Genomic DNA, 57424 nt, shown 5'->3' with positions numbered 1-57424 from the left:
CGACGGTCACGTCGACGAAATGGATGGCGCCGACCAGCCGGACCCGCAAACGCTCGATGTCGACCACGCCCGCCACGGAACGGATCGCAGCGCTGGCCTTCTCTGCGGCGCCTTCGGGGGCGCGGTCGAGCAGTGTTTCTACGGTGGAGCGCGCAAGCCGAAATCCGAGGACGGAGATCATCACGGCCACCGCGATGGCAGCCGCTGCATCACCCCACCAGAAGCCGAGCCCGGCCAAGACAAGTCCGATGATGACGGCCACGGAGCCGAGCACATCGGAGGCGAAGTGCAGGGCATCGGCGGCCAGCGCCTGGCTGTGGGTCTCGTGCGCGGCACGGTGCAGCGCGCGCGCGCGCCAGAAGTTCACGGCGATGTCGATCAGGAGCACCAGGAACGGAGCCGCCGAGATCGCCGGCGCAGGAGCGGCCTCGCGGAGCCGGCCGTAGGATTCGACCAGCACGCCGCCAGCCAGGACATAGAGCAGGGCGATGACGCCGAGCGCCGACAGGCTCTCCAGCTTGCCATGCCCGTAATGGTGCTCGTCATCGGCCGGACGGTCGGAGACGCGGACCACCATCCAGGTGATCACGGTGGCGACGACGTCGACGGCGCTGTGCAGCGCCTCCGAGACCAGCGCGAGACTGCCGATGATGATGCCAACGGCGAATTTGGCCGCGGCCATGCTGGCGCTCGCGGCAATCGAGATCGCCGCGACGCGGGTCTTGCCGTGGGGAGGGTGGACAAGGCTGTCGGTCATGGGCGCGGATTTAGCAGCCCGCTCCCGGCCGTGAAAGCCGGGATCGCGCGGGAAGCGCTCTATTCACCGCGCAATCCGATTTTACTGCGTCTAAAAGTCAAGAGCACGTCGTCAGAGCGTCACGACGATCTTGCCGAGATGCTTGTTGGCCTCCATGTGCGCGAACGCCGCGCCGATATCGTCGAAGCTGAAGATGCGATCGATCGGCAGCTGCAGCGTCCGCGATTCGACCGCGCCCCAGATATCCGTCCTGACCGCGGCGAAGATCTCGCGGATCTCCTCGATCGAGCGGGTGCGGAAGGTGACGCCGATATAGTTGATGCGGCGTGCCGCATGCAGGTCGAAGTTGAAGTCGGCGTGGGTGCCGCCGAGGCGGCCGACATTGATGATGCGGCCCTTGACCTTGGTGGCTGCGAGATTCTGGTTGGCGACCTTGCCGGAGATCTGGTCGACGATCAGGTCGACGCCCGCACCGCCGGTCGCCTTCAGCACCTCATCGACCCAGCCGGGGTCGCTGGAATCGATCGCAAGATCGGCGCCGAATTCCTTCAGCCGGCCGCGGCGCGCAGGATCGGTCGAGGAGCCGATCACGAATGCTGCGCCCTTGAGCTTGGCGATCTGCATCGCCATGAGGCCGACGCCGGAGCTTGCGCCCTGGATCAACACGCTCTGACCCGGCTGCAGCGCGCCGTTGGTGATGACGGCGTTGTGCATGGTGGTGAGTGCGATCGGCAAGCTGGCGGCTTCGTCGAAATTCATGTTCGACGGCGCGAGGAACAGCCGGCCGTGATCGGCCAGCGTGTATTCGGCGAAGGCGGCCGTGCCGGATCCCATCACCTTGTCGCCGACTTTGACGCCCTTGGCTTCAGGACCGAGTTCGGCAACTTCGCCGGCCCATTCCATGCCGAGCACGGTGCCGCGGCCACCGGCCGATCCGTGAGCATGACCCTTGGTCATGCCGAGATCGGCGCGATTGAGGCCGCAGGCACGCACACGGATCAGCACCTGCGTGCCTTGCGGCGTGGGCTTCGAAACGTCGGTAAGGGCGGCGCCGTCGGCACCGTAGACATAGGCCTTCATCGAGACTGTCCCTGTCAGGCGAGAGGAGCAGGGACATTACTCGGTCGGTCGATGATGTGCATCGGCCAACACTGCATCCCGGCTGCACCGTTCGTTGATCGATGCAGCCCGCGTGAAAGCCTCAGCGTCGGCTCACGCAGCCACTGCCGCGGCGTCGTCGAACACCGCCGAGACATCGCGCATGCTGATGACGCCGGCGAGGGCGAAATCATCGATGACCGGCAGGTGGCGGATATGATGCACGTTCATCAGGTGGCGGACGTGCTCGAGCGTATCGGTGGTGCTGCACGAGATCAGCCGCTGCACCGAGATCAACTGCGACACCTTCATGTTGACGCCGGCGGCGCCATGTTGGGCAACGGCCCGGACCACGTCGCGCTCGGTGAACATGCCGACCGCCGTATTGCCCTCGGTGCGCACCACGTCCTTGACCACCAGCGCGCTGATGTTGCTGGCGCGCATCAACTGCGCCGCCACACCCACGGTTTCGTTCATACGCACAGTGACCACACGCGCTGTCTTGTTGCGCAGGATGTCTCCGACGTTCACGGCAGCCTCCCTCGTTTGTTGTGCCCGAAAGTCTGGTATACAAAATGCCAATTGTCAACGCCGATGGCTCCTCCTGCGTGTCACGGGATATGATTTAACCGACAGTGATACTTACGTATTTGAGGAGCTTGCTGCGGTCGAACCGTGGTTGCGGGCAGGAGCAGTCACCGACGGTAAATGATCTGGCATGCCAAGAAACAGCAAAACAAACGAAAAAAAGAGAGGCGCCGCTGGAGGCGCCTCTCTTCACGGTTGATGGTTGTCGTTCTCTCCGAAAGCCGGCGACGCGGTCACGTCATTCGGCTGCAACCTGGCTGACGGAGTTCTTGTTCTCGGAGACGCTCATCGATTGCCGGACCGGCCGCACCACGAACAACGCCAAGCCCACCACGATGAAGTTCATGACCGCGGCCACGAGAAACACCGCGTGCCAATTGCCGGAGTAGGTCTTGAGAACGTTGGCGAGCGGGACGCCAAAGGCGGACAGTCCCTTCGCGGTGTAGAGCAGGCTGGTGTTGGTCGTGGCGTATTTCGGCCCGAACATGTCGGTGCAGGTCGACGGGAACAGGCTGAAAATCTCGCCCCAGGTGAAGAAGATCAGGGCGGCGCAGATGACGAAGGTCCAGGGCGTGGTGCCGGCAGTGCCGAGCAGCCAATAGGCGAGACCGCCGGCCGTGAATGCGATCGCCATCGTATATTCGCGGCCGATCTGGTCCGACACCCATCCGAAGAACGGACGTGCGCCGCCATTGGCTAAATTATCGATGATGCCCGCTACGGTCAGCGTGGTCGCGCCGAACAGGAGGACCGTCTGGCCAACGCCGTAATCCTTGGCGATCAGCGCGATCTGGGCCGCTACCATCAACCCGCTCGCCGAGACGAGTACGAACATGACGTACAGGACCCAGAAGAGCGGAGATACAAGCATCTGGCCTGGCGTGCTGTTGGTCTTGGACTGCAGCACCTTCACGGCGCTCGCCGCCGGGGCTTCGCCGGGCAGCGGAGAGCGCAACAGCCAGGCCACCAGGAAGATGATGCCGCCCTGACCCAGCGCAAACCAGAAGAAGGTGTCGGCATAGCCGACGGATGCAATCATCATCTGGATCGGGATGACCGTCACCGCCGCGCCCGCACCGAATCCGGCTGCGGTACAGCCTACGGCGAGCCCCCGCCGATCAGGAAACCATTTGACGGCGTTGCCGACACAGGTCGCATAGATGCCGCCGGCTCCGACACCGGAGACGACGGCGCCGAGATAGAGCATCTCGAGCGAGTTGGCCCAGGCGTTGATGAGCCAGCCGAGCGCAACGAAAATACCACCCGCGGCGACCATCAGTTTGGGACCGCGTTGCGGGCCGAGCGAGTCGACGATCCATCCTTCGATCGGCGTAAGCCAAGTTTCCAGCGCGACGAAGATGCTGAAGGCGATCTGGATGCTTCCGACGTCCCAGGAATGGGCTTTCGCCATCGGGCTGACGAAGTAGGTCCATCCGTATTGAAGATTGGCGATCATGGCCATGCAGACAACGCCAATGACGAGCTGCATCCATCGGAAAGCGTTGGATGACCCTTGAGTGGGTCCAGTGGCGGCGCTGATGGTCATTCCATTTCCTCCCGCACGCGCTGTCTGATCGCGACTTGGTGTCGCGAGATTGTGGTTTATTGTCGCAAGCGTCGAAGTAGCTTGGTATATATTATTCCAGGATGCAAGCGCGTTTTCTGTGCGGGTGGGCTTTGGTTGCGGCGCGTCATCCGGCTCGCGTCGTAGATGTCGAAAAGCACGCGATCGGCCGTGCCCGCTTTCAATCTCCACGAGTCAAAAGAAAACGCCCGGCCTTGCGGCCGGGCGCTCCAGAAAAGGTCGTGAAAAGTCTTAGACGTTGGCCTTTGCGATCACATTTCTCCGCCACGGCTTGAGCACCGCGATGGCCAATAGCGACGCCAGGATATTGGCGCCGGCCGCCATCAGGAACACCCCGTCCCAATTTCCCGCCGATTGCTGCACATAGTTTGCGATCGGCACCAGGAGCGCCGCGGTTCCTTTTGCGGTGTAGAGCAGGCCCGCATTGGTGGTCGCGAATTTCGAGCCGAACGTGTCGGTGCAGGTCGAGGGGAAAAGCGAGTAGATCTCACCCCAGGCAAAGAACACGAAGCCCGAGAGGATGACGAACCAGACCGGATTCTGGCCGAACATGTACAGCGCCCAAATCCCGATCCCCTCCATGCCGAAAGCGATGAACATGGTGTTCTCACGCCCGATCTTGTCGGAGACCCAGCCGAAGAAAGGCCGCGTCAGGCCGTTCAGGACCCGATCGATGGTTGCGGCGAAAGTCACCGCCGTCAGTGTCATGCCGGCGAGCGTGACGGGGACGCTATCGATCTTCCAGTCGACTCCGATCGGTTTCAGATTGGCGGTCACCATCAATCCCCCGGCGCCGACAATGACGAACATGAAATACATCAACCAGAAGATCGGGTGACGGATCACTTCCGGCGGCGTGTAGTTCCGTCGTGTCTGCACCAGGTTGCCGGTCTGAACTACGGCTGGGACTTGTCCGGACTTCGGTGCGAGCAGCAGGAAGGCGAGGAGGACGATGATGATTCCTTGTCCGAGCCCGAAGTAAAGGAATGTGCTTTGGAAGCCGGAATCCCGAATCATGGCCTGGATCGGCGCAACGGTGAGCGCAGAGCCGGCGCCGAAGCCGGCTGCCGTGATGCCGGCAGCCAGACCCCGCTTGTCGGGAAACCATTTCAGGGCGTTGCCGACGCAGGTGCCGTAGACGCCGCCGGCGCCGATGCCCGCGACGATCATGCCGAGATAGTAGCCATTGAGCGTCGTCGCATGCGCATTGATCGTCCAGCCGATCGCGCAGAGGATTCCGCCGACGAGGACCACGATGCGCGGACCGTATTTGTCGACGAACCAGCCCTCGACCGGCACCAGCCATGTCTCGAACAGCACGAACAGCGTGAATGCCCACTGGATCGATGCGCGATCCCAACCAAATTTTTTCTGAATGTCAGGGACGAAGAATGTCCAGCCATATTGGTAGTTGGCGATCATCACCATTGCGGCGACGCCGATCGCCAATTGTGTCCAGCGATAGGTATCGCTGACCCGTCCGGCCGCAGGGGCCCTCGCTTGAACCACGTCTGTCATATCGCCTCCCGATTCGCGCCTTCTGATTGTATGGGCACGCTGCGGAGAGCATCTTTGTATTCACAATGCCAAGGTTCAAGCGGCAGACGACTGCCGCGCGAAAATGCCGCAGATCAGTTCGAGCATGATCTAACGGGCGTGGCGCGGTGTCCCAAGCGCATCGTGCCTTCGAGAGGCAATGCGCAACGGGATTGATCACGGTGGAAAAAGAATCGCGGTGGAAAAAGAAATGGCCCCGGAAGCCGGGGCCGTTCTTGGGGCGCAGAACTTCGCGCCGTGCCGGATCGCCTAGAGGATCTTACAGACCGACCCGCGGCACGTCACCGTTGCGGATCTGAATCTCGGCGAAGGTCATCAACCAGCGGTCGATCGCGGCCAGGAGACGGCCGAACACGGATACGGGCTGGACGAAGGGAAGGGCAGCAGTCTTGGCCATGGCTCTCTCTCATCAACGTGGTCACTTTCTGAGAGCAATTTACGTATACCAGATACCAGAGACAATTGGTTTTATTGCATAGCGGTATGAACTCTGTGCAGTGCAACAATATACCGCGATTTGGATTTTCAATCGATTCTGGAACTTTTAATGCAAATAAGCCGCCCAACAGGGCGGCTTATGGCAATTACGGTGCTGGTCAGTGGTAATTCGGGAGGGGGCTTGGTCGCCGCTTACTCCGCGGCTTCCTTGCGCGGGGGAGCCAGCGCGCCGGAATCGTGGATTTCGGCGACCTGGTGATCCCCGAAGCCGAGCACCTCGCGCAGGATCTCGTCGGTGTGCTCGCCGAGCAACGGCGACCGCTTCACATCCGCCGGGCTGTCTGACAGCTTGATCGGGTTGCCGACCGACAGGTACTTGCCGCGGGTCGGGTGATCCACCTCGACCAGGGTGCCGGTCTTGCGCAGCGACTCGTCCTCAGCGATCTCCTTCATCGACAGGATCGGGCCGCAGGGGATGTCGAACTCGTTGAGGATCTCCATGGCCTCGAACTTGGTCTTGGTCATGGTCCACTGCTCGATGCGGCCGAAGATCTCGTTCAGGCGCGGCAGGCGGGCTGCCGGCTTGGCGTAGTTCGGATCGGTCTTCCAGGTCGGCTCGCCGATCACGTCGCAGATCTTCTCCCAGACCGGAGCCTGGGTGATGAAATAGATGTAGGCGTTCGGATCGGTCTCCCAGCCCTTGCACTTGAGAATGCGGCCGGGCTGGCCGCCACCGGAATCATTACCGGCGCGCGGCACGGCATCGCCGAACGGAACGCCCTCGCCGAACTGGCTGTATTCCTTCAACGGGCCATGGGCGAGGCGTTGCTGATCGCGCAGCTTGACGCGGCAGAGGTTGAGCACGCCGTCCTGCATTGCCGCCGTCACGCGCTGGCCGCGGCCGGAGTGGGTGCGCTGATACAGCGCGGTGACGATGCCGAGCGCCAGGTGCAATCCGGTGCCGGAATCGCCGATCTGGGCGCCGGTCACCAGCGGCAGGCCGTCGCGGAAGCCGGTGGTCGAAGCGGCGCCGCCGGTGCACTGCGCGACGTTCTCATAGACCTTGCAGTCTTCGTACGGGCCGGGGCCGAAGCCCTTGATCGAGGCGACGATCATTTTCGGATTGATGCTCTGGATCTTCTCCCAGGGGAAGCCCATGCGATCGAGTACGCCGGGGCCGAAATTCTCGACCAGCACGTCGCACTTCTTGATCAGCTCGGTCAGCACCTCCTTGCCCTTCGGGTTCTTGGTGTCGAGCGTGATCGAGCGCTTGTTGTGGTTGAGCATGGTGAAATACAGGCTGTCCACGTTCGGGATGTCCTGCAATTGCCCGCGGGTGATGTCGCCCACGCCGGGGCGCTCAACCTTGATCACGTCGGCGCCGAACCAGGCCAGCAACTGCGTGCAGGTCGGTCCGGACTGGACGTGGGTGAAATCGAGAATGCGAACGCCCTCGAGCGCCTTGGTCATGTGTTTCTCTCCGTAACTGAATGGTCATCCCGCGCGAGCGGGCGTTGATGGCCGGCGGGTCGCCTTACTTCTTCTTGAGCACGCTCTGCGGATTGAGGTTGCCGATGCGGCCGCTCTCGGAGCCAGCCGCCGGATCGATCACAGCGTTGATCAAGGTCGGCTTGCCCGAATCCATCGCCGCGTTGACGGCGCGCTTCAATTCGTCCGGGCTGGTCGCGTTGACGCCGACACCGCCGAAGGCCTCCATCATCTTGTCGTAGCGGGCGCCCTTGACGAACACGGTGGTGGCGGGGTCGCTGCCGCCCGCATTGACGTCGGTGCCGCGATAGATGCCGTCATTGTTGAAGATCACGACGCAGACCGGCAGGTTGTAGCGGCAGATGGTCTCGACCTCCATGCCGCTGAAGCCGAAGGCGCTGTCGCCCTCGATGGCCAGCACCGGCTTGCCGGTTTCGACGGCCGCGGCGATCGCCGTGCCCATGCCGATGCCCATCACGCCCCAGGTGCCGACGTCGAGGCGCTTGCGCGGCTGGTACATGTCGATCACACCGCGGGCGAGGTCGAGCGTGTTGGCGCCTTCGTTGACCAGGATCGCATCGGGGCGTTCCTTGATGATGGTGCGGAGCACGCCGAGCGCGCCGTGATAGTCCATCGGCGAGTTGTTGTTCATCAGGCGCGGCGCCATCTTGGCGACGTTGTCCTCGCGCTTCTTCTGCACCGATGAGGTCCACTCGACCGGGGGAGCCGGCCAGTTGCTGCCCATCGCTTCGGTGAATGCTGATACGACCGAGCCGATGTCGCCGACCACGGGGGCCGCGATCTCGACGTTGGAGTCCATCTCCTTCGGCTCGATGTCGACCTGGATGAACTTCTTCGGCGCATCGCCCCAGCTCTTGCCCTTGCCATGCGACAGCAGCCAGTTGAGCCGGGCGCCGATCAGCATGACGACATCCGAGTCCTTCAGCACGGTCGAACGTGCCGCGCCCGCGCATTGCGGATGCAGGTCGGGCAGCAGGCCCTTGGCCATGCTCATCGGCAGGAACGGCACGCCGCTCTTTTCGACGAAATTCTTGATCGCCTCGTCGGCCTGCGCATAGGCCGCGCCCTTGCCGAGGATGATCAGCGGGCGCTTTGCATTCTTCAACAAGTCGAGCGCGCGCTTGACGGCGGATGGGGCAGGGAGCTGGGCCGGTGCGGGATCGATCACCTTGACCAGCGATGCGGCGCCGGCCTGTGCGTTCATGACCTGGCCGAACAGCTTGGCGGGCAGATCGAGGTAGACGCCGCCGGGACGGCCGGAGACAGCGGCACGGATCGCGCGCGCGAGGCCGATGCCGATGTCCTGGGCGTGCAGCACGCGGAACGCGGCCTTGCAGAGCGGCTTGGCGATCGCGAGCTGATCCATCTCCTCATAGTCGCCCTGCTGCAGGTCGACGATCTCGCGCTCGGAGGAGCCCGAGATCAGGATCATCGGGAAGCAGTTCGTCGTGGCGTGCGCCAGCGCGGTCAGGCCGTTCAGGAAGCCGGGCGCCGAGACGGTCAGGCAGATGCCCGGCTTCTTGGTGAGGAAGCCGGCGATCGCCGCGGCATAGCCGGCATTCTGCTCATGACGGAACGAGAGCACGCGGATGCCTTCTGCCTGCATCATGCGGCCGAGATCGGTGATCGGAATGCCCGGTACGTTGTAGACCGTCTCGATCCCGTTCAGCTTCATGGCGTCGATGACGAGGTGGAAACCGTCGGTGAGGTCTTCTTGGGTGTCCGGTGCCTCGGCCTTGATCGCGGTCTGCGCCATGCGCTTCATCTCCCTGGTACTATCGAAGGCGCCTCGCGCGTCTTCTTTGTTGAACGTCAGCTGAACAATTCCTGGCCGTGCGTCTCGACATAGGTCGCAAGGCCAAGCGTGTGGTCGCGGGCGCGCTTCTCGGCGAGCTCGGTGTTGCGCTCTTCCAGCGCTTCGATGATCGAAAGATGCTCGGGCAGCGACGCCGCGATGCGGTCGACGCGCCCGATCGTGAGTTGCCGATAGCCGCGCACGTGGAGCAGAATGTCGTTGGTCATGTCGACCAGAACCGGCGACTCCGACAGCGAGATCAGCGCCTGATGGAAGGCGATGTTGGCCTTGGAGTATTCCTCGATATGATCCTGCGGCAGGCGGTCCGGACCGAAATCCTTGAAGAAGTCGCGCAGCGCCGAGATGTCCTTCTTGCGCGCGGTGGTGGTGATCAGGCGCGCGGCCATGCTCTCCAGCGCGGCCCAGGCGCGGATCATGTCGACGATCTCGCTCTTGGTCCGCCTGACCACGATGATGCCGCGGCGCGGCACGGTCTTCACGAAACCGTCCTGCTCCAGCATCGCGATCGCTTCGCGGATCGGCGTGCGGCTGACGCCGAGGCGCTCGGACAAAGCGCGCTCGTCGAGCATCACCGGTTCCGGGCTCGCGTAGATGTCCATCTTGAGGATGGCTTCCTTCAAGGCCTCATAGGCCTTGTTCTTGAAGCTCGTCTCCGGGGCGATGCGAGCGATCGCGATGTCAGCCTCGGCCATCGGCGGCAATGCCTTAGTTGGTTTCTGCGTCGACAAGACCAATCTCCTCTCCAGCGGGAGACGTCTTCATACAGCAATTTACTGTCAAGTTTTTTGGCATGCCAGATGCCAGACTGTCAAGCTGAGTGATTTTTCAGCGTTTCCACATCTTCGCTGCGCTTGACAAACTTTGTGTCTGGCATACCAAATGCCATAAACACGTGCCCCCAAGGGAGGAAGCCCCATGTCTGACGCCGCGATACCCAACGCCAAGGCCACCATCCGCGAGGTTCTCGATCGGGTGAAGGCCGACAAGCGCACCAGCCTGACCGCGCCGGAAGGCAAATTGGTGTGCGATGCCTACGGCATCCCGGTGCCGAAGGAAGGCGTTGCAAAATCGGCCGCCGAGGCGGCCAAGATGGCGTCTGACATGGGCTTTCCGGTGGTGATGAAGATCGTCTCCCCCGACATCCTGCACAAGACCGAAGCGGGCGGTGTGATCGTCGGGGTCAAGACCGCCGACGATGCCCAGAAGGCCTATGAGACCATTCTCGGCAACGCCAAGAAGTACAAGGCCGACGCCAAGATCGAAGGCATCCAGGTGCAGCAGATGCTGACCGGCGGCACCGAGGTGATCGTCGGCTCGATCACCGATGGCTCCTTCGGCAAGCTGGTCGCCTTCGGCCTCGGCGGCGTGCTGGTCGAAGTCCTGAAGGACGTGACCTTCCGCCTGGCGCCCGCGACCAAGGACGATGCCCTGTCGATGCTCGACGGCATCCAGGCCCATGAAATGCTCAAGGGCGTGCGCGGCGGCGAGGCCGTCAGCCGCGAGGCGCTCGCCGACGTCATCGTCAAGGTCTCGCAGCTCGTCAGTGATTTCCCTGAGATCGTCGAGCTCGACCTCAACCCGGTCTTCGCCACCAAGAACGGCGCGATCGCGGCCGACGTCCGCATCGTCGTCGATTTCGACTACAAGCCGCGTCCGGCGCCGCGCTCGAACGAGGAAATCGTCACCGCGATGAACCGGATCATGAAGCCCTCCGCGGTCGCCGTGATCGGCGCCTCCGCCGAGGACGGCAAGATCGGCAATTCGGTGATGAAGAACCTGATCAATGGCGGCTACAAGGGCGCGATCTATCCGATCCACCCCAAGGCCTCCGAGATCCTCGGCTACAAGGCCTATAAGAGCGTCAAGGACGTCCCCGGCGTGATCGACACCGCGGTGTTCGCGATCCCTGCGAAGTTCGTAGCGGCGGCGCTGACCGAATGCGGCGAGAAGCAGATCCCCGGCGCGGTGCTGATCCCGTCGGGCTTTGCGGAGGCCGGCGCGCCCGAGCTGCAGGCCGAGATCGTCGAGGTCGGCAAGAAGTACAATATCCGCCTGATGGGGCCGAACATCTACGGCTTCTACTACACGCCTGCCAATCTCTGCGCCACCTTCTGCACCGCCTATGACGTCAAGGGCCATGCAGCGCTGTCGTCGCAGTCGGGCGGCATCGGCATGGCCATCATCGGCTTCTCGCGCTCGGCCAAGATGGGCGTCTCCGCGATCGTCGGCCTCGGCAACAAGTCCGATATCGACGAGGACGATCTGCTCGCCTTCTTCGAGCAGGACCCGAACACCAACCTGATCGCCCAGCATTGCGAGGACCTGAAGGACGGCCGCGCCTTTGCCGAAGCCGCCAAGCGCGTCTCCAAGAAGAAGCCGGTCGTCGTGCTCAAGGCCGGCCGCACCTCGGCCGGCGCCAAGGCCGCCTCGTCGCACACCGGCGCGCTTGCCGGCAACGACAAGATCTACGAGGACGTGCTCAAGCAGTCCGGCGTGATTCGGGCGCGCAGCCTGCGTCAGCTGCTCGAATTCGCCCGCGGCGTGCCGGTGCTGCCGACGCCGAAGGGCGAGAACGTCGTCATCATCACCGGTGCCGGCGGCTCCGGCGTGCTGCTGTCCGACGCCGTCGTCGACAACGGCATGTCGCTGATGGCGATGCCTGCTGATCTCGATGCGGCGTTCCGCAAGTTCATCCCGCCGTTCGGCGCGGCCGGCAACCCGGTCGACATCACCGGCGGCGAGCCGCCGATCACCTACGTCAACACGGTCAAGCTCGGCCTGTCGGATGACCGCATCCACGCGCTGATCCTCGGCTACTGGCACACGATCGTGACCCCGCCGATGGTGTTCGCCCGCAACATGGTCGAGGTGAAGAAGGAGATGGAGGCCAAGGGCTTCGTCAAGCCGATCGTGGCTTCGCTCGCCGGCGACGTCGAGGTCGAGGAGGCCGCCGAATATCTCTACCAGAACGGCATCCCCGCCTACGCCTATTCGACCGAGCTGCCGGTCGAGGTGCTGGGCGCCAAGTATAAATGGGCGCGCGGGGCAGGGCTGCTCTGAGCTCGCTCTAAGCTAACGACGGCCAACGACGCCGCTCCGGGACGACCGGGGCGGCAGTCGTAGCGATGTATTTAGGATGCTCTGTCATGCCCGGGTTTGACCCGGCCATCCACTCTTGTCCTCCTCACACCCGTCGGGATGACGGTGGGCCAGAGCCTTACCCTTCATCCAAACCACTGATCGCGAAGCGCGATCTCTCCTACGGGCTTTCCGGTCGCTGCTATCGATGCTTGAAGCACGCTTTGCGCATTGTAGACTAGTGCGAGCGGGAAGTGCTGTGCTGTCGTGCAGATCTGTATTGCTAGTTCTTCTGGTATTCTAAATTCAGAACTCACAGCTCGATGGAGCGTTATCGGATCGATGTCCAGCATATAGCCCCTCCTTATCATGTCTACGGCATCACTCCATTGGAGGATGCCCGCACAGGCAAGGCGTACCGCTGAATCGCATGCCATCTCTAGAATTTTGCGGTCGTCGCCAGAATAGCGGATAAATTTTGAACAAATAAATTGGTCTCGATCAACTGGCGAAAGACGTAGGGCGAGAGCCAGAAATAGCCGGTCCGATTGAACCTCTCTAAGCGCTAATCCGGATGCATCAGATCTGCCCCAAATCGAAACAGTGCGTTTAATGCGATCCACCAGTCGGTGCCATGCTCTCCGTTCAAGCGCGTCGACAAGAGGCCCGACGCAGTCTTTTATCAAGAGTATTGTTCGCGGCGTGGCCCAACATAGCAGTGTTGTTAAAGCGACCAGATGTTCAGAGCCTCTATTTAGATTTGACAGCCACCATTGATAGGCTCCTGACTTTAGGCGTGCATATCGTAGCGTTTCGCAAAGTGGGATAGATTTGTCGTCGAAGCCAGCTCCAAATGCACCTCGCTCTTCTTTTGCGCTGATGCCCGCGGAGATCAAGGCAATATCCAACAGTGCTGGCGTTCTGCCCCACTCTCTCGCGCCTGCTTCGACGATTTCAGACCACGGTCTCAAACTGTTCATCCAATCCTTGCAAGGAAGTTCGATTGCCTCGTAAAAAGTACGGAGAAACCGTTTACTTGCGTCGTTGTCTAGAAAGGGAGCGGTCGGTATGTCGCTCGGGTAATTTTCGAAGGTCTCGATATGACGTCTACTGCTAATCAGAGAGCGATAAGAGCTGCCCCTAATGAAGTCGCTGGGGTCACGTTCGAACAAGATTGTGTAAGTTGAAGGGTCCAGCGCGATTCGGAATGCTGATAAAAAAGTGATGGCTGAGCCAGTGCCGCGAAGCGAAGCTAGGCCATGTCCAGCTAGGATTTGACGGGAAGCTACCTCAAACATCTTTATATCAGATTCAATTATATCGCTTCTGTTTGCAAATTGCAGACTGAAAACCAATTCTTTTGGAAACTCTTCGAAAAGGTCGCGAGCGTCTACGAACGATATGTTGTGGAAAGCGCCAACGAATCGTCCGAGGGTAAACCAGCTGGCTTCCTTTCCGGGTTGCCTTAAGGATTTCCAGAACTCTATCGCGACTTCTTGCGATAAGCTCTCGCGCGCCGATGTAGCTAATGCGACGCAGACGTCTGAGGAGATCCCGGAGTAGAACCAGTCGCTTATCGCTTCGAGTATGTCGTTGCGACCGCAGCGCTCGGGAGGAATAAGAGAAGAGGTGGCTCTGTCTCGGATAGCGTTCGCTAGGATGATCTTGAAGCCCGGGTGCTTGGATAGGTGCGCGAGAAGCCGCTTAATCACATGCGGTTGCTGGGTAAATACCCAATCACCAAGTAGCATTAGTATCAGCAGGCGGGGATAGGCTATCTCTTTAAATCCATCTAGTTCTGAAAGTTGAATTAGTCCGTCTGCTAAAGACGACAATTCTCCGCGACTGTAGCAGCCGCAGTAGAATCGAGTGACGTTAAGCCAATAAAAGTTGCGCGCTAGAGCATCGAATCGTTCTGGTTTTGTGCCGGATTTTTCTTGTCCTGGTGGTGAGTACGGAGCGGTTTCATACAGATGTCTCGCGGCAAAATATTCCCGTAGTGGCTGAACCTCGAACTCAAAGGTGCCCTGAACGCGGGACACAAGGGCAACAACTCTCTCGGTCATTCCTGTGAATAGATCGTCGACCAGATTTGTTTGATGTCCCTCTCTGGCGAGGTAATCCCGAAGAAGTGCTCTCAATCTCTCGTCGGCTATGCTTCCAGCTCCACGTTTGTCTTCGGCATCGATCTGGATCATCCACGCCAGATATCGATGGAGCTCTATTAGTAGGTCCCTGTGCTCGCGAACAATTGGGCTCTTTTCGGCTTCTCGGCTAAAGAATAGGTCAATGTAGCTGTCGTATAGGGCTGTGCGCTTGTCTGGTAACGAAAGGCCCTTGGTCTGGATAAGGCTAAGCAAGATTGCGAGTTGCATTGGATTCCGAGCCAGGTCTCTCATGTGTGGCTGGTCCAATTTCTCCTTCAGCACCTCTTTGAATTTTTCCTTATCAGCCGATGGGAGCGATCTTGCACTCATCCATTTAGCGGCATAACTATTTATCTGCTGAAATGACATGGAAAGTAATGTCATATGGAGCCACTCGCGATCGGAAAAGCCTGGAGATTTCGCAAACGCTGCTGGTCTACTCGTAACTACAATCAGCAACGATTTGCTCGCCGCCTCTAATCGACCTGCGGCCTTCGAAATCTCTTTGACGGCCTGCATTCGAGTGGCGATGTCGGCGACCTCGTCGAAGCCATCCAGAACAATCAGGAGATGACTGTCTCGCGCTAGTGACGCCAGGTCGGAAACTGAAAAGGCGTGCCCGCCAGAGGTGTGGCCAATTTGGAAAGCTAGAAAGCTTTCCAACGATATAGGCATTTCGGTGGGGCGAACTGAAGAGAGGTCCGAGGAAAACGGGTTCCGCCCAGATATCCAACTCGCATAGTCCCGCAGGTCCACTCTTAAAGGTATGCGTAACGTACCGCTAAAGTAATCAGGTTGGATTTTTGATCGATCAAGTGCTCGGTCAAGCAGTCGAACTCGATGTACTTGACAGATGTATTGGGTAATCGTTGATTTGCCTTGCCCAGGCGCGCCTTCGAGAACTATCCGCTGCGTTGTGTCGCCATCTAGGAGAAATTTAGCAGCGCGAGGCGCGCTCTCGCGAAAATGCTCGGTTTCGTAATAGGGATGTAGTCCGGCGACCCGGTGACTCTCGTCAGAGGTGCTGATCGGGGCTAGATTCGTGTCGACAAAGAGATCAAACAAATTGTTGTACAGGTCGACCTGTTTGAACTTTACTTCCCGATCCTCTCGGTATTGCTCGGTTATATATGCTTTAATCGCACTATCTCTGCGCCTTCCCTCTTCTCCCATCGGTCCTGTGATAAGGGATTGGAGAAGATCAGTGCCGCGAATAATTTCTGGATAGCTCCATTTGATGTCGGACTTGGAATCGATGCGCCTGTCGAGATCGTCTCTCCACCAGCAGAGCGCCGGAACTTCGATTGAAGTCGACAGAGTCCTCTGCATGCGATCAATTGAGCCGGCGTCGAGGTGCGCTGTGCCCCTTACGTTGGTAAGGAGATAGTAGGCCTTAAGCCCGCGTGAGAGTAAGCCTCTGATCTTGGGAAGTTCGTTTTCCAATATATCATCCAGAAACTGATTAGCGGCTCGATCGGAGTCTCTGGAAAACTTGACCTGAAAAGCGATGAACTCTGCCCGTTTCCCCGGGATATGGGTTGTCCACGCTATGCTATCTCTTCCGCCGTCAGGTTGAGCCACCGGAAAGCACTGTGTGTCAGGAAACTCGGACGAAATAATAGATTGGCAGAGCTTTTGGAACTTTTCCGGCGATAGCTGTTCGTATAGGTATGTCATCGACTCCTCCCCCCGCCGAAGAGGATCGCAACACAAGACGTAAAATGCAACGCCTACGTGAAAGTGCTTGTGTGAATCAAGCGGGAAGGGAAGCCGTTATGTTATTGTCTTGGATGCCGGCGGGCTGCGGTCTCATCCGCGCGCAGGTCAGTCGTCGAAGCCGACGAACACCGCCGCTTCCTCGACCGATTTTCGTTCTGACACCACCGCGTTGGCCGGGAAATCGTGATCCGGCCAGCCGAGCGCGATGCTCTTCATGATGACCTGATCGTCGGCGATCCCGGCGTGCTCGCGGACCACGGGCGATTGCATGATGCCCTGGCTGTTGATCACGGCGCCGAGCCCGCGCGACCAGGCGGCATTGACCAGGGCGGTGGTCACGGCACCGCAATCGAACGGCGTATCGTCGCTGCCGTCAAGCGCGCGGTCATAGGTCACGATGATGCAGACCGGCGCGTCGAACTGGCGAAAGCCGCGCAGCACCCAGTCCTGGCGCTTGTCCTTGTCGTCGCGCGCGATCCCCATGGCGGAGAACAATTGCTTGGCCACCTGCACCTGCCGCTCGCGGTGTTGGCCCGCGAACGGCTCGCCGATACGGAATTCGCGTGATTGCGGGATGCCGGCCAGCATCCGCTCGGTGTTGCCGGCGCGGATCCGATCGAGCGGTTCGCCGGTGATGACGTAGAAATTCCAGGGCTGGCTGTTCATCGAGGACGGCGCGCGCATCGCCAAGGCGATGATCTCCTCGAGCAGCTCCTTCGGGACCGGATCGGGCTTGTAGCCGCGGATGCTGCGCCGGCCGAGGATGACGTCATCGAACTTCATGTGTCTTGATATCCGGGATGAGAGCTGAATCTGCTGAGGTCTACGAGGTTTTCTGGCTTTCGTGCAAGATTGATCGCGCTTCGCTGATCCGCCCCACGCGCTGCTTGAATCCCTGCGCTTCCTCGAGATGTAAGCCCGAAAGAAGAGATTTGAACGCTCGCGGCTTGATCTGGCTCAATTAATGGTTGCTGAATATTGTTCAGGTTGTAGTTCCGTTCGACTGCACGGGCTCGCCAGGCCACTTCTCCGAAATGTGCCTTACACGATGATTCTCCCACGGTAAGGATAGGCCGATGTTCTACATGGTAACCGCAGAAGGAATCTCCGGTGACGAGCGCTCGCGAGAGCGCTTTCTCGTCGATGCGACCAATGACAACAAGGCGCGCGACAAAGCCAGTGCCGATTCCAAGGGGCTGGGCGCACTGTCCATCGTCGTGGACCTTCAGATGGGGCCGTCCTGCACCACCTCGAACGCATTAGCCGGCCTGGCCAACTTTGCCCACAGCGACGGGAGGATCGGCGAGCCGACGAGGTCCAGCGACTTTCATTCGGCCGTGAGAGCGCTATGTCTTGTGAGCTTGGCGACGATCGGATGTTTAGCGCTTGCGCCCGTACAGGCGCAGCGGGCCGGCGGCGCCTCTGATGATGTCCAGAAAGGCCATTACTTGGCAGTCCTCATGTGCTCGAACTGCCATGTTGTCAGCTCTGCCCAAGCCATCGAACCGACCTTGCAGCCGCCTGCGCCACCGTTCGAATCGATTGCCCGACGCAGCAGCACCAGCTCTGAGACGCTGGGAGCGTTTCTGAGCACAACGCACCGCAATATCGGCAACTCCACCGGTATGCCGAATCCCGACCTTCGCGACTTTCAAATGAGGCAAGTGGGAGCTTATGTTTTGAGCTTGCGCACGTCCTCCGACGCTGCTCCCATGAGCCGGAAGCCGCCAGCAACCCGGCCGGAATTGTGCCGCGATGAAATCGCACGCGTGGAGTTGCTGATGAGCAAAGCCCGCGCGAGCGGTCAGGCGTTAGTGAGCGCCCCCGAATCGTCCGCTGCACGGCTTCATCGACAGCCTACGCTCAAATCTGTCGAGCAGGCGACGAGTGAAGCCAAGCAAAACGTCGAAACGGCTGTCGCATTCGCTCGCGAATTGGAAGCTGAAGGTCTGTATGCCGAATGCACCGCGATGCTCCAGAAAATTCAGCCGCCGTCTGGTTCACCGAACTGATTGGTATATTCATGTATCTCCACCGGATTACGGTGACAGTGCACTTAAGTGCGGCACACAACCAAGACCCAAAGCGGAAGTCTGCTTACGGGATGGTTGAAGTCGCCTTAGGCGCCTCCAGCTCGACTGCCTTCGCTATCAGCTCGGTCAGCGTCCAATTGCGAGTGAGCCAAATTGTCAACGCCGCACCGGACAAATGCCACATCCGTATTTTCTGATCTCTCAAATGGTTCAAATTGTAGGATCGGGCGATAATCCATGCGAGCCGAACACTGGGTGACGGGCGTGCTCCTTGAAGCACATACATGTAGAGCGAAAGTACATCGATATGAACGGGTTGAGCTATCTTTAGCTTTTTAAACAGGAGATCCGACTGTTCACTAGTCGCGGTATGGGCAGCTGCGGTGGGGCGACCGTCGATTTGTCGAAGTCCATACCAGTAAAGCAGCCATGGACCCGCTGCGGCAGCACACAGCGCGGTCACCGTCAGCGCGACGATAATGAAGCCTAGCCTTCGCAACATTGAGGATGACCAAGGTCAAATTCTCGTAAGACCATTAAATGGCGTATGAAAGACCGCAAATGAAGGCAACTATTAGCCCCAATGGGACGTCGGTGCAGCGACTCAGGAGATCGAGCTCTCGCGAAACTCAGCGTGGCCCAAACGCGCAGTCGGAGTGTCCTAATTCGCAAAAAAAACACGTTGTGCACCAGACAAAACGAGCCAAGTGCAAACAGCCAGCATTGGGAGGTTGAGAGCGACCATCAGCCAAAATGTTATTGGACTATCCTCACACCGGATCACTTCGCCACCCCGGATCCTTATCTCCATCTTACGAAGAGCTTCGAATAACTGCCAGCCGAGTGCCGCGAGTCCAACCATCCCGAATATCATAAAAGGCCAAGGCAACTTACGATCTCCTAAAAGGCCGCTTTAGAAGGCGGGCTCATATCACGTCAAGTCCGCGATGTCGCCTCTTGTGAAAGATGACGGTGACGGTGCACTTAAGTGTGACACGATGCGGTCAGCATCTATCCTGCAACGCGGATTATTGAGTGCACCGTCACCGTAACAGCTGAGTTCTTCCGAGTGTGAGCGAAAGCCGACCTTCCTACTTGGCGGTATCGACGTTAACAACTCGAACTCCTACAGCCGCCCGAACTCGGCCAGGGTTCGGATGACCAATGGCATGAACTCATCGCCGTCGCCGTGGCCCGCGTCCTCAAGAATATGCAGCCTGCTGGTCGTCCATCGTTTGTGAAGCTGCCAGGCCGTGGACAACGGTCCGCTGACGTCGAAACGTCCGTGGATCAGAGCGCCGGGAATGCCGTTCAATCTCGACGCGTCGCGGATCAATTGATCCTCCTCAAGAAATGCGGCGTGGCGCCAATAGTGAGTGACGAGCCGGGCAAATCGTAGCCGAAACTTCGTGTCATCAAATCGGGGATTTGGCTGATGTCCCGGTGTAAGCGAGACGTGCGCATCCTCCCATTCGCACCATGCTTGCGCCGCTCTATCGCGAACGGTCTCATCAGCATCGGCAAGCATGATCGCGTAAGCATCGACGAGCGGGATGCTGCGCAGTTGCTGCGGGACAGTCTCGGAAAAGCGTTCCCATTCCCTTGGAAAGATGCGCCCGACATCCTCAGTGATCCACTGCACCTCTGCGCGCGACGTTGTGGTCACGAATCCGAGCACCATCGCTTTCACTCTACGCGGATGGGCGTGTGCGTAGGCAAGGCCAAGCGTGGTTCCCCACGACAGGCCCAGGATGATCCAGCTTTCGATACCAAGCAGATCGCGCAGCCTCTCGATATCATCGATAAGATGGAGGGTGGTGTTGCTCGCCAGGTTCGAATTCAATTCACTTGCGAGTGGAAGGCTGCGGCCAGAGCCACGCTGATCGAACAGCACAGCCCTATAGACGTTCGGATCGAAAAATCTTCTCTGACCAATAGAGCAGCCCGTCCCTGGACCGCCATGCAGGAAAAGCGCGGGCTTGCCCGTGGGATTGCCGCAACATTCCCAGTAGATCAGGTGGCCATCCCCCACATCCAGCAATCCGTTCTCGTATGGCTCGATAGGCTGGAATTGAGCCACCGCTTTCTCCTGAATTGCGCCAAATGGGCTTTGGGAGCTTTCCATATCCTACGGAATTACGTCAGGCAAAGTCAGCTATTGGTTCCAATTCGGACCCGCCGGTCTGTGCCGGCGATGTCCGCTCACAGCGATCAACCGGACGTTGGCAGTCGGAGCGTCGAAGGGCCGTAATGGGCCTAGTACCTCGACACAGAGGTTTTGACTCTTTGTTTTTTCGCTGCTCCAGCGAGGACTTTGGGATAGGCGCGGCCTAATTTGGCGCGCGCCTGCTCGGTCGTGAACATCCATTTGATCCGGGCGCGTTCGGCGTTTCGACGTTTCTCCCATGCAGCCGTCTCTTCGACGAGGTGGGCGTAACTGTCGATGCGCCGGTCGAGACATTGCCGGACGAGGACGCCGATCTCGATCTCGACCATGTTGAGCCAGCTGGCATGCTTTGGGGTGTGATGGAACTCCAGGCGGCGCAGCAGCCGACGCGCCTGGGATTACGGCCTGGGATTACGGTGACAGTGCACTTAAGTGCGACGGGATGCGGCCAGCATCTATCCCGCAACGCGAATTATTGAGTGCACTGTCACCGTAACCGTAAGGTCAAGTGGAAGTTGTCGGTCGGCGGGCTGAAGGCCCGCTAGGGGCCCACAAGCCGAACTAAATGCCGTTGGGAGGCCATTCAGGTCAGCTTGGGGGTCTTAGCCTCGAAGTGGCGCTACTTGTTCGCCATAGCGCTACTATGCTGCTGCCAGCTGAGCGTTCCGACCGGATGACGCCCGACAGCCTGCGATCCTGCGCTACGATCAATCGTGGAGCCGGACGCCGTTTGGTTGGAGGCCGTCATCGACGTCCGACGGAACGCGTTGCGGAGGCGACTGCTATTGACCCAAGGGTTCCAGGAGGGTCTGCAGAAGTTCGTCGAGGCGCTCCATCGTCGAAGCCAAGCCATCCTTCAGACCCATGTCGATGGCCTTCTGCAGGTCTTCGGGTGAGGCGTACACAACTTTCGTTGTGACGAGCGTACGGTCGGATGCATCGTCAAAAGTAACCTCCCAACTCGATCTCGGCATCTCAGGGCTTACGATCCCGGCTTCGTCGCAAAAGCCGTCCCGAGCAGTGTAACGGTCGATCGGCTCAATCTTCAGGTAATCCAGACGATTCCAGTAGTGCTGTCCATCCGGAGTGATCATCGCATAATGCCAGTAGCCACCCTCGCGGAAATCCATATGCTTGGTTTTGGTCGTCAGCGGCTTCGGCGCGAACCACTGATCAAGCAGTTCGCTTTTGGTATGGCAGTCCCAGACGAGCTGACGCTTCGCGGCAAACTCCCTTGATATGGTAAGCGTGTGCTTCTCCTTGTCGGCGAGGAAATCGAACCGTAGGTCAGCCTTCATTTTCTACTCCATTCAACTTTGCTAGTAGCCCATCAAGATTGCTGTAGCGGCTTCCCCAGAGCGCGTGTTGCTTACCGAACCATCGCTCGGCGGCGATCAAGCGGTCTCGATTAAGCAAGCAGGTCCGGACTCGACCCGTTTTCTTCGAAACGATCAGGCGTGACCGCTCGAGCACGCCGATGTGCTTCATGAACGACGGCAGAGCCATATCGAACGGCTGCGCCAACTCGCTGATCGTTGCCGAGCCACGTCCGAGCCGCTGGATTACGGCCCTGCGGGTCGGGTCGGCCAAAGCATGAAAGACGGAATCCAGTGCGGCATTTTGGTGAGCCATACGGCTAACTATACTGGTGACGATCACTTAGATCAATGGCTAAGTTTTGTGCGCCGGCGATTGGATCCCATGAGCGCACGCCCTCAGCGCAGACCCGAGGGTCCGAGATCGGCCAAATCCGATCTCGGTGGGACGCGGCTTCTGAAGTTCAAATCGACCGAGCGCGCGGCCTGACCTGTGTCATGGCGACGCCGGAGAGCGCGAGCAGCCCACCGACGATCAGCCTGGCGCTGATGCGGTCGCCGAGGAACAACACGCTCGACATCAGGGCGAACACCGGAAGCAGCAGGCCAAAAGGGGCGACGCGGCTCATGGAGCAGCGGGCGATCAGCCAGAACCAGAGGCCGAACCCAACGATGCCTCCGACGAAGATCGTGTAGGCGAGTGCCAGCCAGCCCCATTCATCTGCCGTGACGAGGCTCGCCGCTTGTCCATATTCAAGCAGCAGCGACATCAACATGACCTGCGGCACCGTGAGCAGCGACGACCACCCCATCAACATCAGGGGATCAAAGGGGCCGTAGCGTTTGGTCAGGATGTTGGACACCGCGAATGCGAAGGCCGCCCCGACCACAAGCAGCAGCGGCAGCACGTTTGCCGACCGGCCAGGCTCGGCTGCCAGCACGACCACGCCGACGAATGCAAGCACCACTCCGGCTGATGTGGCGAGAGACGGCCGCTCCGCGAGCAGCGGCCAGGCCAGCAGGACGGTGAAGGGCGTGGCGAGTTGATAGGCGACGGCGGACATGCTGCCGGAGCCGAGCCCAAGGCCAACATAGAACAGCCCGAAATTCAGTCCGCCCAGGAACAGCGAAATCGCTGCGATCGGGCCGGCCTGCCGGCGCGTTGGCCGTTTGACGAACGGAATGAGCAGCAGAGCGATCGCCAGGAAGCGCAGGGCGAGGAAGAACAGCGGCGGAAACTCCGCAACGCCCACCTTGATGGCCACGAACTGATAACCCCAGAGCAGGGGAACGGTGACTGCGCAGACGATCTGGATGGCAGACACGGCACCGTTCCTTTCAAGACCAATCGGTCTAAATATCGGCGCGCCAAAGGCGAACGCGCCTTGGTCTTTATCTGATGAAGCGGTCGAGAAGAGCGTCCGCGGTGGTTTTGGATGTGGCCCGTGCCGGCGCCGTTTTGCCGACCACGCGCAGCCCCTCAACGAAACAGACGAGAATCCGGGCGGCACTCGAAGGCTCGACACCTTCGGCCAGCTTGCCCGCCGTCTTCGCACGGGACAATGCAGCCGCCACCCTGGCCTCCATGGCTTTGAAAAAGCTCGCGATGCGACGGTTCACTTCAGCATCCTGGCCGGCCAATTCCATGGCTGTAGCCACCAGCAGGCATCCGCGCTGGCCATTGGCACCGCTGGCGCGGTCGACATAGCCGGCCAGGAAGGTCCGCAGGCCGTCGACCGGATCGTGGCGGGAGTCGAACTCGGCATCCATCCGCGTCAAGGCATCGGCGATGTAGCGATCAAGCGCCCGCAGGAACAGCGAGTGCTTGTCGCCGAATGCGGCGTAAAGGCTGCCGCGCGAGAGCCTGGTTGCATGAAGCAGGTCCGGGAGCGCGGTGGCGTGATAGCCCTGCGACCAGAACACACCCATCGCGCGTTCGACCGCAGCATTCACGTCGAAACTTCGGGGGCGGCCACGGGACAATTGCACTCGGATGTGGCGGCTCATCGTCAATATATGGACCGATCGGTCTTAAATTGCAAGTGATCGCAAGTCGCAGGTGATCGCTGTTGCTGCACGTCCAAGCCTGCACGAGTTCTCGCTGCCTGCCGGGCAAATCACCATGCGGCTTTGTGCGATTTTGCTCCACGGCATCGCCATTCGGAGGGTGAAAACCGCCTGCGTGGAAAAATTCATTTCAGAAGCGAATTCAGCAGGAAGCGCCGTGCAGGGCAGGCCATGACGAATATTTCTCTTTCGTTTTTACCGAAATCGTGGATCATGGGCGCATCCCGCCTCGAGGAGAGGGGCGTTGCGCGCGATCGTCACGACACGTGAGGCGGGGATGCGGTGGCCGTGACCGCCTTGGCAAGCGTGCTTCGTCACGCCGACGAGCAGGGCGGATGCGGACGTGAAATCGTGTGGTCCTGACCTCCCGGTGCTGAGGTCGTGCTGACGCGAAAGCGTCATGCGCAGCGGGGGCAATCAAGCCGGTCCCCGGGGAGATCACGTATAAGCGTTAAGACCATCGCGCGGGGAATGCCGGGATGTCTCGGCTGAACCTGTGGTACCTGCCGCCTGCATTCTTTCTGCAGGCGGGCCATGGGTGCGGCCAGCGCCCGGCATTCCCCGCGCCCTCTCGATTCTCGAAGGGCAGGTCGATCGCAACACTCGGGCGTGATCCGCCGCGAGAATGCAGACGTGCATCTGGCATTTGAGCGCGCTGTTTGAAACGTGGATAGGAAAGAGTCCGACGACTTTACCCGTCGTCATTCCGGGGCACGCGAAGCGTGAACCGGGAATCCATACTCTCGGCAGATGCTGTGGGAGCAAGGTCGGGCGGAGAATGTGCCTCGCATCACGCCCTGTGATTATGGATTCCGGGCTCGCGCCTTGCAGGCGCGCCCCGGAATGACGTCGCGGAGAGAGTTCGCCTCATCGCCTCGAGGGCGCGGCGCGGCCGACAGCAAGCACGAGCTCGAACGGAGGATTCGTTCCCTCGCCTGGCAAACTTTAGGTCGCATGGAACCCGGAACCGCGGGCGATCCCCCGTTGTTGAACGGCATCTTCAATCACACTGGAGGAGAATGATGAGGACCCGTTTTGCTGTTTCACTGATTGCGGCTTCGCTGCTGGCTTCGGGCGCGGCGTTCGCGCAGTCGACCACCGTGGAAGGCGCGCATAATGGTGCGGAGGCCGGCGGCGCGGTGGCAGGTCCGCTCGGTGCAGTGGTCGGCGGCACCGTTGGGGCGGCGGTGGGCGCCGGCCTCGAAATCCCGAATGCCGTCATCCACTCGATCGACGAGGAGCGTGCGCCATCCGTGGTCGTGCACGAGCGCGTCGTGGTCGGCGAGCCGCTGCCCGACACGGTCGTGCTGCGTCCGGTGCCGCGCTACACCGAGTATCGCTATGCCGTCGTCAACGATCGTCGCGTGATCGTCGATCCGCGCACCCGCCGCGTCATCAAGATCATCGACTGATCTGACGCCGAATGATCCGGCAAGGGCCTCGCCGCATCCGTGCGGCGGGGTTTTTGTCTGCTAAGCGGCTTGCCTTCGCACTCGCTGAGTGCACCAGTCGAGCATGGCCGCGAGCAGAAATCCCGCACAGGCCGCGAGGGCGTCGACGACGAAATCCTCGAGCCGGGCATGCCGCCCTGGCGCCCACAATTGCGCGACTTCAAGCGCCCCGATCAAGACCACGGCAAGTCCCGTGGCCAGCATACGACGACCGCGATAGGCGAGGCCGAAGGCAAGCCCGACAAGGATGAAAGCCAGCGCATGCTCGCCGTCCTGGCCCAGATTGGAATGCGGCCGGACGCGCGCCGGACCGAGGGTTGCGAATGTGACGGCGGCGGCGAGCAGCCAGGCGGCGAAGCGGGTGATGAAGGTCATCCCTCCGAATAGCACAAGCCGGGCTACTGATTGGGCTCACACCCCCTTGAGCCCTCCGTGTCGTTAATGGGTTCGCTGCCGCTTCAGAGCATCACGACCCGGCTCGGCAGGACCAGGCGATGAGAAGAATTTGATCGTCGGCGGCCGCGATGCAGTAATGAACGTTCTGCCGCTCCTGCGGTCGGCGATGTAACTTTTGCTATTTTTCTCAAGCCATCGACAGCTCTCTGAGACGAGGCCATTTTTCCTTTTGCGCCAAGGATTTGCTGAGGGTTTGCGAGCGAGGTGCTCGCGCCGCGCGAGGGACGTTCGATGCGTCGATTCAATTCAATGTTGTGGGCATCAGGAAAGCGCGTTCGGCGTGTGGTGGCGCAGTTCGTGGCCATCGCGGCGGCCAGCCTTCCGGCGGCCGGCGCCTGAGCGTCCGGCTTCCGCTGCTTCATTAATTATTGCGCGGCCGGCTTGATACCGCTCAACAGTCTCTCGCAAAGCGCGCTAACATGGAGGTGCGCTGGGCGAGGAGGGTTCGATGTCGCGTTACGTCGTCAACTTCATGAAAGACGTGCTCGGCGAAAACGGCCGGCAATGTGAGATCTGCCAGAGCACGCTCGAAATCGACGCCGCCGACGAAAAGCTGGCGGCCGAGCTCGCTAAGAAGAAGTTTTGCGAGATGCAGGAGCTACGCGACTGGTCCCTGCATGCGGATCGCATCCAGGTGAGGGCGGCCGATTTCCCGTCGTGATCGACGGCTTGAGACAGCCGAAGTCGTTCAACGCCCGGAGGTGGGTGGCTCAGTGCCGCCAGCGCCGAGCGAGCGCTGCACCATCACGGTGTCCGACCAGCGGCCGTACCGGAACGCGACTGCGGGGAGAAGCCCGACCCGGGTAAAGCCAAATCGCTCGTGGATGCCGAGCGAGGCGGTGTTGTCGGCGTCGATATAGCCGATCATCTGGCGAAAGCCGGCCGCCGCACAGGCGTCGATCAATGCCTGCATCAGCAGCCGGCCGACGCCGCGGCCGAGATGCTCGTGATGCACATAGATCGAGTGCTTCACGGCGAAGCGATAGGCGGGCCGCTTCCGGAACGGCACGACGTAGGCATAGCCTACGATCTCGGCGCGGAATGTCGCGACCAGATGCGGCATGCGATGGTTGCGCAGGTTCTTGCGCCGTTGCCTGAGATCGTCCGGCTCCGGCACGCCGGAATTGGCGGCGCCGTCTTCGACCCCGCGGCGGATGTGCCGGCGATAGATCGCGAGCATGGCCTCGACGTCCTCGTCGCGCGACGGGCGGACGAGCACCGGCGGCTCGCTCTGGACGGCTGCGATCGAATTCTCCATCGGCGCGGACTCACTCGGCTGCGACATAGGTGTAGAGGCGGATGCGGCCCGCCTCGTCGATCTCCTTGTAGAGCCCTTGGATCTCGACGTCGAAACCGGGGAAGGTGTTGAAGGCCTGTTCGAACATCTTCAGGTAATCGATCATCGGCTTGGCCCGTTCCGACAGGCGTTCGCCCGGCACGATGGTGGCGATTCCGGGCGGATAGACCACGAACGGCGTGGTCGCGATCCGGCCGGCGATCTTGTCGATCGGCAGATAATCGACGTCATTGCGCATCAGGGCGCGAGCAGCCTCGCGGGGGGAGATCGCAATCTCCGGCATGTGCTCGGGCAGGAACTGCTTGGCCTGCAGCGCACTCACGTCGGCCGCACGATAGAAACGGTGCATCTCGGCGCAGAGGTCGCGCAGCCGCACCTTGCCATAACGGCCAAAGCGGCGGCGGGTGAATTCCGGGATCGCATCCTCCAACAGCACGTTGTCGTCGTGCAGCCTCTTGAAGGCGACGAGGCCGCTGATCAGCGTGCCGGCCTTGCTGGCCTCCACGCCCGGTGTCAGCAGAAACAAGAGCGAGTTGAGGTCGTTCTTCTCGGCCACGATCCGGTTCTCGCGGAGATATTGCGCGACCACGGGCGCGGGGATGCCGTGCTCGGCATAGCCGCCGGTCGCCCGGTCGAAGCCGGGGGTCAGCAGCGTCAGCTTGTTCGGATCGGTCATGGCGAAACCGGCCTCCATGTTCGGAAAGCCGTGCCAGGTGGAATTGGGACCGAGCTGCCAGAGGGACGCGTCGGTGGCCAACTGGTCGGTCGAGATCGCCTCCCACGCGACGTCATGGACCCCGCCCGGGCTTGCGGCATCCGGGATCGCCACGCGGTCCGGCACGAACGGCTCGAAGAACCAGCGCCGCGCCGGATCCTTCTCCTTCTCCTCAAATTCCCGGCGCATCGCCCGGATCTTCTTGCGCAATTCGATGCCGAGCCGGATCGTGTCATCCCACAGCACTTCGCCGGAACGCCCCTTCATCATCTGCGCGCCGACATCGAGCGAGGCGAACAGCGGATAGAACGGCGAAGTCGAGGCGTGCTGCATGAAGCTTTCGTTGAAGCGCCGATGCTCGATCCGGCGCCGCTGGCCCTTGATGTGGCGATCCTTGACGTGGATCTGCGAGGCCTGGGAGAAGCTGGCAAGCTGCTTGTGCGTGGATTGGGTGGCGATGATCCCAGGCGCGTTCGGGCCCAGTTCCGAAAGCCCCATCGCGAAGCGGCCGGCATAGAGAGGGTGGAATTTCATGAACCCGGCCCAGGCCTCGTCGAACATGATGTACTCGCAGAGGTGGCCGATCCGCTTCAGGATCATCTCGGCGCTGTGGATCGAGCCGTCATAGGTGCACTGCTCGACCACGGCGACGCGGAACGGGCGCTCCCTGCGCCAGGCGTCGGGGTCCTTGACCAGCGGGTTGTTGCGGATCTGCTGGCGCAGATGCTCCTCGTCGAGCAGGTCCCAGCGCATCGGGCCGATCAGGCCCCAGGCATTGCGGACCGTCGGGACATAAATCGGGATGCCGCCGGAGATCAGCAGCGCGCCATGGTGGGCGGCCTTGTGATTGTTCCGGTCGAACAGCACGAGGTCGCCGTCGGTGACCAGCGCTCCCAGCACCACCTTGTTCGAGGTGGAGGTGCCGTTCAGCACGAAATAGGTCTTTTCGGCGCCGAAGATCTGCGCCGCTTCCTTCTGCGCCCGCAGCGCCGGTCCCTCATGGGTCAGGAGGTCGCCGAGGTCGAGGACGGAATTGTCGAGGTCGTCGCGGAACACGGCTTCGCCGAGATGCTCGACGAAGATCCGGCCGATCGGGCTGCGGCTGTAGAACACGCCGCCATTGTGCCCGGGGCAGGTCCAGAGCTGATTGCCTTCCTCGGCATAGTCGACGAGCGTGCCGAAGAACGGCGTCTTCAACGTCTCGGCATATTGCTTGAGCCGGCTGATCAGGTTCTTGGCGATGAAGGGCGGCGTTTCCTCCGACAGGAACACATAGCCGTCGATGAAGTCGAGCACCTCGACCGGCAGATCCTCGAACCGCTTGCGCCGGATCAGGAGGATGATCGGAAAATCGAGGCCGCGCCGGCGCATCAGGTTGATCAGGGCCATGGTTTTGCCCTCGAGACCCTTCTTGCCCCAATCGACCACCATGCAGCCGATCGCGGCATCGGTCTGCACGGCGATCTCGGCGTCTTCGAGCTTGCGGGCCCGCACCACCTCGAACCCGGAACGCTGGATCTCTTCGATGATCTGGTTGAAACGGACGCCCGCGAGGTCGTCGGGCTCAAAGACCGGAGCGGCGAACAGGAAGGTGAAGCGTCGGAAATAGTCCATGCGGGTCTGCCAAGTTTGGGTCGGAGGCCAGCTGTCGGTACATTCCATGACAGTTCAATGACAGTGTAGAGTGTCGTCAGGGCCAGCGCGTTCAAATCAACGGTAGGACGCTGCTTGTCACGCCGCCGGCTCGATGGCAATCGAGCCAGTTCGAATCTGTGCCAAGGATCTCAGTGTGTTACCTGAATGGATCAGCCTTGAATGCCCGGCCACCTCGGAGCGTCACCGCCAGTCGGCGCTGGCGCGGCAGGCGCAATTGACCAAGCCGCTCGGCGCGCTCGGACGACTGGAGGAGATCGCAGTGGAGTTGGCGGCGCTCCAGGCCACCGACAGGCCGGGGGCGGAGCGGGCGCCGATCATCCTGTTCGCTGGCGATCATGGCATCGCGGCCCGCGGTGTATCGGCCTATCCGCCCGAGGTCACCGTCCAGATGTTGCACAACTTCGCCGGTGGCGGGGCGGCAATCTCGGTGCTGGCGCGCACGCTCGGTTGTCCGCTCGAAGTCGTCGACGCCGGCACGTTGGGCGATCAGCCGATACCGGGTGTGATCGTCGATAAGCCACGGCGCGGGACCCGCGATTTCGGCGTCGAGACGGCTCTGACATCCGAGGAGGTGGCTTTTGCGCTCGCCTGCGGGCAGCGCGCAATCGCGCGCCAGGCGGAGCCCAAGCCGCAGCTGGTGATTCTCGGTGAGATGGGGATCGGCAATACGACCTCCGCCTCGGCGATTGCGGCTGCGCTCCTGGGATGGCCCGCGGCTGAAATCGTCGGGAGCGGCACCGGGCTGGATGGGGAAGGGCGCGCGCGAAAGGCGCGCGTGATTGCCGACGCGCTCGCATTGCATGGACTGGAAGTTGGCACCCCCGTGGAGACCGTGCTCGCCGCGGTCGGTGGGCTCGAGATCGTCGCAATGACCGGCGCGATCATTGCTGCTGCACGAATGGGTGTACCGGTTCTGATCGACGGCTTCATCGTCTCGGTCGCCGCCCTTGCTGCCGTGAAGCTCAATCCGTCGTGTCGGCCATGGCTCCTCTTCTCGCATCGTTCGGCCGAACTGGGCCACCGCGTCGTGCTGGACGCACTCGGTGCGCGGCCGCTGATCGATCTCGATCTGCGGCTCGGCGAAGCCTCGGGGGCGGCGACTGCGTTGCCCCTGCTGCGGCTGGCATGCGCGCTTCATAACGAGATGGCGACTTTTGCCGAAGCCGCGGTGTCGGGCCGCGACAGCTGATGCGGATCGATCTGCTGCGGCACGGCGACACCGGGCGCGAGCGCTATCTCGACGGCCGCAGCGATCCGCCGCTGAGCGAGATGGGGTGGCGGCAATTTGCCAAGCAGACCCAAGACGGAGCATGGAGGCACATCGTGTGCTCGCCGCGGGCGCGGGCGCGGGCTGCTGCCGACGATTTGGCCCGACGATCGGGCACGGTGGTCCATATCGACCCCGACTGGAGCGAACTCGATTTCGGTCGTTGGGACGGGCGATCACGGGACGAGATCGCGGCGCGGCCTGATCATGCCGCATTGCTGCAGGCGTTCTACGCCGATCCCACGGCTTTTACCGCGCCCGGCGGGGAAAGCTGGGTGTCTTTGCGCGATCGCGTCGGTCGAGCCCTCGACAGGCTGACGACAGAACCTGAGCTCTCTCCCGTGCTGATCGTGACGCACGGCGGGGCCATCCGTGCTGCGCTGTCGTTGATCTTGAACTGGCCGCTGCGGTCGCTGTGGAGTTTGCGCATCAATCCCGCGACTCGTATCACGCTCGAGATCGGGCGCGGCGAGGACGATGCGCTCTGGGGCGAAATCATCGAGATCATCCAGCCATGAGTCGTCGTGAATTCTGGATCGCGCTGCAGTTTCTTACGCGCCTCCCGACCCCGCGTGTCGCCGACATGCGACCCGGCGATCTCAAGCGCGCCGCGATGTTCTTCCCCGCCGTCGGACTCGTCGTCGGGATATGTCTTGCCTTGATCGCGCGCATTCTCCACGGCAGCAATCCTTGGGTCGTTGCGCTCGCTGTGGTCGTGGCCTGGATCTGGATCACCGGCGCGCTGCATCTCGATGGGCTCGGCGACGTGGCCGACGCATTCGGCGCCTCGCACGGCAAGCCCGATCGCTTCATCGAGGTGCTGGGTGATCCTCATGCCGGCAATTTTGCCGTGGTCGCGATCGCCTTGCAGATCGCGGCGAAGCTCGTGCTCATCGCGCATCTGCCGGCGTCGCTTGCGATCGGGGCGCTGGTGCTCATTCCGGCCTGGGCGCGCTGGGGCACGTTGGTTTGGAGCAGGCTGCTCGTATCATTGAAGCCGGGGCTCGGGGCCAGCGTTGCAAACAGTGTCGGTTGGCTCCTGATTGGCGGCTGGGCGCTGGCGCTTCTCCTACTGGCCCTCATCGGCGCGCGCCCGACGCTCGTGGCGTTGATCGTCATTCCCGCCGTTGCGCTTTATTGGCAATCGCGGCTCGGCAGCATTACCGGCGATGGCCTTGGCGCCAGTGTCGAGGTGACGGAGACATTGCTGCTGTTCGCCTGCGTGTTCAGCCTGCAGTGAGCGCATCGGCGAGCCGTTGCCATTCCTCCTCGCGACCCGGCAGGCCGAAACGCAGCCAAGTCTCATTATGGGCGAACCGCCTGACGTGAATGCCTCGCTGCGCGAGGCGATCGGCCAGATGTCGGGCGGCCACGCTCTCGGCAAGACGGAACAGCGGGGTGCCGCCAACAATGTTGCAGCCGGCGGCCATCAGCAGCGCGTCGAGACGTGCGCAATCCGCAGCCAATCGTTGCCGCGCCTGCTGCAGCCACACATCATCCCGCAACGCTGCGGCTCCGATCGCGAGCGCAGGTCCAGAGACCGCCCAGGGGCCGAGGTCACCCCTTAAGCGTTGGCAGAGTTCAGGTGCCGCAATGGCGAAGCCGAGCCGCAGGCCCGCGAAACCATAGGCCTTGCCGAAGGAGCGCAGCACGATGGTTGCTGGCGGCAGCCGAGACGTCAGGCTCGCATCACCAGGTAGAAAATCCGCAAAGGCTTCGTCCACGATCAGGAGGCCGTCACGCCGCGCCAGCTCGGAGCCGAGCGAAACGAGCGTCTCGCGCGGCAGTAGACGACCGGTGGGATTATTGGGATTCACCACGACGGCAACGTCGGCCTCGGCCAGCGCCTCGACCTCATTGACCGTGCGGACTCGATGGCCGCAACGATGCCAGCACAGCGCATGTTCCTCATAAGTAAGGCCGAGCACAGCGACCGTTCCCGGGGAACGGAGGCGGGGGATGATCTGCAGCAGCGCCTGGGTGCCTGGGGCGGCGATCAAGGAAGCAGGGGCTTGAAGTCCGCAGCGGGCCGCGGCGGCTGCGAGCAGGGTGCGTTCGTCGGCGTTGGTCGGCAACCGCGTCCAGGCCTCGGCCGCAAGCCTCGGCAGCGGATAGGCGATCGGATTGATGCCGGTCGACAGGTCGACCCAGGGCTGCGGCGCGTCGGGATAGCGGCGGCTGATCTCGTCGATATTTCCGCCGTGAGCGACCGCTTCCGGCCGGATGCCCCGCGTGCTACTCGCTTTATGGTCCATACCAGTCCTTCGATCGGGGATCGATGTTTCTCGCCGTCGCGCTTGCCGCGCTCATCATCGAGGCGCTCTTTGGCTACCCGCAAGCGCTGGTCCGCCGTATCGGACACCCCGTGATGTGGATCGGCGCGCTGATAGCATGGGCTGATGCTCACTGGAACCGCGCATCGGCCTCCTTCCGTGCCCGCCGCGTCCGGGGTGTGGTGCTGGTCCTTCTGCTGGGAATGGCTGTCGCGTCTGTGGGGCTGGCGCTCGCGGCAGCCGCGCATTGGGCATTGCCGGAACCATTCGCGGCGCTGGTCTTAGGTCTCGTTGCGAGCAGTCTGCTGGCGCAGCGCAGTCTAGATCAGCACGTGTCCGCCGTAGCCTCGGCGCTCGACAAGGAAGGGATCGCCGGCGGCCGCCGTGCCGTGTCGATGATCGTCGGCCGCGATCCTGAAAGCCTCGACCAGGCGGGCGTTGCGCGCGCTGCGATCGAGAGCTTGGCTGAAAATTTCTCCGACGGCGTGGTCGCGCCGCTGTTCTGGCTGGCGGTCGCCGGCCTGCCGGGCATGCTGGTCTACAAGGCGCTCAATACTGCCGACAGCATGATCGGGCATCTGTCAGAGCGTCACCGCGCCTTCGGCTGGGCGGCGGCACGCCTCGACGACCTCGTCAATCTGCCGGCATCGCGGCTTTCGGCGGTGTGGCTGGTGCTTGCTGCCTGCGTGATCCCTGGTGCCGCGCCGCGCGAGGCGATACGTGCAGTCTGGCACGGCGCCCACAAGCATCGCTCGCCCAATGCCGGTTGGCCAGAGGCGGCGATGGCCGGTGCGCTTGGCCTGCGACTGGCGGGCCCGCGTGTTTATCACGGCCAAATCGTCGAGGATGCCTGGATTGGCGCGGGGCGCGCGGAAGCGGAGGCGCGCGATATCAGGCGCGCGCTGTCGCTCTACCGGGCCGCCTGCATGATTCAAGGTCTGGTGATTGCCGGGCTGGTGATCGCTGTCAGCCAATGACCGGCAGCGTCGGTGTGCGTGCCAGCTCCAGAATGCGATCGATATCAACGTGTCGTTCGAGATGCGCAGCCAGCTCATCCAGCGTGGTCTCGACCTCGGCCTCGTAGTCCGAGACCGTTGAATCCGCGCCGAGGCCAGCCAGCCATTGGCTGCGCAAGCCGTCGGCGCTGAACAGCCCGTGCACATAGCATCCCGCGATGCGGCCGGTTGCGACGGCCGCGCCATCGCTGCGGCCGTCCTCGAACTTGAGAAATGGCTGCGTCGTATCGGGGCCGGTGGTCTGCCCGATGTGCATTTCATAGCCGCGGAAGGATGCGCCGCCGCTCAGCAGCGTACCGCCGACCTCACGCAGCGCCTTGTCCGAGGTGAGAATGGTCGTCACATCGAGCAGGCCGAGGCCGGGGACCGCGCCGGCCTGACCTTCGCGGCCATCAGGATCGCTGATGATCCGGCCGAGCATCTGATAGCCGCCGCAGATGCCGAGCACACGGCCGCGGCGCCGGACGTGAGCTGCAAGATCGATATCCCAGCCGGTTTGCCGCAGCGCGGTCAGATCGGCGATGGTCGCTTTCGAGCCCGGCAGAATGACGACGGCGGCATCACCGGGGATCGGGGTCCCGGGACGCAGAAACTGCAATTCGATTCTGTCTTCCAGCTGTAGCGGATCGAACTCATCGAAATTGGAAATCCGCGGGTAGGCCAGTACGACGACCTTAGGCGGGCCGCTTGGAGGTGAGGCCCCGCGCGAAGGAAGCCCCAGCGCATCCTCTGCCGGCAAGCGATGCGCGCCGGCGAAATACGGCACGAGCCCTAACGCCTGCCAGTTCGTCCGCGCCGCGATCTCGGCCATTCCAGCCGCGAACAGGGCCGGATCGCCGCGGAACTTGTTGACGAGAAAGCCTGCGATGAGCGCAGCATCCTCCGCCGCCAGCACGGCCTTGGTCCCGACCAGGCTCGCGATGACGCCGCCGCGATCGATATCTCCGATCAGGACCACCGGCAGGTCCGTCGCACGGGCAAAGCCCATATTGGCGATGTCGCCGGCGCGAAGATTGATCTCGGAAGCCGAGCCAGCGCCTTCCACCAGCACAACGTCTGCGTCGTCGGCGAGGCGCGAAAGACTGTCGAGCACCGCGCCCATCAGTTGTGGTTTCATCGCCTGATAGGCCGATGCCTTGGCGTTGCCGATCACGCGGCCTTGCACGACGACTTGCGATCCGACCTCGCTCTGCGGCTTCAGCAGCACCGGGTTCATGTGTACCGAGGTCGGCCGCTTCGCCGCGCGCGCCTGCAGCGCCTGAGCGCGGCCGATCTCGCCGCCATCTGCGGTCACGGCCGCATTGTTCGACATGTTCTGCGGCTTGAATGGCGCCACTTTGAGGCCGCGCAAAGTCAGCGCCCGCGCGAGCCCGGCAACGATGAGCGACTTGCCGACGTCGGAGCCGGTGCCCTGGAACATGATGGCGCGCGCGACCATGCGGTTAAAACTCGATGCCTTCCTGCGCCTTCACGCCGGCGGTGAAGTGATGCTTGACCAGATTCATCTCTGTGACGAGATCGGCGGCTTCGATCAATTCGGGCTTGGCATTACGGCCGGTGACGACGACATGCAGATCGGGGCGACGCGCACGCAAGGTTTCGACGACATCAGTGATCGGCAGGTGATCATAGCGCAGCGCGATGTTGAGCTCGTCGAGAATCAGGAGCCGGATCGAGGGATCGGCCATGAGCTCCTTGGCCTTGGCCCAGGCGCGCTCGGCCGCGGCGACGTCGCGGGCACGATCCTGAGTCTCCCAGGTAAAGCCTTCGCCGAGCGTGTGCCATGTGACCTGGTCGCCGAACTTTTCGATCGCCTTGCGCTCGCCGGTTTGCCATGCGCCCTTGCCGAATTGCACCACGCCGATGCGGAAGCCGCGGCCGAGGGCGCGCAGCATCAAGCCCCAGGCAGCCGTCGACTTACCCTTGCCCTTGCCGGTGTGGACGATCAGCAGGCCTTTTTCAACGGTCTTCGATGCGACCTCGGCGTCCTGGATCGCTTTGCGGTTCTCCATCTTGGCCTTGTGGCGCGCATCCTCGTTGTGGTCACTCATTCTCGTTTCCTCTCGATGCGCTGCTATTTCAACGTCAGCGGCAGGCCCGCCGCCATCAGGATCACGCGATCCGCGGATGTTGCAATATCCTGGTTGAGGCGGCCCTGCGCATCGCGAAACGCGCGGGCCAGCGCGTTATCCGGCACGATGCCGAGCCCGACCTCGTTGGAGACGGCAACGATTGGGCCCCTGGCGGCAGCTAATGCATCGGCGAGCTCACGACAAGCAACGGCAACGTCGCGGCCGCTCAGCATGATATTGCTGAGCCAGAGCGTGAGACAATCGACCAGAACAGGTGTTGCAGAATCGCCGTTCGCCGCCACGGCAGCTGCAAGATCGAGAGGTGTCTCGATCGTCCGCCATCCATCGGCGCGGCGCGCTTTGTGTTCGGCGATGCGCGACGCCATCTCGTTGTCGAACGCCTGCGCGGTTGCGAGATAGATCCAGGGGGAAGGGAGGGCGGTGATCAGCGCCTCCGCGTACCGGCTCTTGCCGGAGCGCGCGCCGCCGAGCACCAGGGTCAGGCGCGGCAGGGCAGGGCTAGGCGGGGCGGGTGGCATGACGGCAGGATTTCCGATTGACGGGCTTTGGCTCGATCCCGTATCTAACAGATGACGGTTCTCCGAAAGGAGAGATTTAGGGAACGCGGTGCGGGATCTCCTCCCAAGGCCGCGGCTGCCCCCGCAACTGTAATCGGTGAGTGCGAGGCCTTTGAACCACTGGGAAACCGGGAAGGTGGTCTCGCGCGGCGACCCGAGAGCCAGGAGACCTGCCGTCGACATTGCTGTTGGCCGACCCGTCGCGCGGGGAGTCGCGATGCAGGGTTCTGATCCCGGAACTGTCTGGGATGCCGTCGGGCGCAGCGTATCGCACGAACCCTGACAGGTTCGGGCATCGACGGAGACGGCCATGAGATTTCCCACCAGATTTCCAACCCGCATCGCGTTTGCAGTCGCAGTCGTGGCACTGTTCGCCGATCCTGCATCGGCCCACCATATGATGGGCGGCAAGCTGCCGCAGACCTTGGCGCAAGGCCTGCTCTCCGGGCTTGCTCACCCCGTCATCGGGCTCGATCATTTCGCCGCGATTGTGGGAGCGGGCATCGTCGCTGCGCTGATCGGCCGTGGCTTTGCGCCGGTGTTGGCCTTCACCACGGCTATGATCGCCGGCGTGATGCTGCATGTCGGCCGCGCTGATATTCCCGCCGCAGAGCTTCTCGTCGGGTTGTCGACGGCCGCAATCGGCCTGCTGATCCTGCTGCGCGCCGGCTTCGGTGTGCTGCCGGTCGCGATCCTGTTTGCGTTGACCGGGATAGTGCATGGCTACGCGCTGGGCGAATCGATCGTTGGTGCTGAAAGCGCGCCGCTGGGCGCCTATCTCGCCGGGCTGCTGGTGATCCAGAGCGTCATTGCCGCCGGTGCGTTCCTGGCCACCCGGATGATTGCTGCGCGCGGCGTTTCCTTCTCGCTTTTCGCGCTGCGGATCGCGGGCGCCGCGATTGCGCTGGTGGGCGGTGCGGCAGCCGCCATGGCGGCTGGTCTGGCCGGATGAGCAGCACAGACCCGGGCGCGACGACGTTGTTCGTCTGCGTCACCTGCCGGATGCAGAGCGCCGAGCCTGCGTCCAGCGAGCAGCCGCGTGCCGGTGCGCGGCTACTCGAGGCCATCCATGCGGTCGCAGCCGAGCATCGCGATGTCACCGTGGTGCCGGTCGAGTGCCTCTCGAATTGCAGTCGCGCCTGCACGGTTGCGGTCACTGCGCCTGGCAAGTGGACCTATATCGTCGGAGCGCTCGATCCGGATGTCCATGCCGATGATGTGCTCGCTTTTGCCAGGCTGCATCAGGTCCACGAGGCCGGCCTGCCGCCGTGGCGGGAGCGTCCCGAATACGTGAGAAAAAACACGATCGCCCGCGTGCCGCCGCTGCCGTCGCGCTCATCCAAAGAGGCTTCGCTGCCATGAAATCCTTCGCAAAGACGCCATGCACGATCGTCACCGGTTTCCTCGGCGCCGGCAAGACCACGCTGGTGCGCAACCTGATCGAGACCGCGAACGGTCGCAGGCTCGCCATCATCGTCAATGAGTTCGGCGATGTCGGGATCGACGGCGATATCCTGAAAGGCTGCGGCGTGCCGGATTGCCCGGAGGATCGCATCGTCGAATTGTCGAACGGCTGCCTGTGCTGCACCGTCGCCGACGACTTTGTGCCCGCGCTGAAGAGCCTGCTCAATCAGAACGAACCGCCCGAGCACATCGTGATCGAGACTTCCGGCCTCGCGCTGCCGAAGCCGCTGGTGCAGGCGTTCAATTGGCCGGAGATCGCAACCCGTGTCACCGTTGACGGAGTCGTTGCAGTCGTTGACGGGCCGGCCGTGATCGCCGGCCGCTTCGCCGATGATCCGGAGGCGCTGGCGGCGCAGCGCGCGGCGGACGGCTCGCTCGATCACGACAATCCGCTCGAAGAGGTGTTCGAGGATCAGCTGCTCTGCGCCGATCTGATCGTGGTGAACAAGAGCGATCTCATGACGGATGCGGAGCGGCAGGCGGTCGCTGCCGAGATCGCAGCTAAGGTGCAGCGTGCCGTCAAGGTGATCGCGTCCGAGCACGGCAAGCTGTCGGCCTCCGTGCTGCTCGGGCTGGGTGCGGCGGCCGAAGGCGACCTCGGCGCGCGGCCATCGCATCACGACAATGAGGCTGAGCACGATCACGACGATTTCGAAAGCTTTGTGCTCGACGTGCCGGCGCAGGCCTCGCCCGACGTGCTCCTGGCCCGCATCGCGGATGCTGTCGGTGCGCACGATGTGCTGCGGGTGAAGGGTTTCGTGGAAGTCGCAGGCAAGCCGCTGCGGCTCCTGATCCAGGCGGTCGGCAACCGCATCCAGCATCAATTCGAGCGGCCCTGGCGCGCCGGCGAGGAGCGGCGTGGACGGCTCGTGTTCATCGGCGAGCGCGGCCTCGACGTGGCCGCGATCAAGAACCTGGTTGCCGGCTAGCGAGGGCCGATGCATCTCCTGGCGACATCAGGTGCCGCGCTCGACGACCTCGAACAGGCCGTCGATCTCGCGCAGTCGCCGGCCGAGGTCGTGGTTCTGTCGTTCTCCGACAGCGACCTGTCGGCACTGGCCGAAGCGTGGCGAGGATCGCCGTCAGAACTGCCGAGCTTGCGTCTCGCCAGCCTGAAGCGGCTGAAGCATCCGATGTCGGTCGACCTCTATATCGATCGTGTCGCCGTTTCGGCGCGCGCCGTCGTCGTGCGCTGTCTCGGCGGGCTCGATTATTGGCGCTACGGGCTGGAGCGCCTGGCTGATGTGTGCCGGAGCCGAGGCATTCTGCTGGCGGTGCTGCCGGGCGACGACCGCGCCGACGAGCGGCTCGATGCGCTCTCGACGCTGCCGCTCGACGTCACCTCGAGACTCTATGGCTACCTGCACGAGGGCGGCACCGCCAATGCGCGCGAGGCGCTGCGCTATCTGAATTCGCTGCTGGGGCGTGAAGCCACATTTGCGGAGCCGGTTGCGCTTGGCTCTATCGTTGGATTCGCGGCCGGGCGTGGCGCCGTTCCCGTCGAGGAGTTGTGCGTTGCGGGTGACACGAAGCCATGCGCGCTGATCGTGTTCTACCGCGCCAGCCTGCTCGCGGCCGATACAGCGGCGATCGAAGTTCTGCAGACGGCGCTCGAGCGGGAAGGGCTTGCGTCCGCCGCCGTCGCGGTGACAAGCCTGAAAGATCCTGACGTTGCGGATGGATTGGAACGGCTGATCAAGGCGCGACGGCCAAGCGTCGTCCTTAACGCCACGGCCTTCTCGGCCCTGCGTGAGGACGGCACCACCGTGCTTGACCTCGCCGTCGCGCCGGTGCTGCAGATCGTGCAGGCCCAAAGCAGTGAGGATGCCTGGACCTCGTCCGCGCGCGGTCTGTCGCCGACCGATCTCGCCATGAACGTGGTGCTGCCGGAGCTGGATGGGCGTCTGCTGGCGCGCACCATCGCGTTCAAGGGCGAGGCGCCGTTCGATGACCAGCTCGAATTCGGCGCGGTCCGTTATGTACCGCAGCCTGATCGCATCGCCTTCGTCGCGCGGCTCGCAGCGCGCTGGTGCCGCCTGCGGACGACGCCAGCGGCGAACCGCCGCCTCACGCTGATGCTGTCGGATTATCCGGCGCGAGGCGGTCGTCGCGGCTATGCGGTCGGCCTCGACACCGCGCAAAGCGCGACCGAAATCGCGCAGCTGCTCGCCGAGCAGGGCTATGATCTCGGTGCGTCCAGCCCAACTGCCGCTGACATCGAGGCGCTGCTGAGAGGTCAAGCGTCGGAGCTCGCAGTGCCTCTTGCTGCGTATCAGAGCCATCTCGCGGCCTTGCCAGACGATTTGCAGCGCGAGCTTGCGGCGAGTTGGGGCGCAGCGGAGGCAGATCCGACCTTTGTTGACGGCGCATTCCGCTTTCCGGCCCTGCGTGCAGGACATCTGCTGATCCTGCTACAGCCGGATCGCGGCGCTCATGTCGATCGCAAGGCGGGTTATCACGACACCACGGTGCCACCGCGTCATGCCTATGTCGCGCTCTATGCGCATTTGCGCGAAGTGGAGCAGATCGACGCGCTGGTGCATCTCGGCGCCCACGGCACCTTGGAATGGCTGCCGGGCAAGGCGCTCGCCTTGTCGCAGAATTGCTGGCCGGAGGCCGTGCTCGGTCCGCTGCCGGTGATCTATCCGTTCATCGTCAACAATCCGGGCGAGGCCATGCAAGCCAAGCGCCGGCTTGGCGCGGTGACGCTCGGCCATCTGACGCCGCCACTGTCGCAAGCAGGCTTGCACGGTCCGCTGCTCGAGCTCGAGGGGCTGGTCGAGGAATATGCGGAGGCCGATGGGCTCGATAAGCGTCGCCTGAAGCTTCTGGAGGACGAGATCGTCGCGCGCGCCTGGGCAAGCGGCCTCGCTGCGGATTGCGGCCTGAAACAAGGCGCAGGCGGACGGGAGGCCGTCGCCAAGCTCGATGCGCAGCTCTGCGACATCAAGGAGCTTTCGGTTCGTGAGCGGCTGCACGTGTTCGGTCGTGCGCCGGATGATGTTGCGATCGGACTGCTCGGCGATGCTATCGCCGCTGCTGGCGGTACCCGTAACGAGGCGAAGGATCGTGCCGGGATCGATGCCTGCATCCGCGCCAGCGCCGCGGCCGAACGTGCGGCGCTGCTCGCCGCATTAGACGGCCGACGCATCGGGGCTGGACCGGCCGGAGCGCCGAGCCGCGGCAGGCTCGATGTGCTGCCGACTGGGCGCAATCTCACCGCAATCGATCCGCGCGCGATCCCGACCCGCACCGCTGCCGTGGTCGGTGCCCGCGCCGCCGATGAGGTGATCCGCCGCTATCTGCAGGATCACGGCGAGTATCCGCGGACCCTGGTGCTCGATCTCTGGGCCTCCGCCTCGCTGCGCACCGGCGGCGACGATCTCGCGCAGGCGCTCGCTTATCTCGGCGTGCGGCCGCGCTGGGATTTTAATTCCAACCGTGTCATCGGCGTCGATGTGCTGCCGCTGGCCTCGCTCGACCGTCCACGCATCGATGTGACCTTGCGCATCTCGGGCCTGTTCCGCGATATCTTCGAAGCGCAGATCGCGCTGTTCGACCTCGCGGTGCAGACCGTCGCCGCCCGTGAGGAGGACGATGCCGACAATCCGCTCGCTGCCGCAAAGCGTCGCGGCGAGAGCTTGACGCGCGTGTTCGGCGGCGCCCCCGGGACTTATGGCGCGGTGGCTGCGAGCCTGGCGCTTGGCTCCGATTGGGAGAGCCGCCAACAATTGGGTGAAGCCTATCTGGCGGCGACGAGTCACAGTTTTGGTACTGCCCCCGAGATCGCACAGGCCCAGACTGGCTTCCGCGAGCGCGTCCGCAGCGCCGATGCGCTGGTGCATCCGCAGGACGACCGCGAGCGCGACCTGCTCGACGGCGAAGAGGTGGCCGATTTCGCCGGCGGCTTCGCTGCGGCAGCGTCCGCGCTGGGTGTCTCGCCAGCGCTTCTGCATCTCGATACCAGCCGTCCCGATGCGCCGAAGGCGCGGGCGTTCTCGGAAGAGATCGCACGGGTGGTGCGCGGCCGGCTCACCAATCCACGCTGGATTTCCGGCATGCTCGCGCATGGCTATCGCGGCATCGCGGAGATCGCCCAAGGCGTGGATGCGCTGTATGCTTTTGCCGCTACGTCGGACACGGTACCCAGCCATCTGTTCGATGCGACACATTCGGCCCTGTTGCTCGATCCATCGGTGTGCGACGCGATGCTGGCGCGCAATCCTGCAGCGGTGGCTTCCATCATCTCCCGGCTCGACGATGCACTGCGGCGCCGGATGTGGGTGCCGCGCCGCAACGCCGTCGCGGATGAGCTCGCTGCAATCGCAGCGCGTGTGAGAGTTGCGGAGGCGAAGGCATGACGGCTTCCTTCGACATCAAGGGATGGTGTCCTGGCGCACGACGCCCGATGCAGAGCGGGGATGGTTTGATCGTCCGCGTCAGGCCGCATGGCGGCAGACTGCCAGTCCGCGCGCTCGAAGCGTTGGCCGAGGCCGCCGCCCGGTTCGGCAACGGACAGATCGATCTGACGCGGCGCGCCAATCTGCAGCTTCGCGGCGTGAAGCCGGAGACGCTTGCACCCTTGTGGGAGGTCCTGTCCTCGCTCGATCTGCTTGATGACGATGCAGAGCTGGAGGCCATCAGGAATATCGTCATCAATCCGCTCGCAGGGATCGACCCGACTGAGATCGCCGACATGCGTCCGGTCGCGCACGCGCTCGAACGTCAATTGATGGCCGTCGCTTCGCTGCGGCAACTGCCGGGCAAGTTCAGCTTCTTGCTCGACGGGGGAGGGCGACTTCCGCTGACGGACCTTGAGGCTGATGTTTGTCTCGTCGCGTATCGCGACGGCGCCGGTGCCTCGGTCGCAATCGGACTTCAAGCTGCGGCCGGGCTTGAATGGCTGGGTACGGTGGATGCGGAGCAAGCAGCCTTGGCGGCCGCTCAGCTTGCGCTCGCGATCCTCAAACATAGTCCGACCAGCCGCGCGCGCGCGCTGCCGGATGATGCGGTTGTTGCCATCCGCGCCGAGCTCGGCTTGCAAGCGTCGGGTCTTCCGATCACGCCAGCAAGGCGTGAAGCTTCGCACCGCCGCGGCCTGATCGCGCTTGCGAGTGGGAGCTATGCCGCCGGACTTGGAGCGGCTTTCGGTCGCCTCGATAGCGAGACCGTGTCGGCATTGCTGAGCGAGCTAACCCGACTTGGTCTCACCGAAGTTCGGCTGTCGCCGTGGCGTACATTCTATGTTGCTACGTCGAGCCGCCCGGACGCTGAGCAGATCCTCGCGTTTGCCCGCAGCCTCGGATTCATCGTCGATGATTCCGATCCGCTGACGCGTATCGATGCCTGTTCGGGCGTCGGTTGCTGCAGCTCGACGACGCTGGCCACGCGTGACCATGCAAGGGCATTGGCTGATATCGCGGAGCGCAGCGGCTTTGCCGGCACGCTGCACGTCTCCGGCTGCCCCAAGGGCTGCGCGCGCTCGGCCCCGGCGGATCTGGTGTTTGTCGGGGACGGGGCCCATTATCGGGTGGTACGGCAGGGAACGGTAAGAGATCGCGCCTTCATCGAACTCGATCCGTCTGGGATCTCAACCGTTGTCCCGACCTTGCTGGCCCAGGAGCGCAGTACTCATGTCTGATGTGCGCGACTATATTCGCGACGGTGCCGAGATCTATCGACGCTCCTTTGCCACCATCCGCGCCGAGGCCGATCTGTCGCGCTTCCGGGGGCTGGAAGAGAAGATCGCCGTACGCATCATTCATGCCTGCGGCATGGTCGAGATCACTTCCGACATCGAGATGTCGGAGAGCTTTGCGGCAGAAGCGCGTGCCGCGTTGAACCGCGGCGCGCCGGTTCTGTGCGATGCCAAGATGGTGGCGCAGGGGATCACGCGCGCGCGACTGCCGGCAAGGAACGAGATCATCTGCACGCTCGATGATCCCCAAATCGCAGCGCTGGCTGCGCGCCACGGCACCACGCGCTCGGCGGCCGCGCTCGAATTGTGGCGCCCACATCTTGCCGGCGCGCTGGTTGCGATCGGCAATGCGCCGACCTCGCTGTTTCACCTCCTGGATATGTTGGACCAAGGGGCGCCGCGACCCGCGGCTGTCATCGGCACCGCGGTCGGGTTCGTCGGCGCCAAGGAATCCAAGGAAGCACTCGCGGCCGACGGCCGCGTCCCGTATCTGATCGTCAGGGGACGCAAGGGCGGCAGCGCCATGGCGGTCGCCGCCGTGAATGCGATTGCGAGCGACATCGAATGAGCCTGCTCGACACCATCGCCGGCACGGCGCAGGCCGGAACGCTCTACGGCATCGGCGTCGGTCCGGGCGACGTGCGCTATCTGACCTTGCGCGCGGCAGGACTGATCCGCGCGGTGGATGTGGTGGCCTTCTTCGCCAAGCGTGGTCTCGAAGGCAATGCGCGCCGCACTGTGGCGCCGTTGATGGACACATCGCGGCATGAGTTGCGACTTGAATATCCCATCACCGAGGAAGCGCCGGTTGCGGACGCGACGTATCAGACGGAAATCGCAGCCTTCTATCGGCGCGCCGCCGAGAGCATTGCCGCGCATCTACGGGCAGGCCGCTCGGTTGGTCTGCTCTCCGAAGGCGATCCGTTCTTCTATGGCTCCTTCATGCATATGTGGCGGCGGCTGGAGCGCGACTTCCCGGTCGAAGTCGTGCCCGGTGTGACCGGCATGTCAGGCTGCTGGACCCGCGCCAATGTGCCGATCACCTGGGGAGACGATATCCTGTCCGTGTTGCCCGGCACGTTGGCGGAAGACATCCTGTGCGACAGGCTGCAACATTGCGAAGCGGCAGTCATCATGAAGGTCGGGCGTAACCTGCCGAAGGTCAAACGTGCGGTCGCAAGCGCCGGGCTGCTGTCGCGCGCGCTCTATGTCGAGCGCGGGACGATGGACAACCAACGCATCGTTCCGTTGTCGGCCTGCGACGATGAGCGAGGACCGTATTTCTCGATGGTTCTGATCCCAGGCCAGGGGCGTCAGCTATGACCGGAACGCTCACAGTGGTCGGCCTCGGCCCGGGGCGGCCGGAGCTCATGACTCCGTCCGCGGCCGAGGCGATCGCGCGCGCGACTGATCTGGTCGGCTATGGCCCATATCTCGATCGCATTGCGGCGCGGCCGGACGGCCAGCGCAGACATGCGAGCGACAATCGTGTCGAGCTTGATCGTGGCCGACACGCGCTCGAACTGGCTGCTGACGGCAAGCACGTCGCGGTGGTTTCGGGCGGCGATCCCGGCGTGTTCGCGATGGCAGCTGCAGTGTTCGAGGCAGTCGAGATGGGGCCGGCGGAGTGGCGCCAGCTCGACATCAGGGTGGAACCGGGCGTGACTGCCATGCTCGCGGCGGCTGCCGAAATCGGTGCCCCGTTAGGAGGGGATTTCTGTGCGATCTCGCTCTCAGACAATCTGAAGGGCTGGGGCACGATCACGCGGCGACTGCAGGCCGCAGCCAGCGGCGATTTCGTGATCGCGCTCTATAATCCCCTATCGAGGGCGCGGCCGCATCAGCTCGGGGAAGCGTTCGATATTCTGCGCCGGACCAAGCCGGCTTCCACGGTCGCCATGATGGTGCGCGCGGCCGGCACCGGCGAGGTCGGCCGCATCGTGACGACGCTCGGCGAGATCGATCCGGCGCACGCCGACATGCGAACGCTGGTGCTGATCGGATCGTCGGCGACACGCCTCATCATGCGTGACGGCAAGGCGCCGTGGGTCTACACGCCGCGTCGGGAGATGGAGCCGACATCGTGAGCGGACAGTCCTTCCAGCCAACGCAGGGCGTCGCGCGCACCGTCGAGCGGAACGCCGCGGGGCTTGTCGGGGCGCGCGATCATCACCACCGGGATCTGCAGTCGGCATGCGGCCGCGATTTTCGGATAGGTGGCGGGGCCGCCGGAATTCTTCGATACGATGGCCTGAATGCGTTCGCGCCGCAGAAAGGTTTCTTCCTTGGCTTCATCGAACGGACCGCGGTCGTAGACAAAGCTGATGTCGGGCGGCAGCGGCACGTTGCCGGCAGCATCGATCGTGCGCGCAATATAGTGATGCCGGGGCGCTGCGCTAAAGGCGGCGAGTTCGAGACGGCCGAGACTGAGAAAGACGCGGGCGGGCTCGGCGCCGAGCGCGGCCGCTGCGGCGTGCGCCGTGTCGACGTCGATCCAGCGATCGTCGTCCGCACGCATCCAGGGCGGCCGAACGATGGAGGCGAGCGGGAGGGACAGCGTCTGGCACGCCGCAACCGCGTGAGCCGAAATCTGCGCGGCGTAAGGATGGGTGGCATCGACCACGGCGGCGATGTCGTTGTCCCGCAGCCACGCCTCAAGTCCGGCGATCCCGCCGAAGCCGCCGATGCGCGTCGGAATCGGCTGCGGTTTCGGCGAGGTCGTACGCCCCGCGAGCGAGAGCGTCGGCTGGAATCGGTTGTCGCCGGCCAGCAGTTGCGCCAGCTCCGAGGCTTCCGTGGTGCCGCCGAGAATGAGAACGCGCATGAAGGGTGTGGTCCGTGATGAGTTCGGCCGCAGCTTGCAACGCGACACGTTGGCTGTCCATCGTTGGAATCGGCGAAGATGGCCCGGACGGATTGTCGCCGCTCGCGCGCCGGCTGGTTGCAAGCGCATCGCTTGTCGTTGGTGGCGCGCGCCATCTGGAACTTGCGCGCTCCTTGATCTCCGGCGAGCGGCTGGCCTGGCCGAGCCCGTTGCATCTTGCCTTCGACGAGATCGCTGCGCGACGCGGTAACGCTGTCGTTGTGCTCGCGAGCGGTGATCCCTTCAACTATGGCGTGGGCAAACAGCTCGTCGAGCGGTTTGCCGCCGAAGAGATGTTGTGCCTGCCGCAGCCGTCGTCGTTCAGTCTGGCCGCGGCGCGGCTCGGCTGGGCGCTGCAGGACGTCACGCAAATCAGCCTGCACGGCCGGGCTCTGGAAGGCATCATTCGTCATCTCAGTCCGCGTGCGCGGATCGTCGCGCTGTGCTGGGACGGTTCGACGCCGAAGAAGCTCGCGGTGCTGTTGTCGTCGCGTGGCATGGGCCACTCGCGCTTGACCGTGCTGGAGGCAATGGGCGGACCGCAGGAGCGGGTGCGTCGGGCAATTGCCAAGGAATTCGATCTCACGGACATCGGCGCGCTGACGACGATCGCGATCGAAGTCGTTGCCGATCCGGATGCGCCGATCATCAGCTTGGCGCCTGGTCTTCCGGATGACCTGTTCGAGCATGACGGGCAGCTGACCAAGCGCGAAATTCGCGCCGTGACATTGTCAGCGCTGGCGCCGCGGCCGGGCGAATTGCTCTGGGACGTCGGTCTTGGGGCCGGGTCGATCGCGATCGAGTGGTTGTTGCGACATCCATCGCTGCGTGCCGTCGGGATCGAGGCGCGACAGGATCGTGCCGATCGCGCGGCGCGCAATGCCATTGCGCTGGGCACGCCGGATCTCCGGATCATCGTCGGCTCCGCGCCGGCCGCTCTGAACGATCTGGAGTGGCCTGACGTGGTTTTCATCGGCGGCGGCATCTCAGATGAAGGTGTGTTCGAAACAATCTGGTCTCGGCTGAACCCGGCCGGCCGATTGGTGGCGAATGCCGTCTCGCTCGAAGGCGAGGCGCGGCTGACTGAGTTGTTTCACAAACATGGCGGCGAATTGGTCCGCGTGGCTGTGGCTCATGTGAGACCAATCGGCACCATGCATGGCTGGAAGCCGGCGATGCCGGTCACGCAATGGCGGGTGACGAAGCCATGATCGCGCTCGGGATCGGCTGCCGCCGCAACGCATCAGCGGATGATATTGAGAGACTGATCGCCGAGGCACTCACGATGGCAGCGTTGCAGGCCGAGTCCATTGGCGTTGTCGCGACCGAGCGCGCCAAGGCAGAGGAGCCTGGGATCATTGAAGCCGCGCGTCGGCTGGGACGTCCGCTCATCGGTATCGTCGCCAGCGAGCTTGGCAGAGTGTCGCATAGCGCAGTCACCAACAGCGATCGCGTGCAGCACCTGAAAGGGGTGCCGTCGGTGGCGGAGACGGCGGCGTTGGCGGCCGCCGGCGCGCATGCACGTTTGATCCTGCCGCGCATCGCCAATGCGAGAGCGACCTGCGCGCTCGCGGAAGGAGAGGGGCAGGCTGCCGGGGAGTTCCAAGCATGACCGTGCATTTCATCGGTGCCGGTCCTGGCGCGCCTGATCTGATCACGGTCCGCGGCCGCGACCTGATCGCGCGCTGTCCGGTGTGCCTCTATGCTGGCTCGCTGGTGCCAAAGGCGCTGTTGGATCATTGTCCGCCTGACGCGCGTATCGTCGACACCGCGCCGCTGTCGCTCGACGAGATCATTGCGGAGATGGCGCGGGCGACTGCAGCCGGCGACGACGTCGCGCGGCTGCATTCGGGCGATCTGTCGATCTGGAGCGCGCTCGGCGAACAGCTGCGGCGGCTCGAGGAGCTTGGAATCCCATTCACGGTTACGCCGGGCGTGCCGGCCTTTGCCGCGGCTTCCGCGGCGCTGGGGCGTGAACTGACCCTCCCGGGCCTGGCGCAATCGGTGGTGCTGACGCGCACCTCCGGCCGAGCCTCGGCAATGCCGGAGACCGAGACGCTCGCCACTTTCGCGCAATCTCGGGCGACGCTCGCGATCCATCTCTCCATCCATGTCCTCGAAGGCGTGGTGGAGGAACTGGTGCCTTACTACGGCGCCGACTGCCCGATCGCGATCGTCTATCGCGCAAGCTGGCCGGATCAGCGCATCATCAGCGGAACGCTGGGCACGATCGTTGCGACGACGAAGTCCGATCCGATCGAGCGTACGGCATTGATCCTGGTCGGGCAGGCACTCGCTGCAAAGGATTTTCGGGCCAGCGCTCTCTACGATGCCGATTATCAGCGCCGCTTTCGTGGGAGAGGCGAATGATCAGCACCGTCGTACTGTCCGACCAGCAGCCCAACGCGATCGAACACCGCAATGTCGAGGGCGATACCATCGCCAAGCGCACGCCTTGCGGTGCGCCACGCTGCGCGTGCGACCACGTCGCCGGCCGGAAAAGCCAGCCGCTTGGCTTCGTCGAGAACCTGCAGCGCCGTATTGGCGCCGCGCGCGGCACCCACAAGCGCATCGGGCGCACCGGCGTCGGACAGCGCGTCCGCGAGCCAGGCGCGATCGACTTCTCCGGCCCGCGAATGCAGGTCGAGCAGGCCCTGGCCGAGCTTCGTCATCTTGGCAAAGCCACCGGCGATCGTGACGCGCTTGACCGGATGGCGGCGAAGATATTTCAGCATGCCGCCGACGAAATCGCCCATGTCGATCAGGGCCGCATCCGGCAGTCCGTACAAGTGCTGCACCGCCTTCTCGGAGGTCGATCCGGTCGCGCCGGCGATGTGCGCAAGCCCGGACGCGCGTGCGACGTCGATGCCGCGATAGATCGAGTGAATCCAGGCCGCGCAGCTGAAGGGAATGACGATTCCCGTCGTGCCGAGGATCGACAGACCGCCGAGAATGCCAAGCCGCGGGTTGAGCGTTTTCTTTGCAAGCTCCTCGCCGCCGGGAATGGAAATCTCGACGATTACGTCGGAAGGACTGTCGAATGCGGCGGCAGCCTCGCGGACCGCCGCGCTGATCATCTGTCGCGGCACCGGATTGATTGCGGGCTCCCCGGGCGGCAGCGGCAGTCCCGGCTTGGTCACGGTGCCGACGCCTGGCCCGGCCCGGAACACGATACCCGAACCATCAGGCCCGCGCCGTACGGTCGCCTTGATCAGTGCGCCGTGGGTGACATCGGGGTCGTCGCCGGCGTCCTTGATGACACCAGCGGTGGCGGCGCTCGCGTCACCCTCGTGCATCGCGACCGCAAAACTGACTCGCTGGCCGCTCGGCAAAGTGATCTCGACCATTGCGGGGCAGGTTCTCGTGATCAGAAATTCATAAGCCGCGCGGGCAGCAGCAGTGGCGCAGCTGCCTGTGGTCCAGCCACGCTTCAGGGGACGTTCCGGTGCTCCCACGGTTTCAGTCATCGTCGATCGCATAGCACAGTTTGCTGCGTTGGAACGGTACCACGGCCATGACGGTGGCCGGACCAAAAGGGCTGATCATCGCCGCGCCGCGTTCCGGCGCCGGCAAGACCACGATCGCGCTTGGGCTGATGCGGGCCATGGTCCGGCGTGGAACGCGGGTCCAACCGTTCAAGTGCGGACCGGATTACATCGATCTCGCCTTCCATTCGGTTGCCGCCCGGCGGACGAGCTACAATCTCGACTGCTGGGCGATGTCGGCGCCGCAGCTTCGTCGGTTGGCGAGCGACACGACGGCCGGTGCCGATCTCGCCATCGTTGAAGGCGTCATGGGCTTGTTCGACGGTGCGCCGGCTTCGGGTCGTGCGGGCAGGGGATCGGCAGCCGACTTGGCGGCGCTGCTTGGTTGGCCCGTCGTGCTGGTCATCGACGTCAGCGGTCAGGCCGAGACGGCCGCCGCGGTCGCGCTCGGCTGCGCACGCTATCGCGACGACATCGAGATTGCCGGCGTGATCCTCAATCGCGTCGCCAGTGCGCGGCATCGCGCGTTGATCGCGCCCGCTTTCGAACGGATCGGGATCAAGCTGCTGGGCGCCCTGATCCGCGACCAAGAGCTCGTGCTGCCGGAACGGCATCTTGGCCTGGTTCAGGCCCAGGAGATCGGATCGATCGAGCAGCATCTTGATCGTTTAGCGGATCGGATCTGCGAAACCACCGATCTCGACGTGATCAGTTCGTTGGCCCGGCCGATGGCGGGCGGGTCACATGATGCGGGCGCCGCAGGCTTCGGGATCAAGCCACCGGGGCAACGGATCGCGCTGGCCTCGGATGCTGCATTCTCCTTCAGCTATCCACATCTCACGCGCCATTGGCGTGAGTCAGGTGCCGAGATCGTGACCTTTTCACCGCTGGCGGACGAGGCCCCGGACGGGTCGGCCGATGCCGTATGGCTGCCGGGCGGCTATCCGGAACTGCATGCCGGCCGGCTGGCCGCGGCCGATCGTTTCCTCGGCGGCTTGCGGCTTGCGGCCGAGAGAGGGGCGCGCATCCACGGCGAATGCGGTGGCTACATGGTGTTGGGGACCGGCCTGGAGGATGCGCAGGGGGCTCGCCACGCCATGGCGGGTCTGCTGTCGCTCGAGACCTCCTTCGCCAAGCGGCGGCTCCATCTCGGCTACCGTCGCGCGCGGCTGCTCGCCGATTGCGCGCTCGGCGCACGGGATGCGATCGTGTTCGGCCACGAATTTCACTATGCTTCGATCTTGGCGGAAGCCGACGATCCGCTGATCGAGTGTTGTGATGCAGTGGGCGGCGCCATCGCAGAGCCGGGGGCGCGCCGCGGTCCGGTCAGCGGATCGTTTCTTCACGCCGTGAGCGGAGAGGCGTCATGAGCGAGCCGAAACCGGAGCCGCCGAAGTTCGACGCCGCGTTCAAGGATCGCTTTGCACAGCTGGTGCGCTGGCGGCGCGACGTCCGCCGCTTCCTGTCCGCGCCGGTGAGCCCGGAGCTGATCGAGCGGCTGCTGGCGCTCTCGTGCTACGCCCCCTCGGTCGGCTTCAGCCAGCCCTGGCGCTTCGTGCTGGTCGAAGATCCGAGACGGCGTGCCGCCATCGTAGCCAACTTCAAGGCCGCGAACCAGGCTGCGCTGGAAGGCTATCACGGCGAGCGGCGTGCGATCTACGCACGGCTGAAGCTGGAAGGGCTGACCCAGGCGCCGGTGCATCTCGTGGTCTGCGCCGACGAAGCGACCGAGACCGGCCATGGTCTCGGTCGCAAGACGATGCCGGAAATGCTGCGCTATTCCGTCGTCGCGGCGGTCCAGACCTTCTGGCTTGCGGCCCGCGCAGAAGGACTTGGGGTCGGCTGGGTTTCGATCCTCGATCCGCAGGCAGCCTGCAGTTCGCTCGACCTGCCGCCGGACTGGACGCTCATAGCCTATCTCTGCGTCGGCTGGCCGGAGGAGGAGCATGACGATCCGGAGTTGGAGCGTCATGGCTGGGAGGCGCGGCTGTGCGACGCCGCGGTCAAGCCGCTCAAACGTTGAGTTAGAGCATGATTCGGAAAAGTGGAAACCGGTTTTCCGAAAAGATCATACTCAATCAAAGAGATGAGATCATGATGCGATTCCTTGTAATCGCATCATGATCTAGGACGCGAGCGCGAGCGGCGGCGCTTCCACGACCACCGCTGCAATCGGTTGGGGTGCGGTGGCGCCAACGAGCTGAAAGCGCATGCCATGCAGCGTCACCGTCAGCGGAATGCCGCGGAAGTCGTCGTGGAAGGCTCGGATGCGGCGCTTCATCTCGGTCGCCGCGATGCCGGCGGGCATGTCGCACATCGCAGCATACATCTGCTTCGTGCTCTTGATGCCGTGCCACGCAACCTCCAACGCCGGCAGCGGCGCGCTTTCGCAGGCGATGTCGCGAGCCATGCGCCAGAACAGATAAGCGAGCCGCACGAACGCCATCTGTTCCAGGCCGCGGACTTCGATGCCGTCGGGAATGTCGAATTCTTCGAGGCCAACGATAGCGCCGCAATCCACGCGCGCTTCCATCACATGCGCGGTCGCACCGAAGCGTTTGACATCGTCGTAGAGTGCGAAATGGGCCGGAGCCCAGCCCGGATAGTCCGGCGGGCCTGGATGGAAATTATAGGCGCCATGGCCGAGCGCGCGAAGGATGCGTGCCGGGACGATCACGCCCGTCGTAAATGCGACGAGCCGCGCGTTGGTGAGCACCGCGGGGTCGATGGCTTCGAGCTCGGCCAGGGTGACGGCGCAGCGGAACGACAGGCCCGGATTGTGCGCTTTGAGCAGTTCGGTCAAAGCCATCTGCTGGTCGCGGCTGCCGGTCAGAAGGATGATCGTGTTGAGCATGTGGCTTCGGGTCCTGAATTCAGCGGGGATTGCGCATCACGCGGGCCGGTTGCATCGCGGACTCGGAGGTCGCGAGCGAACGGAACAGATCACTCGGAAGATTCTGTGTGGGAGCGATCTCGATCACCCGGTTGTCGGCGAGGAATGCGGCCTCTTTTGCGACTTGCACATCGTCCTGCCAGGGGCAGAGCGACAGCTCGAGCCGCGCGAAGCCGCCGCAGTCGGCAGCGAACGCGCTGGTCACGGCCTGGATGCTGGCTGCGGTGGCGCGCGCTCCTGCGGCTTCGAAGTCGCGCAGGATCACGGTGACCGCCTTGTTCGATCGGACCGCCGAATTGAGCACGAGCAACGCGTCCCGTGCGCCGATGCGGCCGGCACGTCGCGCGGCCCGGACCCTATCGGCAAAGTCCGAATCCGGACCGAGATCTGCAGTCGTCGGTCTGAGATTATGGACGATCGTCGCGAGTTTCGCGCCGGCTTCGCCGGCGATGGCGTGATAGGCGCGGGGCAGCCAGAGCGTGTCGAGCGGAATTTGCGACGAGGTCAGGCTCCAGGCCTGGTCTAGCAGATAGGCTTCCCACACGGCAGGATAGGAATGGGCGAGGGTCTGCCATGTCCGCAGCATCGCTTCGGCGGCATTCGAGCGCCCGAAATACAGGGTGCGCGCCGACATCTCCCAGCCGTTCCACTTGTGGACGGCGAAATCGCAGGCCGCTTCGACCGGCAGTTCCGGTGCGGACTGCAGCATCGTGTCGGTATCGACGAATAGTAGCGGCTGAGCGTGCCGTTCCCACATGCGGGCAATGAAGTCGGCCTTCTCGAATGCGAGCATGCGGTCGTCGTGAACGCTGTCGATAGCCTCGACAATGAAGCTCAACCCGAGCCGCTCCAGCGAGCTCTTCAAATGGTAGGCCGTCATATCGCCGAGTGCACGGGGATAGCAGGACACGACGAGGGGGCCCTTAACCTGTGTCGCGCTGGCCGGTGACCTCCAGTGGAGGCCGCCCCACCAGAGTTCATGAGGGCCGTCGGCACCGCATGTGCCGACCGTTCCGAATTCCGACAGCTTGGACTTCAGGAAGTCGAAGGCGGGATTTTCGCCGAACGGGATCACGACCGCAGCCGTCGGATCCAACGAGCGGTATAATAGCTCCGCGCCTGCGCCGCTCGGTGGGTCTATCACGATGACAACACGGCCGCTTCCGGGGCGGGCGCCGCTTCCCCAGATCTCGGCGCGACCGAAGCTGCGTATCAGCCATTCGATCCGGCGATTTTGCGCATCGCCAAGCTTGACTCCTTGAGACTTCAACACCCCTCCAAGCGCTGTGCTGGTATCGTCGGTCCGGTCGGTGTTGCTGCCCATCATGCTCCTGGCTCCTCGGAGCTAGAACGGATCACGACGTCGGATCAGGCGGACTAATCATGTCGCCGTTGCCGTGCCTTGTTCGCCGAGTTGGGACGCGATCATTCGCCAGGGGTTCTCATCGGACGCGGCCGGTCGGCTGGTGCTAATCCGATCATGGTTGAGAGACGTGAGAGCGACGGTGTAGACACTGACATCGCCCTTGGCGGCCAGCACTGGAACGATGAGGCAGCCGTCCTCGCTCGTGGCGTGATAGTGGCGGCCCTGACGTTCGAGGTTTGCAAACGTCAGTCTATCGTCGGGAAGGGCTGTTACGTCGGCAGACTTGGCTGCCTCCGCGACGGTCTCGCCGCTCTGAACGGTGATGCCATGCAGAATTCCCGCGCGTGCAAATTTGGCGAGCGGCAGCACGATCATCTCGATCTTCATCCCGCGTGAGACTGGAATGCGGATCCTGATGTCGCCGAGCCCCGTCCGGTATAGGGTAATTTGTTCCATCGAAGCAGAACCGTCGGCCTTGAATAGGCCAACCTCGAGCCTGTCGCAGGCCGCTTCGCCAAACACGTCGGGCGGCAGCCGGTTGGCGCCGAACAGCGTGTAGAGATAGGAATGCGCGGGCGAGATCGAGGCGAGACTTCCGGCCAGCCACATCGGCGGCTCCTCGGCGGCGCACGCAGAGCTAAGGCCACGGGCGATGAGCTGATTATCGATGAAGCTTCTGTCGATCAACGGTTGCAGCGTAGCGGTCCCGAGATTGACGTCATGTTGGAAGCCTCCGAGCAAAGCGAGTTCGTCGTCATCCGGGAGCAACAGCAGGCGGGCCAAGGTCGCCGCGGTCCAGCGTGCCGAGACATCCGACGGGATGAATGGCTGGAGCCGATAGGTCGCCGCCAAATCGCGCGCAGCTGAGGCAAACGCGATGGCGCCGGCCTGGACTTCGGCCACGCATGCGAGCTGCGCGGCGGGAAGCGGATTGGTTTCGTGGAGGACGTCTCTGCCGCAATAGTCGCGGACGGATCCTTCCGCAGAGCTGCACAGCTGTTCGAGCAGCGCGACGTTACGGAGGAGGGCGCGCTTCATGTGCGGCGTCACGACGAGGTCGGAGATCAGGCCGCTGGCGCTGTCGCCTCGCGGGAGATCGTGAAATGCATCGTCGACGGAGAGCAGATAGGTGCCGTGCAGCCTGATCTTGACGCCTTCGCGGTCGAAGACGCGGCGCAAGGCCTTCTGCACGCTGCCGGAATAGCCGAGATCGACCAGCACCAGGTCTGTGCAGGAGTCGAACTCGGGAATTGCAGCACGGAGATAATCGAGCAGACGCGACCGCATGCCGGAGGCGAGTTGCATGCTTTCACGCCGGCTCATGAGGTCGGGAAGGGCGTCCGCAAGTTCCGAACCCTTGACGACACCATCGGAATGGGTGGCGAAGAAGTTGGCCACAGCCGGTGGCAGGACCTTGCTGATACCGAAGAAGCTGTGTGCGTCGAGTGCGGGAATCGTCTCAAGCAGTTTGCGCAGCGGCTCGAGCGTGTCGGCGGCGGCGATCACGGCCACGCGGCGGTTCACCTCGATGTAGTGGGCATCATCACGTCGGTTCTGCCAAACGCGATGCGAGAGAAAGCCGTCACGCCCGAGAAAGCCCAGGGCCACCTTTCCGCTGGCCTGCCTCAACGCAGCACAGCGGGATTCGATAAAGGCCTCGAATGCAGCCATGACCGGGCCGATCACCGTCATGCCGAGATGGAACGCGGGAGATCGTTCCGCGGTCTGGGCGGCGATCATTCGCCGCAAGGTGCGCAGCCCATGATCCAGTCGGGCCGGTCGGCCCGGCGACAAGAGCTCGAACAACGCGGCTTCCCGCTGCAGCTTGGAGGCCAATTGGGCGCTCGCCTGCGGATAGTAGCGGGGCCGAATGCCATGCCGGCGCGCACCCTGGATGTCCGCGCGCTCATTGTCTCCGATGTGAAACGACTTCGCCGGGTCGACCTTCTGCTCGGCAAGATATTTGGCGAACAGCTTTTCGCTCTTGCCGTGGCCATGCTCGCATGAGGCGTACAGAAAATCCCAGCTCAAGTCGGGACAGCAGTTGCGCAACAAATGAGCAAGCTGCTTCGTGGTCCAGTAGGTGTCCGAAATAAAGCCGACGCGAAAACCTTGCCGCTTCATTTCCAGATATTGCTGAAGCATGTCCGGGTTGGTGCGGCAGAGATCGAGCTCGGCGCGAAACTCGGCAACAGCCAGGTCGTTCAGAGCGTCGCGATCGAGTCCAAACAGCTTGAAAGGAAAGAAAGAATATATGTCGGTGATCCGGACTTCGGCCGATCCACGCTTCTTCTTGGCCTCATCGCGGGCGCGCGTTTCCGCGCGAATGCGATGCTGAGTGAAATGTTCTGTAACATTCGGATGCGTGACAGATAAGCCTGAGAGCTCATAAGTCCGTTCGAAAACGCCATCCGGCGTAGTGCAGGCGCGTACTACAAACGTATCGAAAACATCGAACGAGCACGCAGCAACAAGCTTCGCTCGACGCATTGCGCCGACCGCTGCGACCTTCATCTGAAAAATCCCCCGCTCCGTATGCTATTAACGGTCGGTCGCACCAAATCAGGCGCTCGAATTTCAAAAAAATCATCGCGCAGTTCAAAAACGCGCGCGTGACGACTGACAGATTCGAAAAATCGGATAGTTTTGAGTTCGTGATTCGGAAAAAATTGCCGAGTGCTGAGATCGCTTCGTGCGAGACTCTGCTCAGCAGAGCCGATCATCTTCCGCCTCGTGCGCCTGCCGCATGAGCCACGTAGAGTCCGCGTAACAGCTGCGTTTCCTGCTGATTTTCCTTTCCAGATGAATGTCCTGCGATGCGGACTGAATGCTTCACTTGGTCTCTGTTTGGACGGCGGCGTCGCTCCGTCCGGCATTTTTTGCCTGCAGGTGGGCAAAACATTCCCTCTAAGCTATTGAAAAATAACGAAAATAGTTCGCCTGACTTGCTCGCCTGCGGCGTTCAAGGGGTGGAAGCCGTTTGGAGTCTGTGCATTCGG

49 protein-coding genes, 1 pseudogene and 1 riboswitch (1 of these 51 cut by a window edge) are annotated in these 57424 nt (G+C 62.9%); of the genes and pseudogenes, 21 read left to right on the top strand and 29 right to left on the bottom strand.

Annotated elements, in window-relative coordinates:
• From QX071_RS30245 to QX071_RS30205, 9 genes are all read right to left on the bottom strand, one after another.
• A protein-coding gene (locus tag QX071_RS30245) for a cation diffusion facilitator family transporter (protein WP_315705502.1) crosses the window boundary here: on the bottom strand, nt 1-757 show its 5' portion. The gene continues 632 nt to the left of window position 1, outside the view; only the first 757 of its 1389 coding nucleotides appear in the window; it begins with the start codon at nt 755-757; its stop codon lies off the left edge, out of view.
• A gap of 111 nt (nt 758-868) precedes the next feature.
• Nucleotides 869-1837: a zinc-binding alcohol dehydrogenase family protein gene (locus QX071_RS30240; protein WP_315705503.1), complete on the bottom strand. Its 969-nt coding sequence runs from the start codon at nt 1835-1837 to the stop codon at nt 869-871.
• Between the two features lie 132 nt (nt 1838-1969).
• A complete protein-coding gene (locus QX071_RS30235; protein WP_315705504.1) occupies nt 1970-2386 on the bottom strand; it encodes a CBS domain-containing protein in 417 nt (138 codons plus the stop codon).
• Nucleotides 2387-2681: 295 nt separating this feature from the next.
• Nucleotides 2682-3932 (bottom strand): oxalate/formate MFS antiporter, encoded by a 1251-nt coding sequence (oxlT, locus tag QX071_RS30230; RefSeq protein WP_315705505.1) that lies wholly within the window; start codon nt 3930-3932, stop codon nt 2682-2684.
• A 327-nt stretch (nt 3933-4259) separates the two neighbouring features.
• Entirely contained in the window at nt 4260-5546 is a 1287-nt protein-coding gene (oxlT, locus tag QX071_RS30225) for an oxalate/formate MFS antiporter (RefSeq protein WP_315705506.1), read from the bottom strand.
• A gap of 298 nt (nt 5547-5844) precedes the next feature.
• On the bottom strand, nt 5845-5982 hold the full coding sequence (locus QX071_RS30220; protein ID WP_315705507.1) for a hypothetical protein: 138 nt from the start codon (nt 5980-5982) through the stop codon (nt 5845-5847).
• 233 nt (nt 5983-6215) lie between these two features.
• Entirely contained in the window at nt 6216-7493 is a 1278-nt protein-coding gene (frc, locus tag QX071_RS30215) for a formyl-CoA transferase (protein ID WP_315705508.1), read from the bottom strand.
• Nucleotides 7494-7557: 64 nt separating this feature from the next.
• Nucleotides 7558-9288, bottom strand: a complete 1731-nt coding sequence (oxc, locus tag QX071_RS30210) for an oxalyl-CoA decarboxylase (protein WP_315705509.1) — start codon at nt 9286-9288, stop codon at nt 7558-7560.
• A 56-nt stretch (nt 9289-9344) separates the two neighbouring features.
• Nucleotides 9345-10076, bottom strand: coding sequence for a GntR family transcriptional regulator (locus tag QX071_RS30205; RefSeq protein WP_315705510.1), 732 nt, complete (start codon nt 10074-10076; stop codon nt 9345-9347).
• A gap of 187 nt (nt 10077-10263) precedes the next feature.
• On the opposite strand from QX071_RS30205, the gene QX071_RS30200 reads away from it, so the two are divergent.
• Nucleotides 10264-12408 carry an acetate--CoA ligase family protein gene (locus tag QX071_RS30200; protein ID WP_315705511.1) on the top strand — a complete coding sequence of 715 codons (2145 nt, stop codon included), beginning with the start codon at nt 10264-10266 and terminating at the stop codon, nt 12406-12408.
• Nucleotides 12409-12572: 164 nt separating this feature from the next.
• On the opposite strand, the gene QX071_RS30195 is transcribed toward QX071_RS30200, so the two are convergent.
• Nucleotides 12573-16250 carry a hypothetical protein gene (locus QX071_RS30195; RefSeq protein ID WP_315705512.1) on the bottom strand — a complete coding sequence of 1226 codons (3678 nt, stop codon included), beginning with the start codon at nt 16248-16250 and terminating at the stop codon, nt 12573-12575.
• Nucleotides 16251-16397: 147 nt separating this feature from the next.
• On the bottom strand, nt 16398-17075 hold the full coding sequence (locus QX071_RS30190; RefSeq protein ID WP_315705513.1) for a nitroreductase: 678 nt from the start codon (nt 17073-17075) through the stop codon (nt 16398-16400).
• A gap of 293 nt (nt 17076-17368) precedes the next feature.
• Between QX071_RS30190 and QX071_RS30185 the strand changes: the two genes are divergently transcribed.
• A complete protein-coding gene (locus QX071_RS30185) occupies nt 17369-18304 on the top strand; it encodes a hypothetical protein (RefSeq protein WP_315727860.1) in 936 nt (311 codons plus the stop codon).
• 1147 nt (nt 18305-19451) lie between these two features.
• Here QX071_RS30185 and pip read toward each other — a convergent pair.
• From pip to QX071_RS30155, 6 genes and pseudogenes are all read right to left on the bottom strand, one after another.
• Nucleotides 19452-20405 carry a prolyl aminopeptidase gene (pip, locus tag QX071_RS30180; protein WP_315705515.1) on the bottom strand — a complete coding sequence of 318 codons (954 nt, stop codon included), beginning with the start codon at nt 20403-20405 and terminating at the stop codon, nt 19452-19454.
• 176 nt (nt 20406-20581) lie between these two features.
• A pseudogene (locus QX071_RS30175) lies at nt 20582-20887 on the bottom strand (transposase); the annotation flags it as partial.
• Nucleotides 20888-21274: 387 nt separating this feature from the next.
• On the bottom strand, nt 21275-21790 hold the full coding sequence (locus QX071_RS30170) for an SRPBCC domain-containing protein (RefSeq protein ID WP_315705516.1): 516 nt from the start codon (nt 21788-21790) through the stop codon (nt 21275-21277).
• A complete protein-coding gene (locus QX071_RS30165) occupies nt 21780-22124 on the bottom strand; it encodes a metalloregulator ArsR/SmtB family transcription factor (RefSeq protein ID WP_315705517.1) in 345 nt (114 codons plus the stop codon). Before QX071_RS30165 ends, QX071_RS30170 begins: the two co-directional genes overlap by 11 nt.
• Nucleotides 22125-22272: 148 nt before the next feature.
• The gene (locus tag QX071_RS30160; protein ID WP_315705518.1) at nt 22273-23133 is read right to left on the bottom strand and encodes a DMT family transporter; all 861 of its coding nucleotides are present in this window, start codon (nt 23131-23133) and stop codon (nt 22273-22275) included.
• A 67-nt stretch (nt 23134-23200) separates the two neighbouring features.
• Nucleotides 23201-23815 carry a TetR/AcrR family transcriptional regulator gene (locus tag QX071_RS30155; protein WP_315705939.1) on the bottom strand — a complete coding sequence of 205 codons (615 nt, stop codon included), beginning with the start codon at nt 23813-23815 and terminating at the stop codon, nt 23201-23203.
• Between the two features lie 1082 nt (nt 23816-24897).
• On the opposite strand from QX071_RS30155, the gene QX071_RS30150 reads away from it, so the two are divergent.
• Entirely contained in the window at nt 24898-25287 is a 390-nt protein-coding gene (locus QX071_RS30150; RefSeq protein WP_315705519.1) for a DUF1236 domain-containing protein, read from the top strand.
• 60 nt (nt 25288-25347) lie between these two features.
• Here the strand turns inward: QX071_RS30150 and QX071_RS30145 are convergent, their stop codons facing one another.
• A complete protein-coding gene (locus QX071_RS30145) occupies nt 25348-25701 on the bottom strand; it encodes a VanZ family protein (protein ID WP_315705520.1) in 354 nt (117 codons plus the stop codon).
• A gap of 529 nt (nt 25702-26230) precedes the next feature.
• Here QX071_RS30145 and QX071_RS30140 point away from each other — a divergent pair.
• Complete coding sequence (locus QX071_RS30140; protein WP_315705521.1) at nt 26231-26443, top strand: hypothetical protein; 213 nt, start codon at nt 26231-26233, stop codon at nt 26441-26443.
• Between the two features lie 27 nt (nt 26444-26470).
• Here QX071_RS30140 and QX071_RS30135 read toward each other — a convergent pair whose 3' ends face one another.
• Both QX071_RS30135 and QX071_RS30130 read right to left on the bottom strand, forming a co-directional pair.
• Entirely contained in the window at nt 26471-27040 is a 570-nt protein-coding gene (locus QX071_RS30135) for a GNAT family N-acetyltransferase (protein WP_315705522.1), read from the bottom strand.
• A gap of 10 nt (nt 27041-27050) precedes the next feature.
• The gene (locus tag QX071_RS30130; protein ID WP_315705523.1) at nt 27051-29408 is read right to left on the bottom strand and encodes an Orn/Lys/Arg decarboxylase N-terminal domain-containing protein; all 2358 of its coding nucleotides are present in this window, start codon (nt 29406-29408) and stop codon (nt 27051-27053) included.
• 175 nt (nt 29409-29583) lie between these two features.
• On the opposite strand from QX071_RS30130, the gene cobT reads away from it, so the two are divergent.
• Genes cobT through QX071_RS30115 form a run of 3 tightly spaced genes read left to right on the top strand, consistent with a single transcriptional unit; the run spans nt 29584 to nt 31957 of the window.
• Nucleotides 29584-30639 carry a nicotinate-nucleotide--dimethylbenzimidazole phosphoribosyltransferase gene (gene cobT, locus QX071_RS30125; protein ID WP_315705524.1) on the top strand — a complete coding sequence of 352 codons (1056 nt, stop codon included), beginning with the start codon at nt 29584-29586 and terminating at the stop codon, nt 30637-30639.
• Entirely contained in the window at nt 30639-31235 is a 597-nt protein-coding gene (locus tag QX071_RS30120; protein WP_315705525.1) for a histidine phosphatase family protein, read from the top strand. Before cobT ends, QX071_RS30120 begins: the two co-directional genes overlap by 1 nt.
• The gene (locus tag QX071_RS30115) at nt 31232-31957 is read left to right on the top strand and encodes an adenosylcobinamide-GDP ribazoletransferase (protein WP_315705526.1); all 726 of its coding nucleotides are present in this window, start codon (nt 31232-31234) and stop codon (nt 31955-31957) included. Before QX071_RS30120 ends, QX071_RS30115 begins: the two co-directional genes overlap by 4 nt.
• Here the strand turns inward: QX071_RS30115 and cobD are convergent.
• A complete protein-coding gene (gene cobD, locus QX071_RS30110) occupies nt 31944-32972 on the bottom strand; it encodes a threonine-phosphate decarboxylase CobD (protein WP_315705527.1) in 1029 nt (342 codons plus the stop codon). The two genes, QX071_RS30115 and cobD, sit on opposite strands and share 14 nt — an antisense overlap.
• A gap of 23 nt (nt 32973-32995) precedes the next feature.
• Between cobD and cbiB the strand changes: the two genes are divergently transcribed.
• Complete coding sequence (gene cbiB, locus QX071_RS30105; protein WP_315705528.1) at nt 32996-33967, top strand: adenosylcobinamide-phosphate synthase CbiB; 972 nt, start codon at nt 32996-32998, stop codon at nt 33965-33967.
• Here the strand turns inward: cbiB and QX071_RS30100 are convergent.
• Genes QX071_RS30100 through cobU form a run of 3 tightly spaced genes read right to left on the bottom strand, consistent with a single transcriptional unit; the run spans nt 33957 to nt 36617 of the window.
• Nucleotides 33957-35444 carry a cobyric acid synthase gene (locus QX071_RS30100; protein ID WP_315705529.1) on the bottom strand — a complete coding sequence of 496 codons (1488 nt, stop codon included), beginning with the start codon at nt 35442-35444 and terminating at the stop codon, nt 33957-33959. The two genes, cbiB and QX071_RS30100, sit on opposite strands and share 11 nt — an antisense overlap.
• A gap of 4 nt (nt 35445-35448) precedes the next feature.
• On the bottom strand, nt 35449-36057 hold the full coding sequence (gene cobO, locus QX071_RS30095) for a cob(I)yrinic acid a,c-diamide adenosyltransferase (RefSeq protein WP_315705530.1): 609 nt from the start codon (nt 36055-36057) through the stop codon (nt 35449-35451).
• A gap of 23 nt (nt 36058-36080) precedes the next feature.
• Nucleotides 36081-36617: a bifunctional adenosylcobinamide kinase/adenosylcobinamide-phosphate guanylyltransferase gene (gene cobU, locus QX071_RS30090; protein ID WP_315705531.1), complete on the bottom strand. Its 537-nt coding sequence runs from the start codon at nt 36615-36617 to the stop codon at nt 36081-36083.
• A 38-nt stretch (nt 36618-36655) separates the two neighbouring features.
• A riboswitch (cobalamin riboswitch) is annotated at nt 36656-36849 on the top strand.
• A 117-nt stretch (nt 36850-36966) separates the two neighbouring features.
• Between cobU and QX071_RS30085 the strand changes: the two genes are divergently transcribed.
• From QX071_RS30085 to cobJ, 8 genes are read left to right on the top strand one after another with little or no spacing between them, the layout of a single operon-like run.
• Complete coding sequence (locus QX071_RS30085; protein ID WP_315705532.1) at nt 36967-37608, top strand: HupE/UreJ family protein; 642 nt, start codon at nt 36967-36969, stop codon at nt 37606-37608.
• Complete coding sequence (locus QX071_RS30080; RefSeq protein WP_315705533.1) at nt 37605-38018, top strand: DUF1636 domain-containing protein; 414 nt, start codon at nt 37605-37607, stop codon at nt 38016-38018. The genes QX071_RS30085 and QX071_RS30080 overlap by 4 nt, the downstream gene beginning before the upstream one ends.
• Entirely contained in the window at nt 38015-39049 is a 1035-nt protein-coding gene (gene cobW, locus QX071_RS30075; RefSeq protein ID WP_315705534.1) for a cobalamin biosynthesis protein CobW, read from the top strand. Before QX071_RS30080 ends, cobW begins: the two co-directional genes overlap by 4 nt.
• Nucleotides 39050-39058: 9 nt before the next feature.
• Nucleotides 39059-42481 carry a cobaltochelatase subunit CobN gene (cobN, locus tag QX071_RS30070; RefSeq protein ID WP_315705535.1) on the top strand — a complete coding sequence of 1141 codons (3423 nt, stop codon included), beginning with the start codon at nt 39059-39061 and terminating at the stop codon, nt 42479-42481.
• Nucleotides 42478-43761: a precorrin-3B synthase gene (cobG, locus tag QX071_RS30065; RefSeq protein ID WP_315705536.1), complete on the top strand. Its 1284-nt coding sequence runs from the start codon at nt 42478-42480 to the stop codon at nt 43759-43761. Before cobN ends, cobG begins: the two co-directional genes overlap by 4 nt.
• Complete coding sequence (locus tag QX071_RS30060; RefSeq protein ID WP_315705537.1) at nt 43754-44386, top strand: precorrin-8X methylmutase; 633 nt, start codon at nt 43754-43756, stop codon at nt 44384-44386. The genes cobG and QX071_RS30060 overlap by 8 nt, the downstream gene beginning before the upstream one ends.
• Nucleotides 44383-45141, top strand: coding sequence for a precorrin-2 C(20)-methyltransferase (locus tag QX071_RS30055; protein WP_315705538.1), 759 nt, complete (start codon nt 44383-44385; stop codon nt 45139-45141). The genes QX071_RS30060 and QX071_RS30055 overlap by 4 nt, the downstream gene beginning before the upstream one ends.
• On the top strand, nt 45138-45905 hold the full coding sequence (cobJ, locus tag QX071_RS30050) for a precorrin-3B C(17)-methyltransferase (protein WP_315705539.1): 768 nt from the start codon (nt 45138-45140) through the stop codon (nt 45903-45905). Before QX071_RS30055 ends, cobJ begins: the two co-directional genes overlap by 4 nt.
• Here the strand turns inward: cobJ and QX071_RS30045 are convergent.
• Nucleotides 45869-46642: a cobalt-precorrin-6A reductase gene (locus QX071_RS30045; RefSeq protein WP_315705540.1), complete on the bottom strand. Its 774-nt coding sequence runs from the start codon at nt 46640-46642 to the stop codon at nt 45869-45871. The genes cobJ and QX071_RS30045 overlap by 37 nt on opposite strands.
• A 17-nt stretch (nt 46643-46659) precedes the next feature.
• Here QX071_RS30045 and cbiE point away from each other — a divergent pair, with 17 nt between their 5' ends.
• The 3 genes from cbiE to cobM are packed head-to-tail and all read left to right on the top strand — an operon-like array spanning nt 46660 to nt 49051.
• Nucleotides 46660-47892 (top strand): precorrin-6y C5,15-methyltransferase (decarboxylating) subunit CbiE, encoded by a 1233-nt coding sequence (gene cbiE / locus QX071_RS30040; protein WP_409977569.1) that lies wholly within the window; start codon nt 46660-46662, stop codon nt 47890-47892.
• A complete protein-coding gene (locus tag QX071_RS30035; protein WP_315705542.1) occupies nt 47889-48293 on the top strand; it encodes a cobalamin biosynthesis protein in 405 nt (134 codons plus the stop codon). The genes cbiE and QX071_RS30035 overlap by 4 nt, the downstream gene beginning before the upstream one ends.
• Complete coding sequence (gene cobM / locus QX071_RS30030) at nt 48290-49051, top strand: precorrin-4 C(11)-methyltransferase (protein ID WP_315705543.1); 762 nt, start codon at nt 48290-48292, stop codon at nt 49049-49051. The genes QX071_RS30035 and cobM overlap by 4 nt, the downstream gene beginning before the upstream one ends.
• Here the strand turns inward: cobM and QX071_RS30025 are convergent.
• Nucleotides 49021-50148, bottom strand: a complete 1128-nt coding sequence (locus QX071_RS30025) for a cobalt-precorrin-5B (C(1))-methyltransferase (RefSeq protein WP_315705544.1) — start codon at nt 50146-50148, stop codon at nt 49021-49023. The genes cobM and QX071_RS30025 overlap by 31 nt on opposite strands.
• 47 nt (nt 50149-50195) lie before the next feature.
• Here QX071_RS30025 and QX071_RS30020 point away from each other — a divergent pair, with 47 nt between their 5' ends.
• Together QX071_RS30020 and bluB are read left to right on the top strand one after the other, a co-directional pair.
• Complete coding sequence (locus QX071_RS30020) at nt 50196-51536, top strand: cobyrinate a,c-diamide synthase (RefSeq protein WP_315727863.1); 1341 nt, start codon at nt 50196-50198, stop codon at nt 51534-51536.
• Complete coding sequence (bluB, locus tag QX071_RS30015; protein WP_315705546.1) at nt 51533-52189, top strand: 5,6-dimethylbenzimidazole synthase; 657 nt, start codon at nt 51533-51535, stop codon at nt 52187-52189. Before QX071_RS30020 ends, bluB begins: the two co-directional genes overlap by 4 nt.
• 102 nt (nt 52190-52291) lie before the next feature.
• On the opposite strand, the gene QX071_RS30010 is transcribed toward bluB, so the two are convergent.
• Genes QX071_RS30010 through QX071_RS30000 form a run of 3 tightly spaced genes read right to left on the bottom strand, consistent with a single transcriptional unit; the run spans nt 52292 to nt 56915 of the window.
• Complete coding sequence (locus tag QX071_RS30010; protein ID WP_315705547.1) at nt 52292-53020, bottom strand: formyltransferase family protein; 729 nt, start codon at nt 53018-53020, stop codon at nt 52292-52294.
• Nucleotides 53021-53039: 19 nt separating this feature from the next.
• Nucleotides 53040-54386 (bottom strand): hypothetical protein, encoded by a 1347-nt coding sequence (locus QX071_RS30005; RefSeq protein WP_315705548.1) that lies wholly within the window; start codon nt 54384-54386, stop codon nt 53040-53042.
• 54 nt (nt 54387-54440) lie between these two features.
• Entirely contained in the window at nt 54441-56915 is a 2475-nt protein-coding gene (locus tag QX071_RS30000) for an HAD family hydrolase (RefSeq protein WP_409997634.1), read from the bottom strand.
• Nucleotides 56916-57424: the final 509 nt, after the last annotated feature.

This window comes from Bradyrhizobium sp. SZCCHNS1022, from assembly GCF_032484835.1.
GTDB lineage: Bacteria > Pseudomonadota > Alphaproteobacteria > Rhizobiales > Xanthobacteraceae > Bradyrhizobium.
The sequence above is the reverse complement of the archived record's forward strand: the minus strand, read 5'-3'. Positions and strand labels throughout refer to the sequence as shown.

Coding starts and splice junctions, on each gene's coding strand:
- QX071_RS30240 (WP_315705503.1), bottom strand. CDS start 1,837: ATGAAGGCCTATGTCTACGGTGCCGACGGCGCCGCCCTTACCGACGTT.
- oxlT (WP_315705505.1), bottom strand. CDS start 3,932: ATGCAGCTCGTCATTGGCGTTGTCTGCATGGCCATGATCGCCAATCTT.
- oxlT (WP_315705506.1), bottom strand. CDS start 5,546: ATGACAGACGTGGTTCAAGCGAGGGCCCCTGCGGCCGGACGGGTCAGC.
- QX071_RS30220 (WP_315705507.1), bottom strand. CDS start 5,982: ATGGCCAAGACTGCTGCCCTTCCCTTCGTCCAGCCCGTATCCGTGTTC.
- frc (WP_315705508.1), bottom strand. CDS start 7,493: ATGACCAAGGCGCTCGAGGGCGTTCGCATTCTCGATTTCACCCACGTC.
- oxc (WP_315705509.1), bottom strand. CDS start 9,288: ATGGCGCAGACCGCGATCAAGGCCGAGGCACCGGACACCCAAGAAGAC.
- QX071_RS30200 (WP_315705511.1), top strand. CDS start 10,264: ATGTCTGACGCCGCGATACCCAACGCCAAGGCCACCATCCGCGAGGTT.
- QX071_RS30195 (WP_315705512.1), bottom strand. CDS start 16,250: ATGACATACCTATACGAACAGCTATCGCCGGAAAAGTTCCAAAAGCTC.
- QX071_RS30190 (WP_315705513.1), bottom strand. CDS start 17,075: ATGAAGTTCGATGACGTCATCCTCGGCCGGCGCAGCATCCGCGGCTAC.
- QX071_RS30185 (WP_315727860.1), top strand. CDS start 17,369: ATGTTCTACATGGTAACCGCAGAAGGAATCTCCGGTGACGAGCGCTCG.
- QX071_RS30170 (WP_315705516.1), bottom strand. CDS start 21,790: ATGAAGGCTGACCTACGGTTCGATTTCCTCGCCGACAAGGAGAAGCAC.
- QX071_RS30165 (WP_315705517.1), bottom strand. CDS start 22,124: ATGGCTCACCAAAATGCCGCACTGGATTCCGTCTTTCATGCTTTGGCC.
- QX071_RS30155 (WP_315705939.1), bottom strand. CDS start 23,815: ATGAGCCGCCACATCCGAGTGCAATTGTCCCGTGGCCGCCCCCGAAGT.
- QX071_RS30150 (WP_315705519.1), top strand. CDS start 24,898: ATGAGGACCCGTTTTGCTGTTTCACTGATTGCGGCTTCGCTGCTGGCT.
- QX071_RS30145 (WP_315705520.1), bottom strand. CDS start 25,701: ATGACCTTCATCACCCGCTTCGCCGCCTGGCTGCTCGCCGCCGCCGTC.
- QX071_RS30140 (WP_315705521.1), top strand. CDS start 26,231: ATGTCGCGTTACGTCGTCAACTTCATGAAAGACGTGCTCGGCGAAAAC.
- QX071_RS30135 (WP_315705522.1), bottom strand. CDS start 27,040: ATGGAGAATTCGATCGCAGCCGTCCAGAGCGAGCCGCCGGTGCTCGTC.
- QX071_RS30130 (WP_315705523.1), bottom strand. CDS start 29,408: ATGGACTATTTCCGACGCTTCACCTTCCTGTTCGCCGCTCCGGTCTTT.
- QX071_RS30120 (WP_315705525.1), top strand. CDS start 30,639: ATGCGGATCGATCTGCTGCGGCACGGCGACACCGGGCGCGAGCGCTAT.
- QX071_RS30115 (WP_315705526.1), top strand. CDS start 31,232: ATGAGTCGTCGTGAATTCTGGATCGCGCTGCAGTTTCTTACGCGCCTC.
- cobD (WP_315705527.1), bottom strand. CDS start 32,972: ATGGACCATAAAGCGAGTAGCACGCGGGGCATCCGGCCGGAAGCGGTC.
- cbiB (WP_315705528.1), top strand. CDS start 32,996: ATGTTTCTCGCCGTCGCGCTTGCCGCGCTCATCATCGAGGCGCTCTTT.
- QX071_RS30100 (WP_315705529.1), bottom strand. CDS start 35,444: ATGGTCGCGCGCGCCATCATGTTCCAGGGCACCGGCTCCGACGTCGGC.
- cobO (WP_315705530.1), bottom strand. CDS start 36,057: ATGAGTGACCACAACGAGGATGCGCGCCACAAGGCCAAGATGGAGAAC.
- cobU (WP_315705531.1), bottom strand. CDS start 36,617: ATGCCACCCGCCCCGCCTAGCCCTGCCCTGCCGCGCCTGACCCTGGTG.
- QX071_RS30085 (WP_315705532.1), top strand. CDS start 36,967: ATGAGATTTCCCACCAGATTTCCAACCCGCATCGCGTTTGCAGTCGCA.
- QX071_RS30080 (WP_315705533.1), top strand. CDS start 37,605: ATGAGCAGCACAGACCCGGGCGCGACGACGTTGTTCGTCTGCGTCACC.
- cobW (WP_315705534.1), top strand. CDS start 38,015: ATGAAATCCTTCGCAAAGACGCCATGCACGATCGTCACCGGTTTCCTC.
- cobN (WP_315705535.1), top strand. CDS start 39,059: ATGCATCTCCTGGCGACATCAGGTGCCGCGCTCGACGACCTCGAACAG.
- cobG (WP_315705536.1), top strand. CDS start 42,478: ATGACGGCTTCCTTCGACATCAAGGGATGGTGTCCTGGCGCACGACGC.
- QX071_RS30060 (WP_315705537.1), top strand. CDS start 43,754: ATGTCTGATGTGCGCGACTATATTCGCGACGGTGCCGAGATCTATCGA.
- QX071_RS30055 (WP_315705538.1), top strand. CDS start 44,383: ATGAGCCTGCTCGACACCATCGCCGGCACGGCGCAGGCCGGAACGCTC.
- cobJ (WP_315705539.1), top strand. CDS start 45,138: ATGACCGGAACGCTCACAGTGGTCGGCCTCGGCCCGGGGCGGCCGGAG.
- QX071_RS30045 (WP_315705540.1), bottom strand. CDS start 46,642: ATGCGCGTTCTCATTCTCGGCGGCACCACGGAAGCCTCGGAGCTGGCG.
- cbiE (WP_409977569.1), top strand. CDS start 46,660: ATGAGTTCGGCCGCAGCTTGCAACGCGACACGTTGGCTGTCCATCGTT.
- QX071_RS30035 (WP_315705542.1), top strand. CDS start 47,889: ATGATCGCGCTCGGGATCGGCTGCCGCCGCAACGCATCAGCGGATGAT.
- cobM (WP_315705543.1), top strand. CDS start 48,290: ATGACCGTGCATTTCATCGGTGCCGGTCCTGGCGCGCCTGATCTGATC.
- QX071_RS30025 (WP_315705544.1), bottom strand. CDS start 50,148: ATGACTGAAACCGTGGGAGCACCGGAACGTCCCCTGAAGCGTGGCTGG.
- QX071_RS30020 (WP_315727863.1), top strand. CDS start 50,196: ATGACGGTGGCCGGACCAAAAGGGCTGATCATCGCCGCGCCGCGTTCC.
- bluB (WP_315705546.1), top strand. CDS start 51,533: ATGAGCGAGCCGAAACCGGAGCCGCCGAAGTTCGACGCCGCGTTCAAG.
- QX071_RS30010 (WP_315705547.1), bottom strand. CDS start 53,020: ATGCTCAACACGATCATCCTTCTGACCGGCAGCCGCGACCAGCAGATG.
- QX071_RS30005 (WP_315705548.1), bottom strand. CDS start 54,386: ATGATGGGCAGCAACACCGACCGGACCGACGATACCAGCACAGCGCTT.
- QX071_RS30000 (WP_409997634.1), bottom strand. CDS start 56,915: ATGCGTCGAGCGAAGCTTGTTGCTGCGTGCTCGTTCGATGTTTTCGAT.